Genomic DNA, 42,627 nt, shown 5'->3' on the forward strand with positions numbered 1-42,627 from the left:
GGGGTGCCCTCGGAACCGGGTGAGCTCGTCGGTTCTTCAGGTGGGGGTGGTGGCAGGTTTGGGTCGCTCATGGGTCCTCATCCCCTCGGAGTCCGATCTCGGCTCAGACCGTAGCGATCATCGCGGCGGACCGGTAGCCACCACGCGGATGGTTGTGCGGGAGACTTGGCCGCATGACCATCCCGTCGTTGGCCGGTGTCGCGCCGGATCTGGAGCGGTTCCGGGCGCTGGCCGTCGACCGCCGGGTCATTCCGGTGACCCGGCGGCTGCTCGCGGACGGCGACACCCCGGTGGGCCTGTACCACCGGTTGGCGCAGGGTCGCCCCGGCACCTTCCTGCTGGAGTCGGCTGAGCACGGCCGGGTGTGGTCGCGGTACTCCTTCGTCGGCGTCCGCTCAGCGGCGACCCTCACCGAACGTGGCGGGCAGGCGCACTGGACCGGCACGCCCCCGGTCGGGGTGCCCACCGCGGGCGACCCGCTCGCGGCGCTGCGGGACACGCTGGCCCTGCTGCACACCCCGCGGCTGCCCGACCTGCCGCCGCTCACCGGGGGCATGGTCGGCTTCATCGGCTATGACGTCGTGCGCCGGCTCGAGCGGCTGCCCGAGCTGGCCAAGGACGACCTGCGGCTGCCCGAGCTGGCCATGCTGTTCGCCACCGACCTGGCCGTGCTCGACCACGAGGACGGCTCGGTGCTGCTCATCGCCAACGCGGTGAACTACGACGCGACCGACGAGCGGGTCGACGAGGCGTGGGCCGACGCGGTCGCCCGGCTGGACCGGATGACCGCCGACCTGTCCCGGCCGGCGCCGCCGCTGGCCGTCGACCTGGACTGGACGGCGCAGCCGCAGGCGACCAGCAACACCGAGCGCGACCGGTTCCTGGCCAGCGTGGAGCGGGCCAAGGAGGAGATCCGGGCCGGCGAGGCGTTCCAGGTCGTGGTCTCCCAGCGGTTCGAGCTGGACACCACGGCGAGCGCCTTCGACGTGTACCGGGTGCTGCGGGTGACCAACCCCAGCCCGTACATGTACCTGCTGCGCTTCGACGGCTACGACGTCGTCGGGTCCAGCCCGGAGGCGCTGGTGAAGTGCCGCGAGGGCCGCGCCATGCTGCACCCGATCGCCGGCACCCGCTGGCGCGGGGCGACCCCGGAGGAGGACGCGCAGCTGGCCATCGACCTGCTGGCCGATGAGAAGGAGCGGGCCGAGCACCTCATGCTCGTCGACCTGGGACGCAACGACCTGGGCCGGATCTGCGCGCCGGGCACGGTCGAGGTGGTCGACTTCATGTCGGTCGAGCGGTACAGCCACGTCATGCACATCGTGTCGTCCGTGGTCGGCACGGTCCGGTCGGACCGGACGGCGTTCGACGTGCTCACGGCCTGCTTCCCGGCCGGGACCCTCAGCGGAGCCCCCAAGCCGCGGGCCATGGAGATCATCGAGGAGCTGGAGCCGACGCGGCGCGGCCTGTACGGCGGGGCCGTGGGCTACCTCGACTTCGCCGGCGACCTGGACGCCGCCATCGCGATCCGCACCGCGCTGCTGCGGGACGGCCGGGCCTACGTGCAGGCCGGGGGCGGCATCGTCGCCGACTCGGTGCCGGAGCGGGAGGAGAGGGAGAGCCGGGACAAGGCCGCCGCGGTGCTGCGGGCGGTTGCCGTGGCCGGGTCCTTCCGGCCAGTCGGATGAGCGCGCGCCGCGAGTTCGTCGCCGCCCTGGTGCTGATGGCCGTCGGCTCCGGGCTGGCCCTGCTGGCCGCGGGCCGGACCTGGGCCACGGCCACCGCGGCCGACCCGGGTGCACCGGCGGTGACGGTGGCGGTGACCGGGCGGGAGCTCGCGCCGGCGGTGTCCGCCCTCGCGGTGGTGGGGCTGGCCGGCCTGATGGCCGTGCCGTCGACCCGCGGCGTGCTGCGGCGGCTCGTCGGCGCCCTGCTGGCCGCCGCCGGCGCCGGCATCGTCGTCGCGTCCGTCGCGGTGGGCCGGGACACCGCCGCCGCGGTGTTGGGCCCGCTGGCCAGCCGGCTGGGGGTCACCCGGGTGCCGAGCGCCGCCACCACGGCGACGCCATGGTGGCTGGTGGCCGTCGTCGGCGGGGCGCTGCTGCTGGTCGCCGGGCTGGCCACGGCGGTGCGCGGCCCGCGCTGGTCCGGGATGTCCGCCCGGTACGACGCGCCGGCTGGGTCCGGGTCGCAGCCGGAGGTGGCGGACCGCTCGTCGGCCGACGTCTGGGCCGCGCTGGACCGGGGGGAGGACCCCACCACGGGCGCCGACCTGCCAGAATGACCGCACCCGACCCTCGAGGAGCCCCGGCGATGGCCGACCACCCCCACGACAACCACGGCAAGACCCCCGCCGCCTGGACCGCGGTCACCCTGGTGATGCTCGGTTTCCTGATCGGCTCGATCGCCGTGCTCGTGGAGTCCGTGTGGCTGTTCGTTGCCGGCGTGGTCGTCATCATCGCCGGCGCCGTGGCCGGCAAGGTGATGCAGATGATGGGTCTGGGTGCGACCCCCGGGACCAAGGCGGCCGGACCGCAGTGACCTCACTGGCGGCCGACACCGAGCGGGCTGCGGTACGCAGCCGGGGCGCTCGGCTGGTCGGACCGCTGGCGGTCGCCGCGGGAGTGCTCGCGTCGGTCGGCCTGCTCGCCGCCGTCGACCCCAACCAGCCCGGTCACTTCCCCACCTGCCCGTTCAAGGCCATGACCGGCCTGGACTGCCCGTTCTGCGGCGGCCTGCGCGCGGTCCACGACCTCGCCCACGGCAACGTCGTGGCCGCGCTCGATCGCAACGTCCTGGTGGTCCTTGCCGTTCCGGTCGTGGCCTTCGCCTGGCTGCAGTGGCTGCGCCGGGCGGTCCGGCCGGGCACGGCGCCGCGGCGCGAGGTGCCACCGTGGCTGGTGCGTGCCGTGATCGTCCTCGTGCTCGTGTTCTGGGTGGTCCGCAACATCCCCGGTGTGCCGTTCCTGGGCTCGGGGGTCGGCTGACGGAGGACCTCCCGCGCCCGGTTACCCTGGGCCGGGTCCAACGGGTTGACCGGATCGGGGGAACACGCGCGTGACCGTGCTCGACGAGATCCTCCTTGGGGTGCGCGCCGACCTGGCCGAGCGGCAGGCCGCCGTCCCCCTCGACGATCTCAAGGAGCGCGCGACCTCCCTGCCGTCGGCCCGCGACGGCGTCCGGGCGCTACGCCGCGACGACGTCGTCACGGTGATCGCCGAGGTCAAGCGGCGCAGCCCCTCCAAGGGCGACCTGGCCTCGATCAGCGACCCCGCGGCGCTGGCCCAGGACTACGAGTCCGGCGGGGCGGCCGTGGTCAGCGTGCTTACCGAGCAGCGCCGCTTCTGCGGCACCCTCGCCGATCTGGACGCCGTCCGGGCCGCGGTGGACATCCCGGTGCTGCGCAAGGACTTCATCGTCTCCAGCTACCAGCTGTGGGAGGCGCGGGCGCACGGCGCCGACCTGGTGCTGCTGATCGTCTCGGCGCTGGAGCAGCCGGCCCTGGTGTCGCTCGTCGAGCGGGCCGTCTCGATCGGCCTCACCCCGCTCGTCGAGTGCCACGACGCCGAGGAGGTCTCCCGCGCGATCGACGCCGGAGCCCGCATCGTGGGGATCAACGCCCGCGACCTGCGGACCCTCGAGGTGGACCGCACCCTGTTCGCCCGGCTGGCCCCGACCGTCCCGGACTCCGTGGTCCGGGTGGCCGAGTCCGGGGTGCGCGGCCCGCACGACCTGATCGAGTACGCGCGCGCCGGGGCGGACGCCGTCCTGGTGGGCGAGTCGCTGGTCACGGGTGGCGACCCGCGCACGGCCGTCGTGGAGCTGGTCACGGCCGGCTCGCACCCGGCGCTGAGGCACGGCCGGGGCGGGCAGTGACCGCGACCGAGCAGCCGGACGCCACCGGGCACTTCGGCCCGTACGGCGGCCGGTTCGTCCCCGAGGCGCTCGTCGCCGCGCTCGACGAGCTGGACGCCGCCTACCGCTCGGCCCAGGCCGACCCGACGTTCGCGGCCGAGCTGGACCACCTGCAGCGCACCTACACTGGCCGGCCGAGCATCCTCACCGAGGCCACCCGGCTGTCCGAGCAGGCGGGTGGGGCCCGGATCCTGCTCAAGCGCGAGGACCTGAACCACACCGGCTCACACAAGATCAACAATGTGCTGGGGCAGGCGCTGCTGACCCGGCGGATGGGCAAGCCCCGGGTGATTGCCGAGACCGGCGCCGGCCAGCACGGCGTGGCCACGGCCACCGCCGCGGCCCTGCTCGGTCTTGAGTGCAGGGTGTACATGGGCGAGGAGGACACCCGCCGGCAGGCGCTCAACGTGGCCCGGATGCGGCTGCTGGGCGCCGAGGTCGTACCCGTGACCGCGGGCAGCCGGACCCTCAAGGACGCCATCAACGAGGCGATGCGCGACTGGGTCACCAACGTCGACCGCACCCACTACCTGCTGGGCACGGTCACCGGTCCGCACCCGTTCCCTTCCATGGTGCGCGACTTCCAGCGGGTGATCGGCGACGAGGCCCGCCGGCAGGTGCTCGAGCTCACCGGCGCGCTGCCGGACGCGGTGGCCGCCTGCGTCGGCGGCGGCTCGAACGCCATGGGCATCTTCACCGCGTTCCTCGATGATCCGTCGGTGCGCCTGTACGGCTTCGAGGCGGGCGGCGAGGGCGTGGAAAGCGGCCGGCACGCGGCCCGGATGGCCGGCGGGTCGCCGGGCGTGCTGCACGGCACCCGGACCTACATCCTGCAGGACGAGATGGGCCAGACGGTGCCCTCGCACTCGATCTCGGCCGGTCTGGACTACCCGGGGGTCGGACCGCAGCACGCCTGGCTGCACGACACCGGCCGGGCCACCTACCAGCCGGTCACCGACACCGAGGCCATGGACGCCTTCGCGCTGCTCAGCCGCACCGAGGGCATCATCCCGGCGATCGAGAGCGCCCATGCGGTGGCCGGGGCGCTGCGGGTCGGCCGCCAGCTCGGCCCCGAGGCCGTCGTCCTGGTCAACCTGTCCGGGCGCGGCGACAAGGACGTCGACACCGCGGCCCGGTGGTTCGGCCTGACCGACGGGACGCCGGCGTGACCACGCTCGAGGCGGCCTTCGCCAGGACCCGCGCCGAGGGCCGGGCCGCGCTGGTGGCCTACCTGCCGGCCGGCTACCCGTCGGTGCGGGGCGGCATCGACGCGCTCGTCGCGATGGTGGACGCCGGCGTGGACGTCGTCGAGGTCGGGCTGCCGTACTCGGACCCGCTGATGGACGGCCCGACCATCCAGGCAGCAGTGGAGGCCGCGCTGGCCACCGGCACCCGAACCGCCGACGTGCTCGCCACCGTCGAGGCGGTGGCCCGCACCGGCGCCGCAACCGTCGTCATGAGCTACTGGAACCCGGTCGAGCGCTACGGCGTGGCCCGGTTCGCGACCGAGCTGGCCGCCGCCGGGGGCGCAGGGGTGATCACCCCCGACCTCACCCCGGAGGAGGCCGGTCCCTGGCTGGCCGCGACGTTCGACGCAGGCGTCGACCCGGTGTTCCTGGTGGCCCCGTCGTCCACCGACGCCCGGATTGCCCGGGTTGCCGAGGTGACGCGAGGGTTCGTGTACGCCGCCTCGACGATGGGCGTGACCGGCGCGCGGGACCAGGTCTCGGACCGCGCCGAGTCGCTGGTCGCACGGGTCCGGGCGGCCACCTCGCTCCCGGTGTGCGTGGGGCTCGGCGTGTCGACTGCGGCGCAGGCGGCCGAGGTGGCCTCCTACGCCGACGGCGTGATTGTGGGCTCGGCGTTCGTCCGGCGGCTGCTGGACGCGCCGTCCGCGGCCGAGGGGGTTGCTGCGGTGGCCGAGCTGGCCGCCGGCGTCCGCCGCCCCTGACCCCCCATCCGGGAGGCGGGCGGGAACCGGGCCGGGCCGCCACTCGTCGGACCACCGTGCGCGTGCCCGTTGCCGCTGCGCTCGCGGCCGCCCTGCTGGTCGGCCTGACCGCATGCGGCGCCCCCTCGGCCGCCACCGCCGTCGCGTCGCCGGCCTTCCACGGGACCACCCTCGACCCGCCGCTGGCCAAGCCCACGACGACCTTCGCGGACACCGACGGCCAGCCGTTTCGGATCGACCGGGACACCCGGCGCCACGTCACCCTGGTCTACTTCGGCTACACCCACTGCACCGACGTGTGCCCCGCGGTGCTCGCCGACCTGGCGGCTGCGCTGCGCCCGCTCGACCCGGCCACCCGCAAGCACACCGTCGTGCTGTACGTCACCGTGGACCCGGCGCGGGACACGCCGGCCGCGATGCGGACCTACCTGGCCACCTTCGACCCCACCTTCGTGGGCCTAACCGCTCCATTCGAGCAGGTCCAGGCGGCCGCGGCGGACCTCGGCGTGGCCGTCACCAGGCCCGCCCAGGACCCCGGCTCGGCGTACGAGGTGGACCACGGCGCGCAGGTCATCGGGTTCGCGGCAGACGGCCTCGGCCGGGTGCTGTGGTTGCCCGGCACGCCGGTCGATGACATCACCATGGACGTCCGCAGGTTAGCCTCGACGTCATGAGCAGCACGGTTCCCCGCTTCGCCGGCACCCCCCGGCAGCTGTGGCTGAGCACCGTCGTGCGCGTCGCGCTGGCCGCGGTGCTGCTCTCGGCCGGCGGGCTGAAGATGCTCGACCCGACCCAGGCGGTGCGGGCGGTCCAGGCCTACCAGCTGCTGCCCCCGGGGGTGGACCAGCTGGTCGGCTACGGCCTGCCGCTGCTGGAGATTGCGCTGGGCGTCCTGCTGCTGCTCGGCCTGGCCGTGCGCTGGGCGGCGATCGCGGCCGGGGTCCTCATGGTCGTGTTCATCTCCGGCATCGTGTCGGTGTGGGTGCGCGGCCTGTCCATCGACTGCGGCTGCTTCGGCGGCGGCGGCCTGGTGTCCCGCAACGGGCTGGCCGGGCGGTACGCCGCGGAGATCCTGCGTGACCTGCTGTTCCTCGGCCTGGCATCCTGGCTGGCCGTGTTCCCCGCGAGCCGGTTCGGCGTCGACCGAGCGCCGGCCGCGGACCTCTCCCCCGTCGAGGAGCCCGTCGCATGAGCCAGACCGGTCGCGAGAGCAAGCGCGACGTCCGCGAGCGCCAGGCCCAGGAGCGGGCCCAGCAGGCCGCGACCCAGCAGCGCAAGGAGCGGATGATCCGCCTCGGGCTGATCGGGCTGGTCTTCCTGGTCGTGGCCGGCGTCGGCCTCGGCGTCTACCTGTCGAACCGGCCGAAGGCCGACACGGCCGCCTCCGTTCCCAAGGGCGTCACCCCCCCGGGGGGCGGCGTGGTCGTCGGAACCGGCACCAAGCCGCTGCTCGACGTCTGGGAGGACTTCCAGTGCCCGGCCTGCAAGGCCCTGGAGGACGCGCTCGGGAGCTACATCGAGAGCCTCGGCACGAGCGGGAAGGTCAAGCTCGTCTACCACCCGCTGTCGTTCCTCGACCAGAACCTGAACAACGACAGCTCGCTGCGGGCGGCCAACGCATCCGGGTGCGCCCAGGACCAGGGCAAGTTCCGGCCGTTCCATGACCAGGTCTACAAGAACCAGCCGGCCAAGGAGGGCACCGGCTACACCGATGCCCAGCTGATCGAGTTCGGCAAGGCGGCGGGCGTGCCCGACATGACCACGTTCACGCAGTGCGTGAACAGCCACACCCACTACGGCTGGGTGAACAACGTCCAGCTGTCCGGCAACGCCGCCCAGATCACCTCGACTCCGACGTTCACGATCGACGGCAAGAAGATCGACTTCAGCACCGCCAAGAGCTACGACGAGATCAAGACCATGCTGGACCAGGCGATCGCGGCAGCCAGCTGAACACCTCGTCGACACCGAGCAGGACGGAGCGGCAGCGGTGATCGCTGGCGGATTGTTGGCCTTCATCCCGAGCCCGTCGCAGGGCGTCTGGCACCTCGGGCCGATCCCGATCCGTGCCTACGCGCTGTGCATCATCACCGGGATCATCGTCGCCATCTGGATGGGTGAGCGGCGCTACGTCGCGCGCGGCGGCAGCCCGGGCACGGTGGCCGACGTCGCCGTGTGGGCGGTGCCGTTCGGCATCATCGGTGGCCGGCTGTACCACCTGATCACGTCCTGGCAGCCGTACTTCGGCGCGGGCGGGCACCCCCTCAACGCGTTCAAGATCTGGAACGGCGGGCTGGGGATCTGGGGCGCCGTCGCCCTCGGCGGCGTGGGCGCCTGGATCGCCTGCCGCCGGATGGGCATCCCGCTGGCCCCGCTCGCCGACGCGATCGCCCCGGGGATCCTGGTCGCCCAGGCGATCGGCCGTTGGGGCAACTGGTTCAACCAGGAGCTGTTCGGACGGCCGACGACCCTGCCGTGGGGCCTGGAGATCGACCTGGCGCACCGGCCCGTGGGCTACGAGCAGTACGCGACGTTCCACCCCACGTTCCTGTACGAGTCGCTGTGGATGCTCGTGGTCGCCGCGTTCCTGCTGTGGGCGGACAAGCGGTTCCGGATGGGCCACGGGCGGGTGTTCGGCCTCTACGTGGCGCTGTACACCGTCGGCCGGATCTGGTGGGAGCTGCTGCGCATCGACGACGCCAACCACATCCTGGGGCTGCGGGTGAACGTCTGGGTGGCCGTCCTGGTCTGTGCCGGCTCGATCGTGTGGCTGGTGCGCTCCGCCCGGCGTCATCCTGGCCGGGAGGATGTGGTCGACCCGCGGGTCGGGCGGTCGGAGCACGACCAGGAGCAGGAGCAGCAGGAGGAGGGCGTCTCATGACGACGTCGGACTCCTCGTCGGGTCCACCGGGTCCGTCGCCGGAGGTCCACCACTCCCACCAGGACGTCAGCGGCGGCTGGCTGCGGGCTGTGGTGTTCGGCGCCATGGACGGTCTGGTGTCCAACTTCGCGCTCATCGCCGGCATGGCCGGTGGCGGGGTGTCGTCGTCGACCATCGTGCTGGCCGGGTTCGCCGGCCTGGGGGCCGGCGCCTTCTCGATGGCCGCCGGCGAGTACGTGTCGGTCCGGTCGCAGAACGAGCTGGCCGAGCGCGAGCTGATCATCGAGCGGCTCGAGCTGGAGCGCAACGCCGACGGTGAGCTGGCCGAGCTGGCGCACAGCTACATCGACCGCGGGGTCCAGCCTGAGCTGGCCTACGAGGTGGCCCGGCAGATCTCGCGGGACACCGACCGCGCCGTCCAGGTGCACGCGATGCTCGAGCTCGGGGTCGACCCGCAGCAGCTGGCCAGCCCCGTGGTCGCGGCCGGCTCCTCCTTCGTGGCCTTCCTGACCGGTGCGATCATCCCGGTGATCCCCTACCTCTTCGGCGCCACGGACCTGCTGCCCGCGCTGGTCGTCTCGGCGCTGGGCCTGTTCGGCGCGGGAGCGCTGGTGTCCCGGATCACCCCGCGCAGCTGGTGGTACGCAGGATTGCGCCAGCTCGGCTTCGGCCTCGGCGCGGCCGGTCTCACCTACGGCATCGGGGCCCTCGTGGGGGTCGCCACCGGCTAGGGGCACCGGTTTCCAGCGTGTTACGCTGCCGCCACAGCTCAGGGCCAACGTCGTCCCTGGCAGAACCATCGAGCCAGACGACGAACGGGAGCCACCGTGGCCGCTGCCTTCTCCGCCAACCCCGCCGGCCAGGGTCTCTACGACCCGGCCCAGGAGCGGGATGCCTGCGGCGTCGCCTTCGTCGCCACCCTCACCGGTGTGGCCAGCCACCGGATCGTCGACCAGGCGCTCACGGCGCTGCGCAACTTGGAGCACCGCGGGGCCTCCGGGGCGGAGCCGGACAGCGGGGACGGCGCCGGCATCCTCGTGCAGGTTCCGGACGCCTTCCTGCGCGCGGTCGTGGACTTCCCGCTGCCCCCGAAGGGGGAGTACGCGGTGGGGACGGCGTTCCTGCCGGACGACGACGCCGCCGACGCGGCCGCGGTGGCGCGGATCACCGGGCTGGCCGAGGAGGAGGGGCTGCAGGTCCTCGGCTGGCGGGAGCTGCCCACCGACCCGTCCCTGCTCGGTGCGACCGCCCGCTCGGTCATGCCCCGGCTCCGCCAGCTGTTCGTCGCGCCGCGCTCCGGCCGGGTCGTGGGGCTCGGCCTGGAGCGGATGGTCTTCGCCCTGCGCAAGCGCGCCGAGCGCGAGCTGGACGTCTACTTCCCGAGCCTGTCCACCCGGCGGCTGGTCTACAAGGGCATGCTCACGACCGGCGAGCTCGAGCCGTTCTACCCGGACCTGTCCGACCCGCGGTTCGACAGCGCGCTGGCGCTGGTGCACTCCCGGTTCTCCACCAACACGTTCCCGTCCTGGCCGCTGGCCCACCCGTACCGGTACATCGCCCACAACGGCGAAATCAACACGGTCAGGGGCAACCGGAACTGGATGCGGGCCAGGGAGTCGCTGCTGGCCACCGACCTCATCCCCGGTGATCTGAGCCGGCTGTTCCCCGTCTGCACCGAGGGTCGCAGCGACTCGGCGTCCTTCGACGAGGCGCTGGAGCTGCTCTACCTGGGCGGCCGGTCGCTGCCGCACGCGGTGCTCATGATGATCCCGGAGGCGTGGGAGAACCACACCTCGATGGACCCGGCCCGCCGCGACTTCTACCAGTACCACGCCACCTTGATGGAGCCGTGGGACGGCCCGGCCGCCGTGGCCTTCACCGACGGCAGCCTGATCGGGGCGGTCCTGGACCGCAACGGGCTGCGTCCCGGCCGGTTCTGGGTCACCGACGAGGGGCTGGTCGTGCTGGCCAGCGAGGTCGGCGTGCTCGACCTGGACCCGGCCACCGTGGTCCGCAAGGGCCGGCTGCAGCCCGGCCGGATGTTCCTGGTGGACACCGTCGAGGGCCGCATCGTCGAGGACGACGAGGTCAAGGCGGCGCTGGCCGCCGAGCGCCCCTACGGGGAGTGGCTGCACGCCGGCCTGATCCACCTCGAGGACCTGCCGGACCGCGAGCACGTGACGCACACGGCCGAGTCGGTGGCCCGGCGGCAGCAGACCTTCGGCTACACCGAGGAGGAGCTGCGGGTGCTGCTGGCCCCGATGGCCCGCACCGGGGCCGAGGCGATCGGCTCCATGGGCACCGACACGCCGGTCGCCGTGCTGTCCGACAAGGCGCGGCTGCTGTTCGACTACTTCGCCCAGTCGTTCGCGCAGGTCACCAACCCGCCGCTGGACGCGATCCGCGAGGAGCTGGTCACCTCGCTGGGCACCGTGATCGGGCCGGAGGGCAACCTGCTCGAGGTCAGCCCGTCGGCCTGCCGCCAGGTCGTGTTGCCGTTCCCGGTCATCGACAACGACGAGCTGGCCAAGATTAAGCACATCAACGCCGACGGCGACCTGCCGGGCTTCGCCTCGATGACCGTGCGTGGGCTGTACCCGGTGCACGGGGGCGGCGCCGCGCTGGCCCAGCGCATCGACGCCATCTGCGCCGAGGTGTCGGCGGCCATCGAGCGCGGCATCCGCTTCTTCGTGCTCTGCGACCGGGACTCCGACGCCGAGCACGCGCCGATCCCGTCGCTGCTGCTGACCGCTGCGATGCACCACCACCTGGTGCGCAGCAAGGAGCGCACCCGGGTGTCGCTGCTCGTCGAGGCCGGCGACGTGCGTGAGGTCCACCACGCGGCCCTGCTCATCGGGTACGGCGCCGCGGCGGTCAACCCCTACCTGGCCATGGAGTCGGTCGAGAGCCTGGTCCGGCGCGGGGTGATCCCCGGGCTCACTCCGGAGAAGGCGATCCGCAACCTGATCAAGGCGCTCGGTAAGGGCGTGCTCAAGGTCATGTCCAAGATGGGCATCTCCACGGTGGCCTCCTACCGCGGCGCCCAGGTGTTCGAGGCGCTCGGGCTGTCCCAGGGGGTGGTCGACCGGTACTTCACAGGGACCGCCTCCCGGCTCGGCGGGGTCGGCCTGGACGTCATCGCCGAGGAGGTCGCCCGCCGGCACGCGGTCGCCTACCCGCCGTCCGGGATCTCGCCGGCGCACCGGCAGCTGGCGGTGGGCGGGGAGTACCAGTGGCGGCGCGAGGGTGAGCCGCACCTGTTCGACCCGGACACGGTGTTCCGGCTGCAGCACGCGACCCGCGAGAAGCGGTTCGACGTGTTCCGCGAGTACAGCCGCCGGGTCGACGACCAGTCGGAGCGGCTGATGACGCTGCGCGGGCTGTTCTCGTTCCGCACCGGGCTGCGCCCGGCGGTGCCGCTCGACGAGGTCGAACCGGTCGCCGAGATCGTCAAGCGGTTCTCCACCGGCGCGATGTCCTACGGCTCGATCAGCCAGGAGGCGCACGAAACCCTCGCGGTCGCCATGAACCGCCTCGGCGGCAAGTCCAACACGGGGGAGGGCGGCGAGGACCCCGCGCGGTTCGTGCCCGCCCCGAACGGCGACTCCAAGCGCTCGGCGATCAAGCAGGTGGCCAGCGGCCGCTTCGGGGTGACCAGCGAGTACCTGGTCAACGCCGACGACCTGCAGATCAAGATGGCCCAGGGCGCCAAGCCGGGGGAGGGCGGCCAGCTGCCGGCGCACAAGGTGTACCCGTGGATCGCGCGCACCCGGCACTCCACCCCGGGCGTGGGGCTGATCTCGCCGCCGCCGCACCACGACATCTACTCGATCGAGGACCTCGCCCAGCTCATCCACGACCTGAAGAACGCCAACAACCGGGCCCGGGTGCACGTGAAGCTGGTGTCCGAGGTCGGTGTCGGCACGGTGGCCGCGGGGGTGGCCAAGGCGCACGCGGACGTCGTGCTCATCTCCGGGCACGACGGCGGCACCGGCGCCTCGCCGCTCACCTCGCTCAAGCACGCGGGGACGCCGTGGGAGCTGGGCCTGGCCGAGACCCAGCAGACGCTGCTGCTCAACGGGCTGCGTGACCGGATCGTCGTCCAGGCCGACGGCCAGCTCAAGACCGGGCGGGACGTGGTCATCGCGGCGCTGCTCGGCGCCGAGGAGTACGGCTTCGCCACCGCGCCGCTGGTCGTCATGGGCTGCGTGATGATGCGGGTCTGCCACCTCGACACCTGCCCGGTCGGGGTGGCCACCCAGAACCCGCAGCTGCGGGAGCGGTTCAGCGGCCGGCCGGAGTTCGTCGAGACGTTCTTCGAGTACATCGCCGAGGAGGTCCGCGAGCACCTGGCCGCGCTCGGCTTCCGCACCCTCGAGGAGGCCGTCGGCCAGGCCGAGTCGCTCGACGCGAGCCGGGCGGTCACCCACTGGAAGGCCAGCGGCCTGGACCTCTCGCCGGTCCTGCACGTGCCGAACCTGCCGGCCGGGCTGCCCCGGCACTGCACGGTGGAGCAGGACCACGGGTTGGACAAGGCGCTCGACAACGAGCTGATCGCGCTGGCCGGGGACGCCCTCGAGCGAGGTGAGCCGGTGCGCGCCCAGGTCACCGTGCGCAACGTCAACCGCACCGTCGGCACCATGCTCGGCTCGGAGGTCACCCGCCGCTACGGCGGCGCCGGCCTACCGGACGGCACCATCGACGTGACCCTCACCGGCTCGGCCGGGCAGTCGTTCGGGGCGTTCCTGCCCCCGGGCGTCACGCTGCGGCTGGAGGGCGACGCCAACGACTACGTCGGCAAGGGGCTGTCCGGCGGCCGGATCATCGTCCGGCCGGACCGGCGGGCCCCGTTCGTGGCCGAGGACAACGTGATCGCCGGGAACGTGCTGCTCTACGGCGCGACGTCGGGCGAGGTGTTCGTCCGCGGCGTCGTCGGCGAGCGGTTCTGCGTGCGCAACTCCGGCGCCACCGCGGTGGTCGAGGGGGTCGGCGACCACGCCTGCGAGTACATGACCGGCGGCGTGGCGGCCGTGCTCGGCCCCACCGGCCGCAATCTCGCGGCCGGCATGTCCGGCGGCGTCGCCTACGTGCTCGACCTGGACACCTCGCGGGTCAACCGCGAGATGGTCGACCTCGAGCCGGTGGACGACACCGAGGCCGAGCGGCTGGTCGAGCTGGTGCGGCGGCACGCCGAGGAGACCGGGTCGGTCGTGGCGGAGGCGCTGCTGGTCGACTGGCCGTCGTCCCGGGCCCGGTTCACGACGGTCATGCCCAAGGACTTCAAGCGGGTGCTGCAGGCCAAGCTGCGCGCCGAGCAGGAAGGCCGCGACGCCATCGAGATGATCATGGAGGCCTCCCGTGGCTGACCCCAAGGGCTTCCTCACCACGCCCCGCGAGCTGCCGAGCCGACGGCCCGTGGACGTGCGGCTGCAGGACTGGCGCGAGGTCGACGAGCCGATGGCGCCGGGTGCGCTGGAGGCGCAGGCCGGCCGGTGCATGGACTGCGGCATCCCGTTCTGCCACAACGGCTGCCCGCTGGGGAACCTGATCCCCGAGTGGAACGACCTGGTGTGGCGCGACGACTGGCGGGTGGCGGTCGAGCGGCTGCACGCGACCAACAACTTCCCCGAGTTCACCGGGCGGCTGTGCCCGGCGCCGTGCGAGACCGCCTGCGTGCTGGGCCTCAACGCCGACCCGGTCACCATCAAGCAGGTCGAGGTCTCGATCATCGACCGGGCCTGGGAGGCCGGCTGGGTCACCGCGCAGCCGCCCGGCCGGCTGTCCGGGCGGACGGTCGCGGTCGTGGGCTCCGGCCCGGCCGGGCTCGCGGTGGCCCAGCAGCTGACCAGGGCCGGGCACACCGTCGCCGTCCTGGAGCGGGCCGACCGGATCGGCGGCCTGCTGCGCTACGGCATCCCCGAGTTCAAGATGGAGAAGCGGCAGCTGGACCGGCGGCTGGCCCAGATGGAGGCCGAGGGCACCCGGTTCCGCACCGGGGTCAACGTCGGCGTGGACCTCACGGGCCACGACCTGCGCCGCCGGTTCGACGCCGTCGTCCTGGCGGTGGGCGCCACCGTCCCGCGCGACCTGCCGGTGCCCGGCCGTGAGCTGGCCGGGGTGTACCAGGCCATGGACTTCCTGCCGCTGGCCAACCGGGTGCAGGAGGGCGACCTGGCCGAGCCGCCGGAGTCTGCGACCGGCAGGCACGTGGTGATCATCGGCGGTGGCGACACCGGCGCGGACTGCCTGGGCACCTCGCTGCGTCAGGGCGCCGCCTCGGTGACCCAGCTGGAGATCCTGCCCCGGCCGCCGGCGGACCGGGCGGCCGGCCAGCCGTGGCCGACCTACCCGATGACCTACCGGGTCTCCAGCGCCCACGAGGAGGGCGGGGACCGGGTGTTCGCGGTGAGCACCAAGCGGTTCCTCGGGGACCCGCAGGGCCGGGTCCGGGCGCTCGAGCTGGTCGAGGTCAGCCTGGTGGACGGCCGGTTCGAGGAGGTGCCCGGCTCGGTGCGGGAGATCCCGGCCGACCTGGTGCTGCTGGCCATGGGATTCTCCGGCCCGCAGCCGGACGGGCTGCTCGAGCAGCTCGGGGTGGCGCTCGATGCGCGGGGCAACGTGACGCGGGACCGGCAGTACGCCACCTCGGTCGACGGCGTCTTCGTGGCCGGGGACGCCGGGCGCGGCCAGTCGCTGATCGTCTGGGCCATCGCGGAGGGCCGCTCCTGCGCGGCCGCCGTGGACCGCTTCCTCACGGGGACGACGAACCTGCCGGCCCCGATCGACCCGAACGCGCGGCCCCTGACGGTCTGAGCCGGGCGGCCCGCCCCTGGGTAGGGTCTACAGCCATGCGCCGAGCGAAGATCGTCTGCACGTTGGGTCCGGCCACCTCCACCCTTGACGCCATCCGTGACCTGGTGGCCGCGGGCATGGACGTGGCCCGGATGAATCTCAGCCACGGCAGCTACGCCGACCACGAGGCGGTCTACCGGGCGGTCCGGCAGGCCTCCGACGAGTCTGGCCGTGGCGTCGGCATCCTGGTCGACCTGCAGGGCCCCAAGATCCGGCTGGGCAACTTCGCGGGCGGCCCGGTGCTGCTGAGCGCCGGCGCCCAGTTCACCATCACCACCGAGGACGTGCCCGGCACCCTCGACCTGGTGTCGACGACGTACGCGGGCCTGCCCGGCGACGTGACCGTGGGCGACCGGATCCTCATCGACGACGGCAAGGTGGCCGTCGAGGTGGTGGCGGTGGACGGTCCCCGGGTGGTGACCACGGTCATCGAGGGCGGGATGGTCTCCGACCACAAGGGCATCAACCTGCCCGGCGTCGCCGTCAGCGTCCCGGCGATGTCCGAGAAGGACATCGAGGACCTGCGCTGGGCGCTGCGGCTGCGGGTCGACCTGATCGCGCTGTCGTTCGTCCGCTCGGCCAGCGACATCGACATCGTGCACGACATCATGCGCGAGGAGGGCGTCGTCCTCCCGGTCATCGCCAAGATCGAGAAGCCGCAGGCCGTGGCGCGGCTCGAGGAGATCGTCGACGCGTTCGACGGGATCATGGTGGCCCGCGGCGACCTCGGCGTGGAGCTGCCGCTGGAGGAGGTGCCACTCGTCCAGAAGCGCGCGGTCACCCTGGCCCGCGAGTACGCCAAGCCGGTCATCGTGGCCACCCAGATGCTCGAATCGATGATCGGTGCGTCCCGCCCGACCAGGGCCGAGACCTCCGACGTCGCCAACGCGATCCTGGACGGCACCGACGCGGTCATGCTCTCCGGCGAGACGTCGGTGGGCCGCTACCCGACCGAGGCGGTGCGCACCATGGCCCGCATCATCGAGGCGGTGGAGCGGGAGACCCTCGTCGACCTGGCGCCCGGGCAGCCGAGGCCGCGCACCATGGCCGGCGCCATCTGCCTGGCCGCGGCCCGCGTGGGCGAGGCGATCGGGGCGACGTCGCTGGTGGCGTTCACCGAGACGGGGGCGTCGGCCCGCCGGCTGGCCAAGTACCGCTCACCGATCCCGCTGCTGGCGTTCACGCCGACACCGTCCGTGCGCAGCCAGCTGGCCCTGTCCTGGGGCATCGAGACGTTCCTGGTCCCGTCCGTGACGCACACCGATGACATGGTGCTGCAGGTCGACACCGCCCTGCTGGACATCGGTCGCTGCTCGGTCGGTGACGACGTGGTCATCGTCGCCGGCGCGCCCCCCGGCATCCCGGGGAGCACCAACGCGCTGCGCGTGCACAAGATGGGCAACGCGGTCATGGGCGTCAGCCGCGCCTACACGACCGCGCGGACCGGCTGACCCGGGTCAGTCCGTGACGGCGCGGCGGGCGTCGGCATCCAGCACGCCCCAGATGATGAACTGCTCGACCAGGGCGGTCGGTGACGCGTCGTAGATCACGGCCAGGGTGCGCAGGTCCTCCTGCCGGACCGACAGCACCCGCCCGTTGTAGTCGCCGCGCTGGCTCTGGATGGTCGCCACGTAGCGGGCCAGCGGGCCGGCCTTCTCGGCCGGGACGGCGGACAGCCGCTCCAGGTCGAGCACCAGCCGCGGCGGCGCCTCGGCCACGCCGGTCGGCAGCGATCCGGGCAGCAGCTCGCTGACCGGGACGCCGAAGAAGTCGGCCAGCTCGGCCAGCTTCTGCACCGTGACGGCGCGGTCACCGCGCTCGTAGGAGCCGACCACGACCGCCTTCCAGCGGCCCTGGCTCTTCTCCTCCACCCCGTGCAGCGACAGCCCCTGCTGTGTGCGGATCGCCCGTAGGCGAGCGCCGAGCGCTCTGCCGTAGTCGGACGTCATGGACCCCCCTCAATCACCGGCGGCCCCCCCTCACCGGCGACCGCCGGTGCTGGACCGTGACGCTGCGTGACGCTACGGAGGGTGATCAAGGACGTCAAGGCGGATGGGTGCTAACGGTCCGTTCGGACGACCCCGACCCGGCTGGTAGCGTGACGGCGATCGACATCCTTTAACGACCCGTCCTGAGAGGCGGGGAAGGAGGTCTGGCTTAGCCATGACATCACCGGAGTCCACCCCCGGCGCGGTCCGCGAGGTCCTTGACGCCGACGACGTGCAGCGCGCGCTGACGCGCATCGCCCACGAGGTCCTCGAGCGCAACAAGGGCGCCGCCGACCTGGTGCTGCTGGGCATCCCCACCCGAGGCGTCCCGCTGGCCCGCCGGCTGGCCGAGCGCATCGCCGCGGTCGAGGGCGCGCCGGTCCCGGTCGGCGCCCTCGACATCACCATGTACCGCGACGACCTGCGGCTGCGGCCGGCCCGGGCGCTGGCGCGCACCGAGGTCCCGCCCGGCGGCATCGACGACAAGGTGGTCGTGCTCACCGACGACGTGCTGTTCTCCGGCCGGACCGTCCGGGCCGCGCTGGACGCCCTGAGCGAGCTGGGCCGGCCCCGGTCGGTGCAGCTGGCCGTCCTCGTCGACCGGGGGCACCGCGAGCTGCCCATCCGGGCCGACTACGTGGGCAAGAACCTGCCGACGTCCCTGCGCGAGACGGTGCGGGTGCTGCTCGCCGACAGCGACGGCCGCGACGCCGTGCTGCTCGGCGCGACGGACGGCGGTGCGCAGTGAAGCGGCACCTGGTCTCGGCGGCGGACCTCAGCTACGACGACGCGCTGCTGGTGCTCGACACGGCGGCCGAGCTGTCCCGGCTGCTCGACCGAGCCGACCGGACGGTCAAGAAGCTGCCCACCCTGCGCGGGCGCACCGTGGTCAACCTGTTCTTCGAGGACTCCACCCGCACCCGGATCTCGTTCGAGGCGGCCGCCAAGCGGCTCTCCGCGGACGTGATCAACTTCTCCGCCAAGGGGTCGAGCGTCTCCAAGGGGGAGTCGCTCAAGGACACCGCGCTGACGCTGGAGGCGATGGGCGCCGACGCGGTGGTCGTGCGGCACGGTTCCAGCGGCGCCCCGCACCACCTGGCCTACAGCGGCTGGATCGACGGCTGCGTCATCAACGCCGGCGACGGCACCCACGAGCACCCGACCCAGGCGCTGCTCGACGCGTTCACCATGCGCCGCCACCTCTCCGGCGAGACCGGCGACCTGGCCGGGCGCCGGGTGACCATCGTGGGCGACGTCCTGCACAGCCGGGTGGCCCGGTCCAACGTGCTGCTGCTGGCCACGCTGGGCGCCACGGTCACCCTGGTGGCGCCACCGACGCTGCTGCCGGTCGGCGTCGAGACCTGGCCGTGCGAGGTCTCCTACGACCTGGACGCGACGTTGCCGGGGTCGGACGTCGTGATGATGCTGCGCGTCCAGCGGGAGCGGATGAACGCCGCGTACTTCCCCAGCGCGCACGAGTACAGCCGCCGCTACGGGCTGGACGTCGCGCGGGCCGCAGTGCTGCCGGACCACGCGATCGTCATGCACCCGGGGCCGATGAACCGCGGCATGGAGATCGCGGCGGAGGTCGCCGACAGCGCCCGGTCCACGATCGTCGAGCAGGTGGGCAACGGGGTGAGCGTGCGGATGGCGGTGCTGTACCTGCTGCTCGGCGGCAACGAGCCGGCCATCGGTGCGAGCGAGAAGGCGGGGGTGGCGCAGTGAGCGGCTGGCTGGTGCGGGGCGTGCGACCCCTGGGCGGTGACCCCACCGACCTGCTGCTGCGCGGCGGCGTGATCGCCGCCGTGGGCCAGGGCCTGGACGCCGGCGACGCGCAGGTCCTCGACGGTGCCGGGCTGGTCGTGCTGCCCGGGCTGGTGGACTTGCACACCCACCTGCGCGAGCCCGGCCGGGAGGACAGCGAGACGGTCGAGACCGGGACCCGGGCGGCCGCGCTCGGCGGGTTCACCGCCGTCCACGCCATGGCCAACACCGACCCGGTGGCCGACACCGCCGGGGTGGTCGAGCAGGTGTGGCGGCTCGGCCAGCAGGCCGGTCACTGCGACGTCCGGCCGGTCGGCGCGGTCACCGTCGGTCTGGACGGCCGGCAGCTCGCCGAGCTCGGCGCGATGGCCGACTCGGCCGCCTCGGTGCGGGTCTTCTCCGACGACGGCCGCTGCGTCTCGGACGCCGTCCTCATGCGTCGGGCGCTGGAGTACGTCAAGGCGTTCGACGGGGTGATCGCCCAGCACGCCCAGGAGCCGCGGCTGACCGAGGACGCCCAGATGAACGAGGGCGTGCTCTCCGGGGTGCTCGGCCTGCGCGGCTGGCCGGGCGTCGCCGAGGAGGCGGTCATCGCCAGGGACGTCCTGCTCGCGGCGCACGTCGGCTCCCGGCTGCACGTGTGCCACGTGTCCACGGCCGGCTCGGTGGAGATCATCCGGCTGGCCAAGGAGCGGGGCTTCCCGGTCACCGCGGAGGTGACCCCGCACCACCTGCTGCTCACCGAGGACCTGGTCGCCAGCTACGACCCGGTCTACAAGGTGAACCCGCCGCTGCGCTCGGCCGACGACGTGGCCGCGCTGCGGGCCGGGCTGGCCGACGGGACCATCGACGTGGTGGCCACCGACCACGCGCCGCACCCGGTCGAGGACAAGGACTGCGAGTGGGCCGCGGCGGCGTTCGGCATGGTCGGCCTGGAGACCGCGCTGGGCGTGGTGGCCGCGGCCATGGTCGAGCCCGGGCTGCTGGACTGGGCCGGCGTCGCCGACCGGATGTCGGTGCGACCCGCCCGGATCGGCCGGGTCGCCGACCACGGCCGCCCGCTCGCGGTGGGCGAGCCGGCCAACGTCACCCTGGTCGACCCGGCCGGAGCCTGGTCAGTCGACCCGGGCCGGCTGGCCTCGCTCAGCCACAACACCCCCTACGCCGGGCGCGAGCTGCCCGCGCGGGTGGTGGCCACCTTCCTGCGCGGCCGGCCCACCGTGCTCGACGGGAGGCTGGCATGACCCGGACCCTGCTGTCCGTGGCCGTCGTGCTGTTCGTGCTGCTGGGCGTGGCCGGGATGGCCTGGGGCTGGCGCAACAAGGGCCGCCGGCAGGCAGACCTGCCCGGGCTGCCGGCCGTGCCGGCCGGCCTCGGGGAGCCGCTCGTCGACGACGTCGAGGGCGTCTACGTGGCCACCACCTCAGCCGGGGACTGGCTGGACCGCATCGTCGTGCACGGTCTGGGCGTGCGCAGCAACGCGCGCGTCACGGTCGCGCCCCCGGGCGTGCTGCTGGCCCGCGAGGGCGCTCCGGACGTGTTCGTGCCGGCCGAGCTGCTCACCGGCGTCCAGCTGGCCAAGGGCATGGCCGGGACGGTCGTCGAGGACGACGGCCTAGTCGTGCTGACCTGGCGGCACGGGGACCGGCAGCTGGCCACCGGCTTCCGGCCGCGGTACGCCGCAGACCGGGACGTCGTGGTGGCCGCCGCCGGGCAGCTGCTCGGGCAGGAGGCGTCGTGACCGGGCGCCGGCCCGCGCTGCTGGTGCTGGAGGACGGCCGCACGTTCGCGGGCGACGCCTACGGCGCGGTCGGCGAGACCTTCGGCGAGGCCGTGTTCTGCACGGCCATGACCGGCTACCAGGAGACCCTGACCGACCCGTCGTACCACCGGCAGGTGGTCGTCATGACCACGCCGCACATCGGCAACACCGGGGTCAACGACGAGGACCCGGAGTCCGGGCGGATCTGGGTGAGCGGGTACGTGGTGCGCGACCCCTCGCCGCGGGCGTCGTCCTGGCGGGCCAGGCGCACCCTGGAGGAGGAGCTCGAGGTGCAGGGCGTGGTCGGGATCAGCGGGGTCGACACCAGGGCGCTCACCCGGCACCTGCGCGACCGCGGCGCCATGCGGGTGGGCGTCTCCAGCGTGGAGGACGACCCGCGGGCTCTGCTCGAGCGGGTGCAGGCCAGCCCGCAGATGGCCTGGGCCGACCTCACGGCCGAGGTGTCCACCGAGACGGCCTACGTCGTGCCGGCGGTTCGCGAGAAGCGGTTCACCGTGGCCGCCGTCGACCTCGGGATCAAGGCCATGACTCCGGTCCGGCTGGCCGAGCGCGGCGTCGAGGTGCACGTGCTGCCCGCGGCCACCACGCCCGAGCAGCTGCTGGCTGCCGGGGCCGACGGCGTGTTCTTCTCCAACGGCCCCGGCGACCCCGCGACCGCCGACCACGCCGTCGGGCTGGTCCGGGCCGCGCTGGAGCACCGGCTGCCGACGTTCGGCATCTGCTTCGGCAACCAGGTGCTCGGCAGGGCCCTCGGCTTCGACACGTTCAAGCTGAAGTTCGGCCACCGGGGCACCAACCAGCCGGTGCAGGACGTCGCCACCGGGCGGGTGGAGATCAGTGCCCACAACCACGGCTTCGCGGTCGCGGTCCCGGTCGGCGAGGTCAGCGAGACGCCGTACGGGCGGGTCGAGGTGAGCCACGTCTGCCTCAACGACGGCGTGGTCGAGGGGCTGGCGCTGCTCGACCGGCCGGCCTTCTCCGTGCAGTACCACCCGGAGGCCGCGGCCGGCCCCCACGACTCGGCCTACCTGTTCGACCGGTTCACCGCGCTGATCGAGGGGACCCGCTGATGCCCCGCCGCGAGGACATCCGCAGCGTCCTGGTCATCGGCTCCGGGCCCATCGTCATCGGTCAGGCCGCCGAGTTCGACTACTCGGGCACGCAGGCCTGCCGGGTGCTCCGCGCCGAGGGCCTGCGCGTCGTCCTGGTCAACAGCAACCCGGCCACGATCATGACCGACCCGGAGTTCGCCGACGCCACCTACGTCGAGCCGATCACCGCCGAGGTGGTCGAGAAGATCATCGACAGGGAGCGGCCGGACGCGTTGCTCGCCACGCTCGGCGGTCAGACCGCGCTCAACACCGCGGTCGCGCTGCACGAGCGCGGCGTGCTCGGCCGGTACGGCGTCGAGCTGATCGGCGCGGACATCGACGCGATCGAGCGCGGCGAGGACCGGCAGCGGTTCAAGGAGATCGTCGCCGCCATCGGCGCCGAGTCGGCTCGCTCGACGATCTGCCACTCGATGGCCGAGTGCCTGGCCGTGGTCGAGGACCTCGGCTACCCGGTGGTGGTGCGGCCGTCGTTCACCATGGGCGGCGCCGGCTCCGGGATGGCCGACAACGAGGAGGACCTGCACCGGATCGCCGGCGCGGGGCTGCAGGCCAGCCCGACCACCGAGGTGCTCCTGGAGGAGTCGATCCTCGGCTGGAAGGAGTACGAGCTCGAGCTGATGCGCGACCGCGCGGACAACGTGGTCGTGGTCTGCTCGATCGAGAACCTCGACCCCATGGGGGTGCACACCGGCGACTCGATCACGGTGGCGCCGGCGATGACCCTCACCGACCGCGAGTACCAGCGGATGCGCGACGTCGCCATCGACGTGATCCGGGCGGTCGGGGTGGACACCGGCGGCTGCAACATCCAGTTCGCGGTGAACCCCGAGGACGGCCGGCTGATCGTCATCGAGATGAACCCCCGGGTGTCCCGGTCCTCGGCGCTGGCGTCCAAGGCCACCGGCTTCCCGATCGCCAAGATCGCCGCCCGGCTGGCCATCGGCTACACCCTCGACGAGATCCCCAACGACATCACCCAGCAGACCCCGGCGTCGTTCGAGCCGACCCTGGACTACGTCGTCGTCAAGGTGCCTCGGTTCGCCTTCGAGAAGTTCCCGCAGGCCGACCCCACGCTGACGACGACGATGAAGTCGGTCGGCGAGGCCATGGCCATGGGTCGGTCCTTCCCGGAGGCGCTGCAGAAGGCGCTGCGCTCGCTGGAGAAGTCGGACGCCGGCTTCGAGTGGGTCGGCGAGCCCGGCGACCGGGACGCCCTGGTGGCCGAGGCGGCGCTGCCTCGCGAGGGCCGGCTTCGGGTGGTGCACGAGGCGCTGCGCGCCGGGGCCAGCGTGGAGCGGCTGCACGCGGCCACCGGCATCGACCCGTGGTTCCTCGAGCAGATCGCCGCGATCAACGAGGTGGCCGAGCAGGTCCGCTCGGCTGCCGAGCTGACCCCCACGCTGCTGCGCCGCGCCAAGCGGTTCGGGTTCTCCGACCGGCAGCTGGGCCAGCTCCGCAGTATGCCCGAGGACGTCGTCCGCGGGGTGCGGCACGCGCTGGGCATCCGGCCGGTCTACAAGACCGTCGACACCTGCGCCGCGGAGTTCGCGGCGTCCACGCCGTACCACTACTCGGCCTACGACGAGGAGACCGAGGTGCGGCCCCGGGACAAGCCCGCGGTGCTCATCCTGGGCAGCGGCCCGAACCGGATCGGCCAGGGCATCGAGTTCGACTACTCGTGCGTGCACGCCGCCATGACCCTGCGCGAGGCCGGCTTCGAGACCGTCATGGTCAACTGCAACCCGGAGACCGTCTCGACCGACTACGACACCAGCGACCGGCTGTACTTCGAGCCGCTGACCTTCGAGGACGTGCTCGAGGTCTACCACGCCGAGCTGGCGGCCGGTCCGGTCGAGGGCGCCGTCGTGCAACTGGGCGGGCAGACCCCGCTGGGCCTGGCGCAGCGGCTCAAGGACGCCGGGGTGCCGATCCTGGGCACCAGCCCCGAGGCGATCCACCTGGCCGAGGAGCGCGGCGCGTTCGGCCGGGTGCTGGCCGCGGCCGGGCTGCCGGCCCCGAAGTACGGGCTGGCCAGCACCTTCGAGGACGCCAGGGCGATCACCGAGGCGATCGGCTACCCGGTGCTGGTGCGCCCGTCCTATGTGCTCGGCGGCCGCGGCATGGAGATCGTCTACGACGACGGCATGATGGCCGGCTACATCGACCGGGCCACCAAGATCAGCCCGGAGCACCCGGTGCTCGTCGACCGGTTCCTCGACGACGCGGTCGAGATCGACGTCGACGCGCTGTTCGACGGCGAGGAGCTGTACCTCGGCGGCGTGATGGAGCACATCGAGGAGGCCGGCATCCACTCCGGCGACTCCGCGTGCGCCCTGCCGCCGATCACCCTGGGTCGGGCCGAGATCGACCGGATCCGGCGGTCCACCGAGGCGATCGCCCGCGGCGTCGGGGTCCGCGGCCTGATCAACGTGCAGTACGCGCTGGCCGCCGACGTGCTCTACGTGCTCGAGGCCAACCCGCGCGCCTCTCGCACGGTCCCGTTCGTCTCCAAGGCCACCGCCGTGCCGCTGGCCAAGGCGGCCGCCCGGATCATGGTCGGCGAGACCATCGCCCGGCTGCGGGCCGAGGGGGTGCTGCCGGCGTCCGGGGACGGCGGCACGCTGCCCATGGACGCGCCGATCGCGGTGAAGGAGGCGGTGCTCCCGTTCGGCCGGTTCCACGGGGTGGACACCGTCCTGGGGCCGGAGATGCGGTCCACCGGCGAGGTCATGGGCATCGACGCGATGTTCGGCACCGCGTTCGCCAAGTCGCAGCTGGCCGCGTACAGCGGCGGCCTGCCCACCAAGGGCCGGGCGTTCGTCTCGGTGGCCAACCGGGACAAGCGCTCCATGGTGTTCCCGGTGAAGCGGCTGGCCGACCTCGGGTTTGAGATCCTGGCCACCGCGGGCACCGCCGAGGTGCTGTCCCGCAACGGCATCCCGGCCAGCGTGGTGCGCAAGCACTACGAGCCGGACGACGGCACCCTGGACGCCGTCCAGCGGATCCTCGCGGGCGAGGTCGCGCTCATCGTCAACACCCCGTTCGGGGTGGGCGCCCGGCTGGACGGCTACGAGATCCGCACCGCGGCGGTCGCCAGGGGGGTGCCCTGCATCACCACCGTGCAGGGTCTCGGCGCTGCCGTCCAGGGCATCGAGGCGGTCACCCGAGGCGAGATCGGGGTGCGCTCGCTGCAGGAGTACGGTCGGGCCCTGCGCGGCGAGGAGGTCGCCGATCGGACGAGGGGGGAGCGGTCCTGATGGCGCCGGTTCAGGTGCGCGGTGAAGTGCTGTCCCTGCGCCGGGTCGGGGACTACCACGCGCTCACCCTGGTCGCGCCCGGCGTCGCCGACACCGCCCGGCCCGGCCAGTTCATCGCGCTGGCCGTCGGCGGCGACGACTCCTCGATGCTGCTGCGCCGGGCCTTCTCGATCTACAAGGTGCAGCAGCGCGGCGTCTACGGCGGCACCGTCGAGGTGGTGTTCGCGGTCCACGGCCGCGGCACCGCCTGGCTGTCCCGGCTGCAGGCGCACGACCAGGTGGACGTCGTCGGCCCGCTCGGGCGGCCGTTCGCGCTGCCGCTCGAACCGGTGTCGGCGGTGCTGGTGGGCGGCGGCTACGGCAGCGCGCCGCTGTTCAGCCTGGCCGAGCAGCTGCGGGCCCGCGGCAACCGGGTCGACTTCGTCATCGGAGCGTCGACCGAGTCGCGGCTGTTCGGGGCGCTGGAGGCCAAGCGGATGTCCACCCAGGTGGCCATCACCACCGAGGACGGCACGCTGGGGGAGCGCGCCCGGGTCACCGACGTGCTCCCGGCCCTGATGCGCCGCGCCGGCAGCGAGGTGGTCTACGCGTGCGGCCCGATGGCGATGCTGCAGGCGGTCAGCCAGCTGGCCACGGCGCACGGCGCGGTCAGCCAGTGTGCCGTGGAGGAGTCGATGGCCTGCGGCGTCGGGGTCTGCATGACCTGCGTGCTACCGGTGGTCGGCGACGACGGCGTGACCCGCATGGTGCGCTCCTGCACCGAGGGGCCGGTGTTCGCCGGTGACCGGGTCCGCTGGGCCGACGTCGGCACGGTGCCGGCCGACACGTGGGGCGCGCCTGCGGGAGGCCAGGCATGACCCGGATGCGGATCACCACCCGGACCCCGGGCGAGGCCGAGCTGCCCGAGGTCGACATGTCCACCGACCTGGCCGGGGCGGCGCTGCCCAGCCCGGTGCTCACAGCGTCCGGCTGCGCCGCGGCCGGCCGCGAGCTGGACCAGTTCATGGACATCACCGCGCTGGGCGCCGTCGTCACCAAGTCGATCATGCTGAAGCCGCGGTCCGGGCGGCCCACCCCGCGGATGGCCGAGACGCCAAGCGGCATGCTCAACTCGATCGGCCTGCAGGGCCCCGGCATCGACGCGTTCCTGGAGCACGACCTGGCCTGGCTGCGCAACCGTGGCGCGCGGGCGATCGTGTCGATCGCGGGCGGGACGGTGGACGAGTTCACCAAGCTCGCGCAGCGGCTGCGCAACGTCGACGGCGTCACGGCGGTCGAGGTGAACATCTCCTGCCCGAACGTCGAGGACCGCGGCCAGGTGTTCGCCTGTGCCACGGCGCCGGCGTCCGCCGTCGTCGCCGCGGTCCGTCGGGCCACCGCGCCGGGCATCCCGGTGCTGGCCAAGCTGTCGCCGGACGTCACCGACATCGTCGAGATCGCGCAGTCGGTGGTGGCCGCCGGGGCCGACGGGCTATCCATGATCAACACGCTGCTGGGCTTGACGATCGACACCGACACCATGCGGCCGGCGCTGGCCGGGGTGACCGGCGGGCTGTCCGGCCCGGCGATCCGCCCGGTGGCCGTGCGCTGCGTGTGGCAGGTGCACCAGGCGCTGCCGGACGTGCCGATCCTCGGCATGGGCGGGATCCGGACCGGCCTGGACGCGCTGGAGTTCGTGCTCGCCGGCGCCAGCGCCGTCTCCGTGGGCACCGCCGTGTTCAACGACCCCTCGGCGCCGGCCCGGATCGCCCGCGAGCTGCAGCGTGCCCTGGGCGACCGCGGGTTCGAGCGGTTCAGCGACGCCGTGGGCTACGCGCACCGGACGGAGCCGGAGGCGTGACCGCCCTCGCACCCGTCGCCGTCGCGCTCGACACCACCGACCTGGACGTCGCCGCCGGCTGGGCCTCGGCGGCCGGGCCGTACGTGTCCACGGTGAAGGTGGGGCTGGAGCTGTACCTGCGGCACGGCGCGGCCGCCGTGGCCAGGGCGCGGGAGGCCAGCGGCGGCCGCGCCGTCTTCCTGGACCTGAAGCTGCACGACATCCCGAACACGGTGGCCGGGGGAGCCCGGGCGGTGGCCGACCTGGCCCCGGACTTCCTCACGGTGCACGCCGCGGGCGGTCCGGCCATGGTGCGGGCCGCCGTGGAGGCGCTGCCGGGCGCCCGGATCACGGCGGTGACCGTGCTCACCTCGCTGTCCGCGGCCGACCTGGAGCGCATCGGGCTGGTCGGGCCGCCGCTGGACGCCGTCCGCCGGCTGGCCGTGCTCGCGGTCAGCGGCGGGGCGCAGGCCCTGGTCTGCTCCCCGCAGGAGGTGGCCGCCGTCCGGGCCGAGGTCGGGACGGACGTCGTGCTGATCACCCCCGGCGTCCGGCCGGCCGGATCCGACCCCGGCGACCAGGCCCGGGTGACCACACCGGAGCAGGCGCTGGCCGACGGTGCAGACCTGCTCGTCGTGGGCCGGCCGATCACCGGGGCTGCGGACCCGGGCGCCGCGGCGGCGTCCCTGGCCGCCGCGTTGCCGCCGGAGCGCGGCACTGGCTAGGTTCACGACGGATACCCGATCGCTCCCCCCGACCCCTGAGGTGACCCCCGGTGGCCCTTCCGCCCCTCTCGCCCGAGCAGCGCGCCGCCGCCTTGGCCAAGGCCGCCGAGGCCCGGCGGGAGCGCGCCGAGGTGAAGAACCGGCTCAAGCACTCTGGCGCCTCGCTGCCCGAGGTGATCCGGGAGGGCCAGGAGAACCCGGTGATCGGCAAGATCCGGGTGTCTGCGCTGCTGGAGTCAATGCCCGGCGTCGGCAAGGTCCGGGCCCGGGAGATCATGGAACGGGTGGGGATCGCCGAGACCCGCCGGGTGCGGGGGCTCGGCGCCAACCAGGTTGCGGCGCTCGAGCGGGAGTTCGGTGCCCAGTCCTGAGCGGCCGCGGCTGACGGTGCTGTCCGGGCCGTCCGGGGTGGGCAAGAGCACCGTGGTGGCCCACCTGCGGGAGCGGCACCCGGAGATCTGGCTGTCGGTGTCCGCGACGACCCGACGGCAGCGGCCGGGCGAGACCGAGGGTGTGCACTACTTGTTCCGCACTCCCGAGGAGTTCGCCGGTCTGGTCGAGCGCGGCGAGCTGCTGGAGTGGGCCGAGTTCGCCGGGCACCACTACGGCACCCCGCGGGAGCCGGTGGAGGACCGGCTGGCCGAGGGCACCCCGGTGTTGCTGGAGATCGAGCTGCAGGGTGCCCGGATGGTCAAGGCGGCGATGCCGGAGGCGCTGCTGGTCTTCCTGGCGCCGCCGTCCTGGGACGAGCTGGTCCGCCGGCTGGTGGGCCGCGGCACCGAGCCGGCCGAGGTGATCGCCCGGCGGCTGGCCACCGCGGAGATCGAGCTGGCCGCCCAGTCGGAGTTCGACGAGGTCGTCGTCAACGACGAGATCGAGGCCGTGTGCGACCGGCTGGTATCGTTGATGAGTCTAGGCGCCGCCTGAGACGCCCGTTTGAGACCTGCACCGTTCGCTCTCCCCGGAAGGCACCCGCGTGTCCGGTACCGTCGCCGCGCCCGAAGGCATCACCAACCCGCCGATCGACGACCTGCTTGAGCGGGTCGAGTCCAAGTACAGCCTGGTGCTCTACTCGGCCAAGCGCGCGCGCCAGATCAACGCCTACTACAGCCAGCTCGGCGAGGGCCTGCTCGAGTACGTCGGTCCACTCGTGGAGACCCACGTGCAGGAAAAGCCGCTGTCGATCGCGCTGCGCGAGATCAACGCCGGCCTGCTCGAGCTCGAGACCACCGAGGCCTGACCCGCCCGGCCTCCGCACAGGTGCCCCTGCCGTGACCGGCGTGCCCGCTCCGCGGGTGGTGCTCGGTGTCGGCGGGGGCATCGCTGCGTACAAGGTCGCCACGCTGCTGCGCGGGCTGACCGAGTCCGGCTGCTCGGTGCGGGTCGTCCCGACCGCCGCGGCGCTGCGGTTCGTGGGGGCGCCGACCTGGGCCGCGCTGTCCGGCCAGCCGGTGGCCACCGACGTCTGGGACGACGCCCACGTCGTGCCGCACCTGCAGCTGGGCCGGGACGCCGACCTCGTGGTCGTGGCGCCGGCCACCGCCGACCTGCTGGCCAGGGCCGCGCACGGGCTGGCCGACGACCTGCTCACCAACGTGCTGCTCACCGCGCGCTGCCCGGTGCTGTTCGCGCCGGCCATGCACACCGAGATGTGGGAGCACCCGGCCACCCGCGCCAACGTGGCCACCCTGCGCGAGCGGGGCCTCGTCGTGCTTGACCCCGCTGTGGGCCGGCTCACCGGCGCCGACTCCGGGCCGGGCCGGCTGCCCGAGCCGCAGCAGATCCTGGCGGTCGCGCTGCGCCTGCTGGCCGCGCCGGGCCGGGGCGCCGACCTGGCCGGCAGCCGGGTCGTGGTCTCCGCCGGGGGCACCCGGGAGCCGCTCGACCCGGTCCGGTTCCTGGGCAACCGGTCCAGCGGGCGGCAGGGCTACGCGCTGGCCGCCACCGCCGCGGCCCGGGGCGCCGGGGTGGTGCTCGTGTCGGCCAACGTCGCGCTGCCGGCGCCGGCCGGGGTGAGTGTCGTCCCGGTGGGGACCGCCGATCAGCTCCGCGACGCCGTGCTGGCCGCCGCGGTGGACGCCGACGTCGTGGTGATGGCGGCGGCGGTGGCCGACTTCCGGCCGGCGTCCGTCCAGGGCGCCAAGATCAAGAAGGACGACGCGGGCGGTGTGCCGGAGCCGATCGCGCTGGTGCGCAACCCCGACGTCCTGACCGAGGTGGTGGCCGCACGCTCCGGGAAGTCGCCGGTGGTCGTGGGGTTCGCCGCCGAGACCGGTGACGACACCGCGGACTGGTTGGCGCACGGGCGGGCCAAGCTGGCCCGCAAGGGCTGCGACCTGCTCGTGGTCAACCCGGTCGGCGAGGGCGTGGGCTTCGAGGTGGCCGAGAACTCCGGGGTGCTCCTCGGGGCCGACGGCAGCCAGGTGGAGCTGACGCTGGGTAGCAAGGAGGCGCTGGCCGACGCCGTCTGGGACGCCGTGGCCTCCCGTTTGGTCGGCCCCGGTCGTTAGACTGCGGCAACATCCGTCGAGCTGAGGGAGCCGTGTTGTCCCGTCGCCTGTTCACCTCCGAGTCGGTCACTGAGGGACACCCGGACAAGATCGCTGACCAGATCAGCGACTCGATCCTGGACGCGCTGCTCAAGGACGACGTGCACAGCAGGGTCGCGGTCGAGACCCTGGTCACCACCGGCCTGGTGCACGTGGCCGGCGAGGTGACCACCTCGGCCTGGGCCGACATCCCCTCGATCGTGCGGGAGAAGGTCCTCGAGATCGGCTACGACTCGTCGAAGAAGGGGTTCGACGGGAACTCCTGCGGCGTGTCGGTGTCGATCGGCTCCCAGTCGGCGGACATCGCCCAGGGCGTGGACGACGCCTACGAGGAGCGGGCCGAGCACTCGCACGACCCGCTGGACCGGCAGGGCGCCGGTGACCAGGGCCTGATGTTCGGCTACGCGTGCGACGACACGCCCGAGCTGATGCCGCTGCCGATCATGCTGGCGCACCGGCTCGCGTACCGGCTGGCCGCCGTCCGCAAGGACGGCCAGATCCCCTACCTCCGCCCGGACGGCAAGACCCAGGTGACCATCGAGTACGACGGCGACCGGCCGGTCCGGCTGGACACCGTCGTGGTGTCGACCCAGCACGCCGGCGACGTCGACCTGGCGACGCTGCTGCAGCCCGACGTCGAGGCGCTGGTGGTCCGCCCGGTCCTCGAGGACCTGCAGATCGACACCTCGGGCTACCGGGTGCTGGTCAACCCGACCGGCCGGTTCGAGATCGGCGGCCCCATGGGCGATGCCGGCCTGACCGGCCGCAAGATCATCATCGACACCTACGGCGGCATGGCGCGGCACGGCGGCGGGGCGTTCTCCGGCAAGGACCCGTCGAAAGTGGACCGCTCGGCCGCCTATGCGATGCGCTGGGTGGCCAAGCACGTGGTGGCCGCCGGGCTGGCCAGGCGCTGCGAGGTGCAGGTGGCCTACGCGATCGGCAAGGCGCACCCAGTCGGGCTGTTCGTGGAGACGTTCGGCACGTCCGAGCTGCCGGCCGAGCGGATCCAGGACGCGGTGACCGAGGTGTTCGACCTGCGGCCGGCCGCGATCATCCGCGACCTCGACCTGCTGCGGCCGATCTACGCGTCCACCGCCGCCTACGGCCACTTCGGCCGGGTCGAGCCGGACTTTACCTGGGAGCGGACCGACCGGATCGACGCGCTGCGCACCGCCGTCCGCGCCTGACCCGCATGAAGGGCACCTTCGGTGCGCACTGCCGCACTCGGGCGCCCTTCATCGCCGTCCGGTCCCGCTGCCTGAAGGTCCGGTAACGTCGGCCACGCGCACAGAAGGGACCCTTCATGCAGGGCGGGGGGGAGGAACAGCTGGCCCTGGTGCGGGCGCAGGTCCGCCGAGCCAGGCCCCGCCCGCCGGAGCCGGCGGCCGCGACCGACCCGGTCGCCCGGGTCGCGGTCGACGTCTCGCTGGCCCACCTGGACCGGCTGTTCGACTACGAGGTCCCCGCCGGCGCCGACGAGCAGGCGGTGCCGGGGGTCCGGGTCCGGGTCCGGTTCGCCGGCCAGCTGGTCAGCGGGTACCTCATCGAGCGGGCGGCGACCAGCGAGCACCCCGGGCGGCTGGCCCGGCTCAAGGTCGTCTCGGCCGAGCCGGTGCTCTCCCCGCAGGCGGCCCGGCTGGCCCGCGAGGTCGCCGACCACTACGCGGGTGCCCTCGCCGACGTGCTGCGCCTCGCCGTCCCGCCCCGGCACGCGGCCGCTGAGGCCGGCCGGCCGGCCGAGCCGGCGCTGCCCCCGTCGGCCCCGGACGACCCGGGCCCCTGGCGGGCGTACCCCGCGGGTCCGGCGTTCCTGCGGGCGCTGGCCGCCGGCCGCTCCCCGCGCGCGGCCTGGACGGCGACGGCGGACTGGCCGGCCGAGGTCGCGCACGCGGTGCGCACCGCCCTGGCCGCCGACCGCGGGGCGCTCGTCGTCGTCCCCGACCACCGCGACGCCGACCGGGTGGCCGCCGCGGTGGAGGCCGAGTGCGGCCCGGGCCAGCACGTGCTGCTCAGCGCCGAGGTCGGCCCCAAGGAGCGCTACCGGCGCTGGCTGGCCGTGCGCCGCGGCGCCGTCCGCGCGGTCGTGGGCACCCGCGCGGCGATGTTCGCCCCGGTCGAGCGGCTCGGCCTGGCCGTGGTGTGGGACGACGGCGACGACCTGCACGCCGAGCCGCATGCCCCCTACCCGCACGTGCGGGAGGTGCTGGTGGCCCGGTCCCGCCTCGAGGGCGCGGCCCTGCTGCTCGGCGGCCACGCCCGCACCGCGGAGGCGCAGCTGCTCGTCGAGACCGGCTGGGCGCACCCGGTCGAGCGCAGCCGGGCCGACGCCAGGGCCGCGGCGCCGCTGCTGCGCACCACCGGCGACGACGCCGAGCTGGCCAGGGACCCGGCGGCCCGCGCCGCCCGGCTGCCGTCGCTGGCCTGGGAGACGCTGCGGACCGCGCTGCGCAGCGGCCCGGCGCTGGTCCAGGTGCCCCGCCGCGGCTACCTGCCGACCCTGGCCTGCACCCAGTGCCGCAGCCCGGCCCGCTGCCCCGCCTGCGCCGGGCCGCTGGCGCTGAGCTCGGGCCACGCCGTGCCCCGGTGCCGCTGGTGCGGCAAACCGGCCGGCGCCTGGCGCTGCCCGGAGTGCGACGGGGTGCGGCTGCGGGCGGTCACCGTGGGTGCGTCCAGGACGGCCGAGGAGCTCGGCCGCTCCTTCCCTGGCGTGCGGGTGCGGACATCCGGCGGCGACGGCGTCCTCGCAACCGTCGACGCCGAGCCCGCCCTCGTGGTGGCCACCCCCGGTGCTGAGCCGGTGGCCGACGGCGGGTACGCGGCGGCGCTGCTGCTGGACACCTGGGCGCTGCTGGCCCGGCCCGACCTGCGTGCGGGGGAGGAGGCGCTGCGCCGCTGGCTGGCCGCGGTGGCCCTGGTCCGGCCGGCTGCGCAGGGCGGGCGGGTGGTCGTCTTGGGGGACCCGTCGGCCGCCCCGGTGCAGGCCCTGCTGCGCATAGACCCCGCAGGGGCAGCGGCGCACGAGCTCGAGCAGCGCCGCTGGCTGGACTTCCCGCCGGCCGTGCGGCTGGCAGTGGTGTCCGGTCCGGCCGACGCCGTGGAGGAGTTCCTGGTGGCGGCCCGGCTGCCGTCCTCCGCCGCCGTCCTCGGCCCGCTGCCGCTCGAGCAGGGGCCGCCCGGACAGGCGCGGGCCCTGCTGCGCGCCCCGCTGGTCGACGGGGCCGCGCTCAGCGCCGCGCTGCGCGCCACCCAGGCCGGCCGCAGCGCGCGCAAGGCGGCCGAGTTCGTCACGGTGCGGGTCGACCCGGTGGCCCTCGGCTGACGGGCGGGAGACTGCGCGGGTGAGCGGCTACGACACGGTCGTGTTCGACATCGGCGGCGTCCTCGTCGACTGGGACCCCCGGCACCTGTACCGGGACCTGTTCGACGGCGACGAGCAGCGGATGGAGTGGTTCCTGCAGGAGGTCGCTTCGCCGGACTGGAACCACACCATGGACGCCGGCCGGCCGCGGGCCGACGCGGTGGCCGAGCTGGTCGCCCGACACCCGGACCTCGAGGCGCTGATCCGGGCCTGGCACGACCGCTGGCAGGACATGCTGGCCGGGGAGATCGCCGGGAGCGTCGAGGTCCTCGACCGGCTCGAGGAGCGCGGCCTGCGGCTGCTCGCGCTGACGAACTGGTCGGCCGAGACGTTCCCCGAGGCGCGGCGGAGGTACGCCTCGCTGCAGCGCTTCGAGGCGGTCGTGGTGTCCGGGGAGCACGGCCTGGCCAAGCCCGACCCGGCGCTGTTTCGGCTGCTGCTCGACCAGCACCGGGTCGACCCGGCGACCAGCGTGTACATCGATGACCGGGCCGACAACGTCGACACGGCCCGGTCGCTCGGGCTCACCGGCGTCCTGTTCACCGGACCGGACCGGCTGGCCCGTGACCTCACCGACCTGGGGCTGCTCGAGCCGCCGGTCCCGGCGCCCCGCCCGTAGACTGGACGCCGTTCGCCCCCAGCAGCCCCAGACGGGAGACCCGTGACCGTCCAGCCGATCCGCCTCTTCGGCGACCCGGTGCTGCGCACCGCCGCGGCCCCCGTGGTGGACTTCGACAAGGAGCTGCGCACCCTGGTGCGGGACCTCATGGACACCATGCTCGAGGCCCCCGGCGTCGGCCTGGCCGCCCCCCAGCTCGGGGTGTCGCTGCGGGTGTTCACCTACGCGGTGGACGACGAGGTGGGCCACCTGGTCAACCCCACCCTGGACCTCACCGATGACGAGCAGGACGGCGAGGAGGGCTGCCTGTCGCTGCCCGGCCTGTCCTTCCCCACGGTGCGCGCCTACGGCGTCGTCGCCAAGGGGTTCAACCAGTACGGCGACCCGGTCGCCGTCGAGGGCACCGAGCTGCTGGCTCGCTGCGTCCAGCACGAGACCGACCACCTCGACGGCATCCTGTTCGTCGACCGGCTGGACCGCGAGACCCGCAAGGCCGCGCTGCGCGCGATCCGCGAGGCCGAGTGGTTCGGCGACAGCGCGCCCCAGGTCCGGGTCAGTCCGCACGCCACGCACGGCACGGCCCACTAGGTGCGCCTCGTCTTCGCCGGCACCCCCGAGCCGGCGCTGCCGTCGCTGCGGGCGCTGCTGGCCTCCCGGCACGAGGTGGTCGCGGTGCTCACCCGGCCGGACGCGCCGGCCGGTCGGGGCCGCCGGCTCGCCGCGTCACCGGTCGCCGAGCTGGCCGCCGACGCCGGGCTCGAGGTGCTCAAGCCGCCGCGCCCCAGCGACCCCGCGTTCCTGGCCCGGCTGGCCGAGCTCGCCCCTGACGCCTGCCCGATCGTCGCCTACGGCGGCCTGATCCCGAGGGCCGCGCTGGACATCCCGCGGAACGGCTGGGTGAACCTGCACTTCTCGCTGCTCCCGGCCTGGCGCGGGGCCGCGCCGGTGCAGCACGCCATCCGGCACGGCGACGACTTCACCGGCGCCGCCACCTTTCTGCTCGAGGAGGGCCTGGACACCGGCCCGGTGTTCGGCGTGATCACCGAGCAGATCCGCCCGACCGACACGACGGGCGACCTGCTGGAGCGGCTGGCGCAGGGCGGCGCTCGGCTGCTCGTGGCCACCCTCGACGGCATCGAGGACGGCGAGCTGCGCCCAGTGCCGCAGTCGCCGGTCGACGTCTCGCTGGCGCCGAAGGTCACCGTGGACGACGCCCGGGTGGACTGGTCCGTGCCGGCGCTCGCGGTGGACCGGCAAGTGCGCTCGTGCACCCCGGCGCCCGGTGCCTGGACGACGTTTCGCGGGGAGCGGCTGCGGCTCGGGCCGGTGCAGCTGGCCGCCGACCGGGGGCTGGCCCCCGCCGAGCTGGCGGTGGACCGGGCCGGGGTGCACGTGGGCACCGGCAGCAGCGCCGTTCTGCTCGCCGAGGTGCGGCCGCAGGGCAAGCGGGCCATGCCGGCGGCCGACTGGGCCCGCGGGGTGCGGATCGCGCCGGGGGAGCGGTTCGAGCCGTGACCGCCGGCCAGCGCTACCGCCGGCCGCGGCCGGACGCCGCCCGCCGGACCGCCTTCGACCTGCTGCGCGCCGTCGACGAGCGGGACGCCTACGCCAACCTCGCGCTGCCCGCGCTGATCCGGGAGCGCCGGCTGGACACCCGTGACGCCGCCTTCGCCACCGAGCTGGCCTACGGCACGCTGCGCGGCCGGGGCAGCTACGACGCGGTCCTCGCCGCCTGCACCGACCGGGGCCTCGACGCCGTCGACCCGCCGGTGCTCGACCTGGTCCGGATGGGGGCGCACCAGCTGTTGTCGATGCGCACACCGTCGCACGCCGCCGTCGGGGCCACCGTTGAGCTGGCCAGGGCCGCCGTGGGCGACGGCCGGGCCAAGTTCGTCAACGCCGTCCTGCGGCGGGTCGCCGAGCGGGACCTCGAAACCTGGCTGGCCGTCGTCGCGCCGCCCTACGACAGCGATCCGGTGGGCCACCTGAGCATCGTGCACTCCCACCCCCGCTGGGTGGTGGACGTCTTCCGGGACGCCCTCGGCGGCTCGCTCGAGGAGACCGCCGCCCTGCTGGCCGCGGACAACGAGCGGCCGGTGGTGACCTTGGTGGCCCGGCGCTGCCCCGTCGAAGAGCTCATCGAGCTGGGCGCCGAGCCGGGCCGCTGGTCGAGGTTCGCGGCCCGGTGGCCGGGCGGCGACCCGGCGGCGCTGGCCCCGGTGCGCGACGGCCGCGCCGGCGTCCAGGACGAGGGCAGCCAGCTGATGGCCATCGCGCTGGCCGACGCGGCCCTGGACGACGGGCCGGACCGCCGGTGGCTGGACCTGTGCGCCGGGCCCGGCGGCAAGGCGGCGCTGCTGGGCGCGCTGGCCATGGCGCGCGGCGGTGCCCTGCTCGCGGTCGAGCGGCAGCCGCACCGGGCCAGGCTGGTCGCCACGGCGGCGGGGGAGACCGCAGCGGTCGTCGTCGCGGACGGGCTGCACCCGGCCTGGCCCGCGGGCGGCTTCGACCGGGTGCTGGCCGACGTCCCGTGCACCGGGCTGGGGGCGCTGCGCCGCCGCCCGGAGAGCCGCTGGCGGCGCCAGCCCGCCGACCTGGCCCGGCTGTCCCCGCTGCAGCGCGGCCTGCTGACCTCGGCGTTGGACGCCGCCCGGCCCGGAGGGCTGGTCGCCTACGTCACCTGCTCGCCGCACCTGGCCGAGACCAAGTTCGTCGTCGCCGACGTGCTGGCCGGCCGGGACGACGTCGAACGGGTCGACGCCCGGCCGCTGCTCGACGGACTGCCCGATCTCGGTCCCGGGCCGGACGTGCAGCTGTGGCCGCACCGGCACGGCACCGACGCGATGTACCTGGCGCTACTGCGCCGCCGCTCAGGCTGACCGCGCGGCCACCCGGTTCTTGCCGGCCGCCTTCGCCGCATACAGCCGGCGGTCGGCCTCCCGGAACACGTGCCAGACCGTGTCGTGGCCGACGTCGTCGGCGACCCCGATGCTCACGGTCACCTGCGCTCCGGGCCGGACCTCGTGCCACGGCTCGGCGGCCACCCGCTCGCGGATCCGCTCGCACAGCTCGGCGGCCGCCTCCGCCTCGGCGTTCGGCAGCACGATGGCCAGCTCCTCGCCGCCGTAGCGGGCCACCAGGTCGGCGCCCCGGGTGCCGTCCACCAGGATCCGGGCCACCCGGCGCAGCACCTCGTCGCCCGCCTCGTGGCCGAAGTGGTCGTTGACCAGCTTGAAGTCGTCGAGGTCGAGCAGCACCACGCTGATCGGCCGTTCGTAGCGCACCGCCTCCTCGAACATCCGCACCACCTCGGCGTCCAGGTGCCGCCGGTTGTGCAGGCCGGTGAGCGGGTCCCGCAGGGACAGCTCGGCCAGCCGCCGGGCCAGCGCCGTTTGGGTGGCCAGCGCCGACTGCAGCTCCGCCGTCCGCTGCTCGACCCGCTCCTCCAGATCGGCGTTCATGGCCCGCAGGTCCGCGGTGAGCTGGGCCGACCGCAGCCGCTCGGCGTCCGCCTCGTCGAAGGACTCCCGGACGGCGTACGCCGTGAGGCCGGCCACCACCGCGGTGAACAGGCACATGAGCCCGGCGTAGAGCACCAGTGAGTGGATGCTGACCTCGGTGATCGCCGCGCTCCGGCTGACATCGTCCAGCAGCGCCAGGATGGCCAGGCTGCCCAGCAGCGCGCCCACCACATGCCGGACGCCGAGGGTGGCGCCGGCCATGCTCATGAGCAGCGCCACGAACACCGGCGCGTTGTCGACCCGGCCGGTGGCGGTCACCGAGGTGACCAGGACGACGGCGAACATGAGCAGCACCAGCCAGCTGCCCAGCTCGACCAGCCCGCGCCGGATCAGGGCCACGATGCCGCCGGCCGCGACCATCGCGATCGAGATCGCCCCGGCGCTGGCCACCGAGTCGGGGCGGATCAGGGCCACCGGCAGGTACAGCGCAGCGGCCAACATCAGCCCCGCGACCATGGTGACCAGCACCCGGCCGCGCCGGCGCAGCCCGCGGTCGGGTGCGTGCACCCTGACCAACCAGCCGTAGCCGCGCTGGAGCACGAGGCTGTCCTCCCCCGGAAACGATGTGAGCCCCACGGTGTGACGGGGCAGCGCGTCCCGGACCCCTGCTCCAAACGGGTGATCACCCTGCGTGTCCGGCTGGGTCCGGTGGCGGTTCTGGTGGCCGGCGCCAGCCCGCTACCCTGCCGCGGTGGGCATTCAGATCGCGCCGAGCATCCTCAACGCCGACTTCGCCCGGCTGGCCGACGAGGTCGCCAGGGTCGAGGGCAGTGCCGACTGGCTGCACGTCGACGTGATGGACAACCACTTCGTGCCCAACCTGACCCTGGGCCTGCCGGTCGTGCAGAGCCTGCTGGCCGCCACCTCGCTGCCGGTCGACTGCCACCTGATGATCGACGACCCGGACCGGTGGGCGCCGGCCTACGCCGAGGCCGGCGCCGGCTCGGTGACCTTCCACGTGGAGGCCGCCAGGGCGCCGGTACGGCTGGCCAGGGCGCTGCGCTCCGCCGGCGCCCGGGCCGGGATGGCGCTCAAGCCGGCCACGCCGGTCGAGCCCTACGAGGACCTGCTGCCCGAGCTGGACATGCTGCTGCTCATGACCGTCGAGCCGGGCTTCGGCGGCCAGCGGTTCCTCGACGTCGTGCTGCCCAAGGTGCGCCGGGCCCGCGAGATGATCGGCCGCCACGGCGGCTCGGTGTGGCTGCAGGTGGACGGCGGGGTGTCACTGGAGACGGTGGCCCGCTGCGCCGAGGCGGGCGCGGACGTGCTCGTCGCCGGCTCGGCCGTCTACACCGCCGACGACCCGGCCGTCGTCGTGGACGCGCTGCGGGCCACGGCCGAGGCCGCCGCCGTCCAGCGCGGGTAGAGTGGCCCCCGCGTAACAGCAGCGTGCTCCGGGGTCGGTGAAAGTCCGAACCGGCGGTGACAGTCCGCGACCCGGCCGAAGCCATCGGCCGGTTGACCCGGTGGAACTCCGGGACCGACGGTGAGAGTCCGGATGGGAGGCGCACGCGGCGGGAACCGTCCCGGGTCGTCCCGCGCCGCCGTCCCTCGGCGACGCACCGCCCCGGCCGCGTCCCGTGTCCCCCGGAGCCCGCCCAAGCGGGAAGGGGACCAGGTGGCCACCGAGCACGAGCGTGCCGCGATGCTGCGCGCCCTCGAGCTGGCCGCGACCCCGGGCGTCCCGACCGGGCCCAACCCCCGGGTCGGCTGCGTGCTGCTGGGCCCGGACGGCACGGTGCTGGCCACCGGCTACCACCGCGGTGCCGGCAGCCCGCACGCCGAGGTCGACGCGCTGGCGCAGGCCGGGTCGGCGGCCGTTGGCAGCACCGCGGTCGTCACCCTCGAGCCGTGCAACCACACCGGCCGCACCGGCCCGTGTGCGCAGGCGCTGGTGGCCGCCGGGGTCCGCCGGGTGGTCTTCGCCCAGGCCGACACCAACCCGGTCGCGTCCGGCGGGGCCGCCGCCCTGCGCGCGGCCGGGGTTGACGTCGAGGGCGGGCTGCTGTCCGAGCGGGCCGCCGCGCTCAACGAGACCTGGACTTTCGCACTGGCCCACGGCCGCCCGTTCGTCACCTGGAAGCTCGCGGCCAGCCTGGACGGCCGCAGCGCCGCGGCCGACGGCAGCAGCCGGTGGATCACCTCCGAGCCGGCCAGGGCCGACGTGCACGCGCTGCGGGCCCGGGTGGACGCCGTCCTCGTCGGCACCGGCACGGCGCTGGCCGACGACCCGCAGCTGACCGTCCGCGACGCCGACGGCCACCCAGCCGGGCGCCAGCCGCTGCGCGTGGTGGTGGGCCGGCGGCCGCTGCCGCAGGGCGCCCGGTTGCAGGACGGCTCCGCGCCGACCGCCGTCTACCCGACCCATGACCTGGCCGCCGTCCTGGCCGACCTGCACGACCGCGACGTCCAGCACGCCCTGCTCGAGGGCGGCCCCACCCTGGCCGGCGCCTTCCTACGGGCCGGGCTCGTGGACCGGGTGGTGGCCTACCTTGCGCCGGTGCTGCTCGGCGCCGGGCCGGCCGCCCTCGGCGACGCCGGCGTCGCCACCATCGCGCAGGCGCTGCGGCTGCACGTGGAGGACGTCACCGCCCTCGGGCCGGACCTGCGGGTCACCGCGCGCCCGGTTCGTCCCGACTCCGTTCCGTCCGTCAACCCGGGAGGTCACTAGCCATGTTCACCGGCATTGTTGAGGAGCTCGGGGAGGTCGTCGAGATCGTCGACCTCGGTGACGCGGCCCGGCTCACCGTCCGCGGGCCGCTGGTCACCTCGGACGCGAGCCAGGGCGACTCGATCGCAGTCAACGGGGTGTGCCTGACCGTGGTGGACACCGCGAGCGGGGTGTTCACGGCCGACGTGATGCGCGAGACGCTGGCCCGGACCAGCCTGGGTGCGCTGGAGGAGGGCAGCCCGGTCAACCTGGAGCGGCCGGTGACCCTGGCCGCCCGGCTCGGCGGCCACCTGGTGCAGGGCCACGTCGACGGCACCGGGGAGCTGCTCGAGCGGGTCCCCGGCCACCACTGGGAGATCCTGCGGATCGAGCTGCCACCCGAGCTGTCCCGGTACGTCGTGGCGAAGGGCTCGATCGCCGTCGACGGGGTCTCGCTGACCGTCGTCGAGGTCAGGCCGAAGTGGTTCACGGTGAGCCTGATCCCCACGACGCTGGACCTCACCACGCTCGGTGCCAAGCAGCCGGGCGACCCAGTGAACCTCGAGGTGGACGTGGTGGCGAAGTACGTGGAGAAGCTGCTCGGCGCGGCACCCAGCGATCACCACGAGGAGGAGCACGCATGAGCGCGGCGGAGGGGGTCCGGCTGGACCCGGTCGAGCGGGCCATCGCCGAGATCCGAGCCGGTCAGGCCGTGGTGGTCGTCGACGACGAGGACCGCGAGAACGAAGGCGACCTGGTCTTCGCCGCGTCCCGGGCGACCCCGGAGCTGGTCGGCTTCATGATCCGGCACACGTCCGGCGTGATCTGCGTGCCGCTGGAGGGCCGCGAGCTGGACCGGCTCAAGCTGCCGCCCATGACGGCGGTGAACGAGGACCGCAAGCAGACCGCGTACTCGGTGAGCGTCGACGCACGGGACGGCACTACCACGGGTATCTCCGCGCAGGACCGGGCCCGCACCATCCGGGTGCTGGTCGACTCGGCCACCGAGCCGTACGAGCTGACCCGGCCGGGTCACGTCTTCCCGCTGCGCGCGCTGGACGGCGGGGTGCTGCGCCGCCCCGGGCACACCGAGGCGGCGGTCGACCTGGCCCGGCTGGCCGGGCTCACCCCGGCCGGGGCGATCTGCGAGATCGTGCACGACGACGGCTCGATGATGCGGGCGCCGCAGCTGCGCGAGTTCGCCGACGAGCACGGGCTCGCGATGATCTCCATCGCGGACCTGATCACCTACCGGCGGCGCACCGAGCGGACCGTGCTGCGGGCCGCCGAGACGACGCTGCCCACCCGGCACGGGGACTTCCACGCGGTCGGCTACCTGAGCACGCTGGACGGCGTCGAGCACGTGGCCCTGGTCCGAGGTGACCTCGGTGTCGGGGAGGACGTGCTGGTCCGGGTGCACTCGGAGTGCCTCACCGGCGACGTCATGGGCTCGCTGCGCTGCGACTGCGGGCCGCAGCTGGAGGCCAGCCTCGAGGCGGTGGCCGAGGAGGGCCGCGGGGTGGTCCTGTACGTGCGCGGGCACGAGGGCCGCGGCATCGGCCTGGTGCACAAGCTGCAGGCCTACCAGCTGCAGGACGCCGGGGCCGACACGGTCGACGCGAACCTCGAGCTGGGCCTGCCCGCGGACGCCCGCGACTACGGCACCGGCGCGCAGATCCTGGCCGACCTGGGGGTGCGCTCGATGCGGCTGCTCACCAACAACCCGGACAAGCGGGCCGGCCTCGAGGGGTACGGGCTCACCGTGCTCGGCCGGGTGGCGCTGCCGGTGACCGCCACGGCGCACAACCTGCGCTACCTGGAGACCAAACGGGACCGGATGGGTCACGACCTGCCGCTGCACCTGCTCGTGGAGGGGGACG

Annotated in this window: 40 protein-coding genes and 1 riboswitch; of the genes, 38 read left to right on the forward strand and 2 right to left on the reverse strand. The window is 74.1% G+C overall.

Annotated elements, in window-relative coordinates:
- Nucleotides 1-173 precede the first annotated feature (173 nt).
- From VIM19_03715 to pyk, 15 genes are all read left to right on the forward strand, one after another.
- Nucleotides 174-1,688, forward strand: coding sequence for an anthranilate synthase component I (locus VIM19_03715; GenBank protein ID HEY5184014.1), 1,515 nt, complete (start codon nucleotides 174-176; stop codon nucleotides 1,686-1,688).
- Nucleotides 1,685-2,284, forward strand: a complete 600-nt coding sequence (locus tag VIM19_03720; GenBank protein ID HEY5184015.1) for a TIGR02234 family membrane protein — start codon at nucleotides 1,685-1,687, stop codon at nucleotides 2,282-2,284. The genes VIM19_03715 and VIM19_03720 overlap by 4 nt, the downstream gene beginning before the upstream one ends.
- Before the next feature lie 29 nt (nucleotides 2,285-2,313).
- Nucleotides 2,314-2,541: an HGxxPAAW family protein gene (locus tag VIM19_03725; protein HEY5184016.1), complete on the forward strand. Its 228-nt coding sequence runs from the start codon at nucleotides 2,314-2,316 to the stop codon at nucleotides 2,539-2,541.
- Nucleotides 2,538-2,987: a DUF2752 domain-containing protein gene (locus tag VIM19_03730; GenBank protein ID HEY5184017.1), complete on the forward strand. Its 450-nt coding sequence runs from the start codon at nucleotides 2,538-2,540 to the stop codon at nucleotides 2,985-2,987. The genes VIM19_03725 and VIM19_03730 overlap by 4 nt, the downstream gene beginning before the upstream one ends.
- Nucleotides 2,988-3,057: 70 nt before the next feature.
- Complete coding sequence (gene trpC / locus VIM19_03735) at nucleotides 3,058-3,876, forward strand: indole-3-glycerol phosphate synthase TrpC (GenBank protein ID HEY5184018.1); 819 nt, start codon at nucleotides 3,058-3,060, stop codon at nucleotides 3,874-3,876.
- A complete protein-coding gene (trpB, locus tag VIM19_03740) occupies nucleotides 3,873-5,084 on the forward strand; it encodes a tryptophan synthase subunit beta (GenBank protein ID HEY5184019.1) in 1,212 nt (403 codons plus the stop codon). The genes trpC and trpB overlap by 4 nt, the downstream gene beginning before the upstream one ends.
- A complete protein-coding gene (gene trpA, locus VIM19_03745; protein ID HEY5184020.1) occupies nucleotides 5,081-5,866 on the forward strand; it encodes a tryptophan synthase subunit alpha in 786 nt (261 codons plus the stop codon). Before trpB ends, trpA begins: the two co-directional genes overlap by 4 nt.
- A gap of 62 nt (nucleotides 5,867-5,928) precedes the next feature.
- On the forward strand, nucleotides 5,929-6,540 hold the full coding sequence (locus VIM19_03750) for an SCO family protein (protein ID HEY5184021.1): 612 nt from the start codon (nucleotides 5,929-5,931) through the stop codon (nucleotides 6,538-6,540).
- A gap of 38 nt (nucleotides 6,541-6,578) precedes the next feature.
- A complete protein-coding gene (locus VIM19_03755) occupies nucleotides 6,579-7,058 on the forward strand; it encodes a MauE/DoxX family redox-associated membrane protein (GenBank protein HEY5184022.1) in 480 nt (159 codons plus the stop codon).
- The gene (locus tag VIM19_03760; GenBank protein ID HEY5184023.1) at nucleotides 7,055-7,819 is read left to right on the forward strand and encodes a thioredoxin domain-containing protein; all 765 of its coding nucleotides are present in this window, start codon (nucleotides 7,055-7,057) and stop codon (nucleotides 7,817-7,819) included. The genes VIM19_03755 and VIM19_03760 overlap by 4 nt, the downstream gene beginning before the upstream one ends.
- A gap of 37 nt (nucleotides 7,820-7,856) precedes the next feature.
- Nucleotides 7,857-8,747, forward strand: a complete 891-nt coding sequence (lgt, locus tag VIM19_03765; GenBank protein ID HEY5184024.1) for a prolipoprotein diacylglyceryl transferase — start codon at nucleotides 7,857-7,859, stop codon at nucleotides 8,745-8,747.
- Nucleotides 8,744-9,478, forward strand: coding sequence for a VIT1/CCC1 transporter family protein (locus VIM19_03770; GenBank protein HEY5184025.1), 735 nt, complete (start codon nucleotides 8,744-8,746; stop codon nucleotides 9,476-9,478). Before lgt ends, VIM19_03770 begins: the two co-directional genes overlap by 4 nt.
- 96 nt (nucleotides 9,479-9,574) lie before the next feature.
- Nucleotides 9,575-14,113 carry a glutamate synthase large subunit gene (gltB, locus tag VIM19_03775; GenBank protein HEY5184026.1) on the forward strand — a complete coding sequence of 1,513 codons (4,539 nt, stop codon included), beginning with the start codon at nucleotides 9,575-9,577 and terminating at the stop codon, nucleotides 14,111-14,113.
- Nucleotides 14,106-15,560 carry a glutamate synthase subunit beta gene (locus VIM19_03780; GenBank protein ID HEY5184027.1) on the forward strand — a complete coding sequence of 485 codons (1,455 nt, stop codon included), beginning with the start codon at nucleotides 14,106-14,108 and terminating at the stop codon, nucleotides 15,558-15,560. The genes gltB and VIM19_03780 overlap by 8 nt, the downstream gene beginning before the upstream one ends.
- A gap of 35 nt (nucleotides 15,561-15,595) precedes the next feature.
- A complete protein-coding gene (gene pyk, locus VIM19_03785) occupies nucleotides 15,596-17,050 on the forward strand; it encodes a pyruvate kinase (GenBank protein HEY5184028.1) in 1,455 nt (484 codons plus the stop codon).
- Between the two features lie 6 nt (nucleotides 17,051-17,056).
- Here pyk and VIM19_03790 read toward each other — a convergent pair whose 3' ends face one another.
- Nucleotides 17,057-17,548, reverse strand: coding sequence for a transcriptional regulator (locus VIM19_03790; GenBank protein ID HEY5184029.1), 492 nt, complete (start codon nucleotides 17,546-17,548; stop codon nucleotides 17,057-17,059).
- A gap of 214 nt (nucleotides 17,549-17,762) precedes the next feature.
- On the opposite strand from VIM19_03790, the gene pyrR reads away from it, so the two are divergent.
- The 19 genes from pyrR to VIM19_03885 all read left to right on the forward strand — a co-directional run bounded on the left by pyrR (nucleotide 17,763) and on the right by VIM19_03885 (nucleotide 37,455).
- Nucleotides 17,763-18,335 carry a bifunctional pyr operon transcriptional regulator/uracil phosphoribosyltransferase PyrR gene (gene pyrR / locus VIM19_03795; GenBank protein ID HEY5184030.1) on the forward strand — a complete coding sequence of 191 codons (573 nt, stop codon included), beginning with the start codon at nucleotides 17,763-17,765 and terminating at the stop codon, nucleotides 18,333-18,335.
- On the forward strand, nucleotides 18,332-19,312 hold the full coding sequence (locus VIM19_03800) for an aspartate carbamoyltransferase catalytic subunit (protein HEY5184031.1): 981 nt from the start codon (nucleotides 18,332-18,334) through the stop codon (nucleotides 19,310-19,312). The genes pyrR and VIM19_03800 overlap by 4 nt, the downstream gene beginning before the upstream one ends.
- Nucleotides 19,309-20,595 (forward strand): dihydroorotase, encoded by a 1,287-nt coding sequence (locus tag VIM19_03805; GenBank protein HEY5184032.1) that lies wholly within the window; start codon nucleotides 19,309-19,311, stop codon nucleotides 20,593-20,595. Before VIM19_03800 ends, VIM19_03805 begins: the two co-directional genes overlap by 4 nt.
- Nucleotides 20,592-21,092 (forward strand): hypothetical protein, encoded by a 501-nt coding sequence (locus VIM19_03810; GenBank protein ID HEY5184033.1) that lies wholly within the window; start codon nucleotides 20,592-20,594, stop codon nucleotides 21,090-21,092. The genes VIM19_03805 and VIM19_03810 overlap by 4 nt, the downstream gene beginning before the upstream one ends.
- Nucleotides 21,089-22,204: a glutamine-hydrolyzing carbamoyl-phosphate synthase small subunit gene (gene carA, locus VIM19_03815; protein ID HEY5184034.1), complete on the forward strand. Its 1,116-nt coding sequence runs from the start codon at nucleotides 21,089-21,091 to the stop codon at nucleotides 22,202-22,204. Before VIM19_03810 ends, carA begins: the two co-directional genes overlap by 4 nt.
- Nucleotides 22,204-25,503, forward strand: coding sequence for a carbamoyl-phosphate synthase large subunit (gene carB / locus VIM19_03820; GenBank protein ID HEY5184035.1), 3,300 nt, complete (start codon nucleotides 22,204-22,206; stop codon nucleotides 25,501-25,503). The genes carA and carB overlap by 1 nt, the downstream gene beginning before the upstream one ends.
- Entirely contained in the window at nucleotides 25,503-26,360 is an 858-nt protein-coding gene (locus tag VIM19_03825; GenBank protein HEY5184036.1) for a dihydroorotate dehydrogenase electron transfer subunit, read from the forward strand. Before carB ends, VIM19_03825 begins: the two co-directional genes overlap by 1 nt.
- A complete protein-coding gene (locus VIM19_03830; protein ID HEY5184037.1) occupies nucleotides 26,357-27,343 on the forward strand; it encodes a dihydroorotate dehydrogenase in 987 nt (328 codons plus the stop codon). The genes VIM19_03825 and VIM19_03830 overlap by 4 nt, the downstream gene beginning before the upstream one ends.
- Nucleotides 27,340-28,047 carry an orotidine-5'-phosphate decarboxylase gene (gene pyrF, locus VIM19_03835; protein HEY5184038.1) on the forward strand — a complete coding sequence of 236 codons (708 nt, stop codon included), beginning with the start codon at nucleotides 27,340-27,342 and terminating at the stop codon, nucleotides 28,045-28,047. The genes VIM19_03830 and pyrF overlap by 4 nt, the downstream gene beginning before the upstream one ends.
- A 50-nt stretch (nucleotides 28,048-28,097) precedes the next feature.
- A complete protein-coding gene (gene mihF / locus VIM19_03840) occupies nucleotides 28,098-28,418 on the forward strand; it encodes an integration host factor, actinobacterial type (GenBank protein ID HEY5184039.1) in 321 nt (106 codons plus the stop codon).
- Entirely contained in the window at nucleotides 28,405-28,974 is a 570-nt protein-coding gene (gene gmk, locus VIM19_03845) for a guanylate kinase (GenBank protein HEY5184040.1), read from the forward strand. The genes mihF and gmk overlap by 14 nt, the downstream gene beginning before the upstream one ends.
- Before the next feature lie 49 nt (nucleotides 28,975-29,023).
- Nucleotides 29,024-29,287 carry a DNA-directed RNA polymerase subunit omega gene (rpoZ, locus tag VIM19_03850; GenBank protein ID HEY5184041.1) on the forward strand — a complete coding sequence of 88 codons (264 nt, stop codon included), beginning with the start codon at nucleotides 29,024-29,026 and terminating at the stop codon, nucleotides 29,285-29,287.
- A 40-nt stretch (nucleotides 29,288-29,327) separates the two neighbouring features.
- Nucleotides 29,328-30,557 (forward strand): bifunctional phosphopantothenoylcysteine decarboxylase/phosphopantothenate--cysteine ligase CoaBC, encoded by a 1,230-nt coding sequence (coaBC, locus tag VIM19_03855; GenBank protein ID HEY5184042.1) that lies wholly within the window; start codon nucleotides 29,328-29,330, stop codon nucleotides 30,555-30,557.
- 35 nt (nucleotides 30,558-30,592) lie between these two features.
- A complete protein-coding gene (gene metK, locus VIM19_03860) occupies nucleotides 30,593-31,786 on the forward strand; it encodes a methionine adenosyltransferase (GenBank protein ID HEY5184043.1) in 1,194 nt (397 codons plus the stop codon).
- Nucleotides 31,787-31,902: 116 nt separating this feature from the next.
- Nucleotides 31,903-33,918, forward strand: coding sequence for a primosomal protein N' (locus tag VIM19_03865; GenBank protein ID HEY5184044.1), 2,016 nt, complete (start codon nucleotides 31,903-31,905; stop codon nucleotides 33,916-33,918).
- 19 nt (nucleotides 33,919-33,937) lie between these two features.
- Nucleotides 33,938-34,576: an HAD family phosphatase gene (locus tag VIM19_03870; protein ID HEY5184045.1), complete on the forward strand. Its 639-nt coding sequence runs from the start codon at nucleotides 33,938-33,940 to the stop codon at nucleotides 34,574-34,576.
- A 42-nt stretch (nucleotides 34,577-34,618) separates the two neighbouring features.
- Nucleotides 34,619-35,164, forward strand: coding sequence for a peptide deformylase (gene def / locus VIM19_03875; GenBank protein ID HEY5184046.1), 546 nt, complete (start codon nucleotides 34,619-34,621; stop codon nucleotides 35,162-35,164).
- Nucleotides 35,165-36,091 (forward strand): methionyl-tRNA formyltransferase, encoded by a 927-nt coding sequence (gene fmt, locus VIM19_03880; protein ID HEY5184047.1) that lies wholly within the window; start codon nucleotides 35,165-35,167, stop codon nucleotides 36,089-36,091.
- Nucleotides 36,088-37,455, forward strand: a complete 1,368-nt coding sequence (locus VIM19_03885) for a transcription antitermination factor NusB (protein HEY5184048.1) — start codon at nucleotides 36,088-36,090, stop codon at nucleotides 37,453-37,455. The genes fmt and VIM19_03885 overlap by 4 nt, the downstream gene beginning before the upstream one ends.
- Here the strand turns inward: VIM19_03885 and VIM19_03890 are convergent.
- Entirely contained in the window at nucleotides 37,447-38,637 is a 1,191-nt protein-coding gene (locus VIM19_03890; GenBank protein HEY5184049.1) for a diguanylate cyclase, read from the reverse strand. The two genes, VIM19_03885 and VIM19_03890, sit on opposite strands and share 9 nt — an antisense overlap.
- 151 nt (nucleotides 38,638-38,788) lie before the next feature.
- Here VIM19_03890 and rpe point away from each other — a divergent pair, with 151 nt between their 5' ends.
- From rpe to VIM19_03910, 4 genes are all read left to right on the forward strand, one after another.
- The gene (gene rpe, locus VIM19_03895; protein HEY5184050.1) at nucleotides 38,789-39,463 is read left to right on the forward strand and encodes a ribulose-phosphate 3-epimerase; all 675 of its coding nucleotides are present in this window, start codon (nucleotides 38,789-38,791) and stop codon (nucleotides 39,461-39,463) included.
- A 20-nt stretch (nucleotides 39,464-39,483) separates the two neighbouring features.
- Nucleotides 39,484-39,611: riboswitch (FMN riboswitch) on the forward strand.
- A 104-nt stretch (nucleotides 39,612-39,715) separates the two neighbouring features.
- The gene (gene ribD, locus VIM19_03900; GenBank protein ID HEY5184051.1) at nucleotides 39,716-40,768 is read left to right on the forward strand and encodes a bifunctional diaminohydroxyphosphoribosylaminopyrimidine deaminase/5-amino-6-(5-phosphoribosylamino)uracil reductase RibD; all 1,053 of its coding nucleotides are present in this window, start codon (nucleotides 39,716-39,718) and stop codon (nucleotides 40,766-40,768) included.
- Between the two features lie 2 nt (nucleotides 40,769-40,770).
- Nucleotides 40,771-41,391, forward strand: coding sequence for a riboflavin synthase (locus VIM19_03905; GenBank protein HEY5184052.1), 621 nt, complete (start codon nucleotides 40,771-40,773; stop codon nucleotides 41,389-41,391).
- Nucleotides 41,388-42,627: bifunctional 3,4-dihydroxy-2-butanone-4-phosphate synthase/GTP cyclohydrolase II (locus tag VIM19_03910; GenBank protein ID HEY5184053.1), on the forward strand; the 1,240-nt coding region annotated here is incomplete at its 3' end. The genes VIM19_03905 and VIM19_03910, both read left to right, overlap by 4 nt.

This window comes from Actinomycetes bacterium, assembly GCA_036510875.1.
In the GTDB taxonomy this organism is placed as follows: Bacteria; Actinomycetota; Actinomycetes; order Prado026; family Prado026; genus DATCDE01.

Bases quoted from the DNA above. Each gene is read 5' to 3' on its own strand.
- VIM19_03865 (HEY5184044.1), top strand. From the start codon at position 31,903: ATGCAGGGCGGGGGGGAGGAACAGCTGGCCCTGGTGCGGGCGCAGGTC.
- pyrR (HEY5184030.1), top strand. From the start codon at position 17,763: ATGACATCACCGGAGTCCACCCCCGGCGCGGTCCGCGAGGTCCTTGAC.
- VIM19_03830 (HEY5184037.1), top strand. From the start codon at position 26,357: ATGACCCGGATGCGGATCACCACCCGGACCCCGGGCGAGGCCGAGCTG.
- VIM19_03720 (HEY5184015.1), top strand. From the start codon at position 1,685: ATGAGCGCGCGCCGCGAGTTCGTCGCCGCCCTGGTGCTGATGGCCGTC.
- VIM19_03760 (HEY5184023.1), top strand. From the start codon at position 7,055: ATGAGCCAGACCGGTCGCGAGAGCAAGCGCGACGTCCGCGAGCGCCAG.
- VIM19_03725 (HEY5184016.1), top strand. From the start codon at position 2,314: ATGGCCGACCACCCCCACGACAACCACGGCAAGACCCCCGCCGCCTGG.
- VIM19_03905 (HEY5184052.1), top strand. From the start codon at position 40,771: ATGTTCACCGGCATTGTTGAGGAGCTCGGGGAGGTCGTCGAGATCGTC.
- pyk (HEY5184028.1), top strand. From the start codon at position 15,596: ATGCGCCGAGCGAAGATCGTCTGCACGTTGGGTCCGGCCACCTCCACC.
- VIM19_03810 (HEY5184033.1), top strand. From the start codon at position 20,592: ATGACCCGGACCCTGCTGTCCGTGGCCGTCGTGCTGTTCGTGCTGCTG.
- VIM19_03770 (HEY5184025.1), top strand. From the start codon at position 8,744: ATGACGACGTCGGACTCCTCGTCGGGTCCACCGGGTCCGTCGCCGGAG.
- carB (HEY5184035.1), top strand. From the start codon at position 22,204: ATGCCCCGCCGCGAGGACATCCGCAGCGTCCTGGTCATCGGCTCCGGG.
- VIM19_03715 (HEY5184014.1), top strand. From the start codon at position 174: ATGACCATCCCGTCGTTGGCCGGTGTCGCGCCGGATCTGGAGCGGTTC.
- VIM19_03790 (HEY5184029.1), bottom strand. From the start codon at position 17,548: ATGACGTCCGACTACGGCAGAGCGCTCGGCGCTCGCCTACGGGCGATC.
- VIM19_03825 (HEY5184036.1), top strand. From the start codon at position 25,503: ATGGCGCCGGTTCAGGTGCGCGGTGAAGTGCTGTCCCTGCGCCGGGTC.